We start from the raw sequence: 53,276 nt of genomic DNA, 5'->3' as shown, positions 1-53,276 counted from the left end.
GCGGGCAGCACCGGGGCGCGGACCGCCTCGGGCGGGGCGTCGAGCAGCGCCGCCTGGGCGGCGACGGTCGGGTGGTCGAACAGGCGCAGCATCGGCAGGCGTACGCCGAACCGCTCGGCGAGGCGCTGCTGCACCTGGCCCAGCAGCAGCGACTGCCCGCCGACGTCGAAGAAGCTGGCGGTGCGGGCGACCGCGTCGCGGCCCAGGACCGCGCACCAGATGTCGTGCACGGCGCGTTCGGTGTCGGTGGCCGGAGCCTCCTCGGCGGGCACGTAGGTGACCGGGTCGGGCAGCGCCCGCTCGTCGATCTTGCCAGTGACGGTGAGCGGGAACTCGTCGACCACGACCACCGCGCGGGGCACGGCGTAGTCGGGCAGCGCTGCGGTCAGGGCCGCGCGCAGCGCCGCCGGGTCCGGGCGGGTTCCGGCGGGCCGGGCGTACGCGATCAGCTCGCCGTCGCGGACGACGGCGCGCACGCCCGCGACGCCGGGCTGGGCGGACAGCACGGCCTCGATCTCGGTCAGCTCGACCCGGTGTCCGCGTACCTTGACCTGCCGGTCGAGCCGGCCGAGACAGACCAGTTCCCCGCCGGGCAGCAGCCGGCCCAGGTCACCGGTGCGGTACGACCGCAGCCCGTCGGCGTCGACGCCGAAGCGGTCGCTGTCCTGGTTGAGGTAGCCGGGGGCGAGGTGCGGACTGTGGACCACGATCTCGCCGGTGTCCGGGGCGAGGTCCAGGCGGTAGCCGGGGAACGCGGTGCCGACCGGCAGCGGCCCGCGGACGTCCGGGTCCACCTCGGACAGCGGCTGGACGTGCCGGGCGGCGAACGTCATCTCGGTGGCACCGTAGCCGTTCACCAGTACGCAGCCGGGGGCGAACCGGTCCCGGCCGCGGGCCGCGTCGGTCCAGGTGGCCTGCTCGCCGCCGAGCAGCACCGCCCGCACCGTGGGCAGCCGGCGCGCGCCGAGCGTGTCGAGCAGGAAGCGGTAGACGGTGGGCGTGCAGTGCAGCACGGTGGCCCGGTGCCGGTCGAGCTGGTCGACGGCGTGCGCCAGCCCGTGGCGGCGCAGGTCGACCGGGACGACGGCGGCGCCGGTGAGCAGCGCCGGGTAGAGGTCGGGGATGGCGGCGTCGAAGCTGAACGACGCGAGCAGGCTGAGCCGGTCGTCCGGGCCGACGCCGAGCGCGGCGATCTGGTTGCCGACGACGTGGGCCAGGTTGCGGTGGGTCTGTCCGACGGCCTTGGGCAGCCCGGTGGAGCCGGAGGTGAACAGCACGTACGCGAGCGCGTCCGGGTCGGCCGCGACCGGGCGCAGCGGGGCCGGCGGCACCTCGTCCAGCGCGACGACCGGGCGGCCGCCGGCCAGGGTGGACGCCAGGTCCCGGTGTTCGGCGGCGCAGGCCACGGCGGTCACCCCGGCGGCGTCGACCATGTGGCGCAGCCGGGCGACCGGGAAGCCGGGGTCCAGCGGCACGTACGCGCATCCGGCGGCGAGGGCGCCGAGCAGCGCCGCCACGGTCGGTGCACCGTGTGCGGTGAGCAGCGCGATCCGGTCTCCGGCGCGCAGGCCCGCGGCGGTGAACACGGCAGCGTGCCCGCCGGCCGCCCCGGCCAGCTCGGTGTAGGTGACCTCGTGGGTCTCACCGAGCAGCGCCGGACGTCCGCCGTGTACCGCCGTGATCGCGCCGAAACGATTGATGATCATCGTCTCTGCCATGTCAGGAAGCGGGTGGCGCTCCACAGAGGACAGGCACGCAGCGATCGACGAATGTGATCATTGATCCCCCCCAGGACTTCACATTGGAAGCAGAATATGGCTCGATCCGTGCGCCGGAAGAGCGGCGATGAGGCTTGAGCCGAAGAGGGGACGACACCGTGGAACCTCGGACGGAGGAATTCGTCCGATCATCCCTCTAGCGCGTAGACGTTTTTCAGCGTACGCGACCGTCGACAAGTTATTTTACGGTGAAAATACTTTCGGGCCGTGGAATCTTTCGCCGCGACGGCCTCGGTGCCGCAGCTCAACCCGGTTCGCGGGGAGCCTGCTCAGACATCGTACGGCGGGCGCGGAATGGGGTCCACCATGGCGTCGAAACCCTTCGGGAGCTGCGCGACGAGATCGTGGAACTCCCCCACCGTCACCGTGTCGCGCAGCGTGGCGAGCACCGCGACCGCCCCCACCTCGGCGACCGCCGGGTCCACCGCCGCGCGTTCGGCCACCCGGTACAGGAAGTCCACAGCGCCACCGGTGGTGGCGGTGCCGCCGGGCTCCAGATAGCCGCCCACGTCGTCCGGCAACTGCGCGGCCAGGTCTGTCGCCTCGTCCGCGGTGATCCGGTCGGCGAGGGTCTGCAACACCGCACGGGAGACGGTCGCGGCCTCGTCGGCAGGCAACTCGGCCCGCCGCGCCACCGCCTCGACGAACAGGGGGAACCGCATCCCACCCCTCCCCTCGCCGCCGGCGGGCACCACGCCACCCGGTCGGCCCCGGCGGGTACCCGCTCCCGCCCCGGCCAAACACCCCCGGCCACGACGAGCGGCGGCCACACCGTGAACCGGGGGTAACATCCGCGCCATGGCACCCGTCACCCACCCCGGCGCCTGCCCGCTGGACTGCCCGGACACCTGCGTCTGGCAGCTGACAGTCGACGACGGCCGGGCGGTCGCGTTGCGCGGCGACCGCGACCACCCGTTCACCAGGGGCGCGCTCTGCGGCAAGGTGAACCGCTACCTGGACGCGGTGAACGGGCCGGACCGGCTCACCACGCCGTGGGTCCGCACCGGCCCGAAGGGCGCCGGCCGGGTCGCGTACCGGCCCGCGAGCTGGGACGAGGCCCTGGAGCGGGTGGCCGCCGGGCTGCGCGCGAGCATCGAACGCGACGGCCCGGAGTCGGTGCTGCCCTACTACTTCGCCGGCACCATGGGCCTGGTCCAGGGCTGGACCATGGGCCCCCGGCTCTTCGCCCACCTGGGCGCGTCCCGGCTGGACACCACCATCTGCACGGCGGCGGCGCGGGCGGCGCTGCGCTCGCTCTACGGCGCCTCGGTCGGCTTCGAGCCGGAGTCGATCGTCGAGGCGGGCCTGATCGTGCTCTGGGGCGCCAACCCGCTCGTCACCAACCTGCACCTGTGGCCGTTCGTGCAGCGGGCCCGCGAACGCGGCGCGTACGTGGTGACGATCGACCCGATGCGCACCGACACGGCGACCCGCAGCGACGAGCACGTCGCGCCGCTACCCGGCACCGACGCGGCGCTCGCGCTCGGGCTGATGCGGCACGTCCGCGACGCCGGGGCGGCCGACGAGGCGTGGCTGGCCGCGCACACCACCGGCTGGCCGGAGTTGGCCGCCCGGCTCGACGACTGGCCGGTGGAGCGGGCCGCCGCCGAGTGCGGCCTGCCGGTCGAGACCGTACGCCGCCTCGGCGACCGGATCGCCACCACCCGGCCCACGGCGGTACGGGTCGGGCTGGGCCTGCAACGGCACCACGGCGCCGGGCAGGCGATCCGGGCCATCTGCGCGCTGCCGCTGGTCACCGGCGACTTCCGGTACCCCGGCGGCGGCGCGCTGGTGACCACCAGCGGCCACCACCCGGTCGACAACGGCCCGGTGGTCCGGCCGCCCGGCATGCCCGCCCCGCCGGCCCGCTCGCTGAACATGAGCCGGCTGGCCGCCGTGCTCACCGGGGAGGCGGACCCGCCTGTCACCTCGCTCGTGGTGTTCGACGCCAACCCGGCGGCGACCGCCCCGGACCAGGCCCGCCTGCTGACCGGGCTGCGCCGCGCCGACCTGTTCACGGTCGTGCTGGAGCAGCGCTGGACCGACACCTGCGACTACGCCGACGTGGTGCTCCCGGCGACCATGCAACCCGAGCACCTGGACCTCCAGACGTCCTACGGGCACCACTACACGACGCTGAACCTGCCGGTGACCCGCGCGCCGGGCGAGGCGCTGCCGAACACCGAGATCTTCCGGCGGATCGCCGCCGCGCTCGGCGTGGACCACCCCGCGTTCTCCGACAGCGACGAGGACCTGGCCCGGCAGTTGCTGGCCGGTGCCCCGATCACGTACGAGGAGCTGCGCGAGCGCACGTACGCCCGGCTCACCGGCGTGCCGGTGGGTTCCGCGCCGTACGCCGACGGTGGTTTCCCGACAGCGGACGGGCGGGCCCGGCTGCACGACCCGGCGCTGGCCGCGCTCGGCGTGGACCCGCTGCCCGGGTACACACCACCGGCCGAGGCGGCCGACCCGGAGCTGGCCCGCCGGTATCCGCTGACGCTGCTCACCCCGGCCAACCGCTACCTGATGAACTCCACGTTCGCCTCGCTGCCGTGGCACACCCGCCGCGCCGGCCCGCCCCGGGTGCACCTGCACCCGGCCGACGCGGCGGCGCGGGGGCTCGCCGACGGCGACGCGGTACGCGTGCACAACGACAGGGGCGCGTTCCTCGCCGCGGTCGCCGTCGACGAGGCGGCCCGGCCGGGCCTGGCGTTCACCTACAAGGCGTACTGGGCGCGGCGCAGCCCCGGCCGGTCCACTGTCAACGCGGTCACCGGCGTCCGCGACACCGACCTGGGCGAGGCGCCGACGTTCCACGACTGCCGGGTGGAGGTCGAGCCGGTGCCGGCCGCGCTGCTGACCGCCGAGCCGCCCGCCGACGAGGTCGCCGAACCCGTCGCGGCCGGGTGATTCGGGACCTCCGGCCCTCGGACCTGGTCTTGCGACCCTGCTCCGGCCCGTCGCCGCCACCTAGCGTCGGAGGCGGACAACAGGGAGGTTCGCCATGCGTACGTGGCAGGTGCAGGACGTGATGACCAGGGACGTGGCGGCGGTACGGGAGGGCACGGCGTACCGGGAGATCGTCGACGTGCTGACCGAGCGGCACGTCACGGCGGCGCCGGTGGTGGACGAGACCCGCCGGGTGCTCGGCGTGGTCTCCGAGGCGGACCTGATGTACAAGGTGGAGTTCCTGGGTCAGCCCCGGGAGCGGCGGATCCTGCCGGACCGGCACCGCCGCGAGGCGCGGGCGAAGGCCGGCGCCACGCTCGCCGCCGACCTGATGACCGCTCCCCCGGTCACCGTCGCGCCGGACGCGACGATCGTGGAGGCGGCCCGGCTGATGGACGCGCGCGGCGTGAAGCGGCTGCCGGTGGTGAACGACCTCGGCCGGCTGGTCGGCATCGTCACCCGCGGCGACCTGCTGAAGGTGCACCTGCGCCCGGACGCCGGCATCCGGCGCGACGTGGTCGAGGAGGTGCTGTGGCGCAGCCTCGGCGTCCCCGGCGGGGTGGTGGACGTGACTGTGGACCGGGGCGTCGTGACGCTCACCGGCCAGGTGGAGCGCCGGTCCACCGCGCAGCTCGCGGTGCGCCTGACCCGGCAGGTCAGCGGCGTGGTGGAGGTGGTCGACGCGCTCGGCTACGCGATCGACGACGCGCCGATGGCGGCGTTGCGCGTGGGCGGCACCCCGGCCGGCATCGCCTGAGCCCGGAGGAGACCCGGTGGGCGCCGGTCCACCCGGCGCCCACCGGTGTCACTCCTGGGCGAGCGCGTCCAGCATCAGCGCGGCGGTCCAGCTGAATGCCGGTGAGCCGAGACCGGCGCCGGTGTCCGGGTGGAAGTACTCGTGGCAGCCGGCCCGGTCGACCAGGTCGAGCAGCGACTCGCGCAGCCCGGCGGCCAGGTCGGCCCGGCGGTGGGTACGCAGGCCCTGCCAGAGCAGCCAGCCGGTGTTGATCCAGCTCGGGCCGCGCCAGTAGCGCAGCGGCTCGAAGTCCGGCGCGGTGCGGTCGTACGTGGGCAGCGGCCGGTCCATCCGGGCGGCCAGCCCGAAGCGCGGCGAGCACGCCTCGGCCAGCAACGCGGACACCTGCGCCGCGGGCAGCTCGGGCAGCGCCAGCGGCATCAGCCCCAGCACGGTCCGGGCCGGCACCAGCCGGTCGGCGCGCACGTCGCGGGGGCGGAACGTGCCGGTGACCGGATCCCAGAGGCGGGTGACGAGCGCCTCCGTGATCCGGGCGCCCCGGTCGCGGTGCGGCCCCGGATCGGCGCCGATGACAGTGGCGATGCGCGCGAGGGCGTACTCGGAGACGCCGAGGGCGGCGTTCACCAGTGGGCACTCCACCAGGAACGGGTGCCGCCCGAGCAGTCCCTCGTCCCGGTAGCGGCCGGCCCGGTAGCTCTCCACCAGCGCGACGTAGCGCGCGTAGTCCAGGTCGGTGGGGCGCTGCGCCGCGTCGGCGTGCGCGGTGTCGTGCCGCCGGTACGCCCGCATCACCGCCTCGTCGGCGGGGACCGCTGCGAGTGGCGCGTCCCAGGCGGGGCTGTTGTCCAGCCCGGACTCCCACGGGTGCACGATCGACGCCAGCCCGCCGCCGCCGGTGTCGCGCCGACCGGTCAGGTAGCGCTGCTGCGCGACGAGCCGCGGGTAGAGCCGCCGCAGCGCGGCCACCGACGCCTCGCCGGGAGCGCGGCGGTGCACCAGCCAGGCGGCGGGGGCGTGCACCGGCGGCTGGACGATCCCGGAGGTGGCCCGGGCCGGTGCGCCCTCGGCCCGCGCCGAGTCCCAGAACTGCGGCCCGGGGAAGTACCGCCCGGCGCGCGAGGCCGGGTTGAACACGATGTGCGGCACCCGCCCGTCGACCCACTGCGCGGCGAACAGCGTGCGCAGCTCCCGCCAGGCCCGGTCGGGACGGACGTGGGCCAGGCCGATCGCGATGAACGCCGAGTCCCAGCTCCACTGGTGCGGGTAGAGCGTGCGCGAGGGGACCGTGTGGTCGTGTTCCCAGTTGGCGTCCAGGGTGGCCAGCGCCAGGCGGCGCAGCCGGGCGTGGCGGTCGGCTCCGGCGCGTACCCCGGTGGTCAGCGTCATGCGGCGGCCCGCCGGGGACGGGCCTGGGCCAGCGCGGTGGCGGCCTGGCGCAGCGCGGCGACGGGCTCGCCGCGCAGCCGGCACTCCAGCGCCAGCCAGCCGGTGTAGCCGATCGCGTCGAGCGTGGCCAGCAGCGCCCCCCAGTCCAGGTGCCCGGCGCCGGGCTGGTGCCGGTTGGAGTCGCTCACCTGCACGTGCCCGAGGTACGGCGCGGCGGCGCGCAGCGCGGCGTGCGGGTCGTCCTCCTCGATGTTCATGTGGTACGTGTCGGCGGCCACCCGCAGCGCCGGTGACCCGACCGCGCGGCACAGCTCGACCGCCTGGTCGAGCCGGTTGACCATGTGGTCCTCGTACCGGTTGAGCGGCTCCAGGAACACGGTGACCCCCTCGGCGCGGGCGTGCCCGGCCAGCTCGCCCAGGGCGTCGACGAGCACCCGCAGGTCACCCTCGGCCGAGCGGGGTGGTTCGAACGGGGGCAGCCGGCGGGAGAACATGCCCCACGCGGCCGGGGTCATCGCGCCGACGCCGCCGAGTTCGGCGATCACCGACAGCTGGGAGCGCAGGTTGCGCACCGCGTCACGGGAGCGGTCCGGGTCGAAGTCGCCGATGAAGTGGTCCATCTCGACGCAGACGGTCGGCATGACCACACCGGCGGCGCGGGCGCGGCGCAGTTCAGGCAGCCGCCGGGCCAGGTCGAGGTCGCCCCGCCCGCGCAGCTCGATGCCCTGGTAGCCGAGGGAGACGGCGAGGGCGTACTTCCGGGTCAGGTCGGTGCCGGGAAGCAGTTGTTCCTGGCAGGCAAGCGGAATGTCCATCAGAACCTCAGCACCACTTGGAGGACGTCACCGTCACCGCGGTCGAGCAACGCCAGGGCGTCGGCCACCGCGCCCGCGTCGACGACGTGGCTCACCAGCGGCAGCGGGTCGACGCTGCCCTCGGCCACCAGGTCCATGAAGGTGTGTGCGATCCGCGTCCCGGACCACCGGCCGGCCGTGCCGGGTGCCGGATCGGGCCCGGAGACCTGGGCGGCCACGAGCTGGATCCGGTTGTGGTGGAACTCCTCGCCGAGTTCCAGCCCGTGGGCGTACCCCTGGTAGAAACCGGCCGCCACAACGCGGCCGGCGTGGGCGGTGGCGCGGATCGCCTCGTGCAGCGCCGGGTACGACCCGGACAGCTCCAGGCAGACGTCGGCGCCCCGGCCGTCGGTGGCGGCCCGCAGCGCGGCGGCGGGCGACTCGGCGCCGGCGTCGACCACCCGGCGGGCGCCGAGCCGCACGGCGTGCGCGAGCCGGCCGGGCATCCGGTCGACGGCGACCACGCGGGCGCCGGAGAGCGCGGCCAGGCGCGTGCCGAGCAGCCCGATCACGCCCTGCCCGAAGACGCCCACCCAGTCGCCCAGGTGCAGGTCACCGGCGAGCACGGCGGTCAGCGCGATGGCACCGGGCCGGGCGAACACGGCGGCGAGCGGGTCGAGGCCCGGCGGCAGCGGATGCGCCGCCGCCGCGGGGAGCACCGCCTCGGCGCGGTGCCCCCAGATGCCCCAGACGAGCTGGCCGGGTCGCCGCCCGGCCACGTCGGGGGCGACCTCGACGATCTCGCCGACCTCCTCGTATCCGAAACCCACCACCGGGTACGCGGGCGTGGCCTGGCGGGGCACGAACATGCGGCTGCCGGCGTCCCAGTCCTTGCGCAGGCGCGGATTGCTGCCCCGGTAGAGCGTCAGTTCGGTGCCGGCGGAGATGCCCGAGTAGCGGGTGCGGACGCGGATCTGGCCCGGACCGAGCCGGTCGGTGGGGCAGGGCTCCAGGCGTATGTGCCGGGGCCCGGCCAGAGAGACAACCCAGTTGCTCATGGCGTCGCTCCGAGGGAAGTGCCGACCCCGATTCTAACCCAAAAAATGGGCATATGTGATTAGATCGATGAATCGATGGGTATTAGCGGCAGGCCGTGCTCTTTCGAGAGGAGTGCCACCGATGTCATCACCCTCAACGCGGCGGTTCGCACTAAGCCTGATCCTGGCACTGGCCGGGACCGGCGTGGCCGCATGCAGCGACGACGGGCAGAAATCCGACAGTTCGCGGATCACCGTCTGGAGCCTGGAAGACGTGGCGGACCGCGTCGCCGCCACCAAGGCGATCATCGCCGACTACACCGCCAAGACCGGCGTCCAGGTCAACCTGGTCACCGTCAACGAGGACCAGTTCCCGTCCCTGATCGCCTCCAGCGCCGCCGCCGGCGACCTGCCCGACGTGGTCGGCTCGGTCTCCCTGGCCGGGGTGCGCACGCTGTCCGCCAACGAGCTGGTCGACGCCGACGCCAACGGCGCGGTCGTCGACCGGCTCGGCCGGGACACGTTCACGCCCCGCGCGCTGGAACTCACCAGCGACGGCGGCAAGCAGCTCGCCGTACCGAGCGACGGGTGGGGCCAGCTGCTGGTCTACCGCAAGGACCTGTTCGCCGCCGCGGGCCTGGAGGCGCCCGACACGTACGAGAAGATCGCCGCCGCGGCGGCGAAGCTGAACACCGGCGGCGTCGCCGGCATCACCGCGGCCACCTCCCCCGGCGACGTGTTCACCCAGCAGACGTTCGAGCACCTGGCGCTGGCGAACAACTGCCGGCTCACCGACGACTCCGGCACTGTCACACTCGACTCCCCCGAGTGCGTCGAGGCGTTCCGCTTCTACGGCGACCTGATGCGGAACAACTCGGTCAAGGGCGCCCAGGACGTCGACACCACCCGGGCCACCTACTTCGCCGGCAAGGCGGCCATGCTGATCTGGTCGCCGTTCATCCTCGACGAGCTGGCCGGGCTGCGCGCCGACGCCCGGCCGACCTGCCCGCAGTGCCAGTCCGACCCGGCCTGGCTCGCGAAGAACAGCGGGTTCGTCACCGCGATCAAGGGTCCGAACGGCACCGAACCGGCCCAGTACGGCGAGGTCAGCTCCTGGGCCGTGCTCGACGGCGCGGCCGACCCGGCGAAGTCGTTCGTGGAGTACATGCTCTCCGACGGCTACCCGCGCTGGTTCGGCATGTCGCCCGAGGGGCGCTTCCCGGTGCGTACCGGCACGCCGGAGGACAAGCAGAAGTTCCGGACCGCCTGGAACACCAGCCCGGCCGGCGTGGACACCAAGAAGCCGCTGTCCGAGGTCTACGGCGAGGACGTGCTCGCCACCCTGCGGAAGAGTCCGGACACGTTCCAGCGGTGGGGCCTGACCGAGAACCAGGGCAAGCTCGTCGGTGCCATCCTCGGTGAGCTGCCCGTACCCAAGGCGCTCGCCGACGTCGTCGGCGGCAGGTCCGACGCCCGCGCCGCCGCCGAACGCGCCCGCAAGGACGTCGAGGCGATAGCCAAGGGCGTCAATTGACCACCACCGCGCCGGAGGCCGGCCGCTCCCCCGCGCCGGAGCGACCCCGCCGACCCGGCCGACGCCCGCTGACGCTGCGCCGCCGCGAGTCCCGTGCCGGGCTCGCGCTGGTCACCCCGACCCTGCTCGTCGTGCTCGCGGTGATCGGCATACCCATCGTCTGGACGGTCGTGCTGGCCTTCCAGCGGGTACGCCTGGCGACACTGCGCAAGACCGGCCTGTTCGGCGAGCTGACCCTGGACAACATCGACCGGGTGCTGCACACGCCCGGGTTCGCCGACACGCTCTGGACCACTGTGCTCTACAGCGTCGGCGGCACCGCGGGCTCGATAGTGGTGGGCCTGGTGGCGGCGCTCGCCGTACGCGGGCCGTTCCGGGGCCGCACGCTGGTACGCGCGTCGATGCTGCTGCCGTACGTGGCGCCGGTGGTCGCCATGACGTTCGTCTGGCAGGTGATGCTCGACCCGCAGCTCGGCATCGTCAACGACTGGGGGCGGCGCTTCCTCGGCTGGGACTCCCCGGTGCCGTTCCTGTCCCAGGAGTCCACCGCGCTGTGGACGGTGATCGCGTTCGAGGCGTGGCGCTACTTCCCGTTCGCGTTCCTGTTCCTGCTGGCCCGGCTCCAGGCGGTGCCCGGCGAGCTGGAGGAGGCCGCCCGGGTCGACGGGGCGACACCCACCCAGCGGTTCCGGCACATCCTGCTGCCACAGCTCATGCCGGTGATCGCGCTGATCGGCGTGCTGCGGTTCATCATGACGTTCAACAAGTTCGACGACGTCTACCTGCTCACCGGCGGCGCGGCCGGCACCGAGGTGGTGAGCGTCCGGGTCTACCAGTTCCTCACCGCCCGCACCGACATCGGCGCCGCAGCCGCCCAGGCGGTCGTGCTGGCCGTGGTGCTGCTCGTGTTCGTGGCGATCTACCTGCGCTTCTTCGGCGCGCGACGGGAGGCGTGATGGACCGGGACCGGATCGAGACGGTCAGCCTGCGCTGGCTGCGCCGGCTGGTGATCGCCGGGTTCCTGGTGGTCACGCTGCTGCCGTTCTGGTACATGCTGGTGCTGTCGGTACGCCCGATCGAACGCCTGCTGCTGGAACCCGGCTCCCTCTGGGTGCCGTTCGGCGAGCTGACCGTCGCCACGTACGCGGAGGTGCTGAAGTCCGTCTCCGACGGCGGCCAGGGCTTCCTCACGTTCATCCGCAACAGCGGCCTGGTGGCGCTGGCCGCCACCGCGCTCACCCTGGTGGTCGCCATTCCCGGCGCGTACGCGGTGTCCCGACTGCGGTTCTTCGGCCGCCGGCAGGTCAGCGCGCTGTTCCTGGCGGTCTACCTGTTCCCGTCGATAGTCATCGCGATCCCGCTGTTCGTGGTCTTCACCCGGGCCGGGCTGCGCGGGTCGCTGACCGGCCTGGTGCTCGTCTACATCTCGCAGACGCTGCCGGTGTCGGTCTACATGCTGAAGAACTACTTCGAGACCATCCCGATCAGTCTGGAGGAGTCGGCGGCGATCGACGGCGCCGGCCGTCTCGGCATCATCCGCCGGGTCAGCCTGCCGCTCGCGGCGCCGTCGGTGATGGCTGTCGCGCTGTACGACTTCATGATCGCCTGGAACGAGTACCTGTTCGCGCTGCTGTTCCTGGTCGACCGACCGGACCGGTGGACCGTTTCGCTGGGACTGTCGCTGCTGGCCGACGGCGTCGAGGTGCCCAAGACCGTGCTGATGGCCGGCTCGGTCATCCTCACGCTGCCGATCGTGGTGCTGTTCTTCGCCGGGGAACGCCTGCTCACCGAGGGACTCACCAGCGGAGCCGAGAAGGGGTGAGCGTCCGTGCCAGGATGATCGGGTGCGAGCATCACTGGAGGACCGGGCCGGTGCGCGGGCGGCCCGGCTGCTCACCGAGGCGCTCGCCCCGACCGTCCTGGTCACGGCGCTGCCGTTGATCGCCGCCGCCCGGGTCAGCCGCTCGGCGGGCCAGTTCCTGCTCTGGGGCGGCATCGCGCTGACGTTCTGCGCCGTCATCCCGATCGGCGTGCTCGTGCACGGCGTCCGCCGGGGGCGCCTCACCGACCGGCACGTCGGTGACCGCACCCAGCGGGCCCGGCCGCTGTCGATCGGGCTGGCCTCGGTGGCGGCCGGGTTGCTGCTGCTGGCGGCGGTGCGCGCACCCGCCGAACTGTTCGCCGTGATCGTCGTGGTCTTCGTGGTCGGCGCGGCCTGCGCGCTGGTGAACCACTGGTGGAAGCTGAGCATCCACGCGGCGGTCGCCGCCGCGACCGTCGCCGTGCTGGTGCCGCTGGCCGGCCCGGCCGCGAACCTCGGCTGGGCGCTCGTCGCGGCCGTCGGCTGGTCCCGGGTGCGGCTCGGCGACCACACCTGGCCGCAGGTGCTGGCCGGCATCGCGCTCGGCGGGCCGCTCGCCGCCGGCACGTTCCTGGCGCTCGCCTGACCCGCTCGCACAAGATCAGCTACGGTGGCCTCATGGGCAAGCCGACCCGCTGGGTGACCGACACGAAACCCGGCCACTCGCAGTGGTACGTGGACCGCTTCCGCCAGCTCGCCGCCGAGGGCGCCGACCTGGCCGGTGAGGCGCGGCTGCTCGACGCGCTCGTACCGCCCGGCGCCCGCGTCCTGGACGCCGGCTGCGGCACCGGTCGGGTCGCCGCCGCGCTCGCCGCACGCGGCCACGACGTGGTGGGCGTCGACGCCGACCCGGCGCTGGTCGAGGCGGCCCGCGCCGATTACCCCGGCCCCCGCTTCCTGGTCGCCGACCTTTCCGAGCTGGACCTGGCCGCCCAGGGCGAGGCCGAGCCGTTCGACGCCGCGGTGCTCGCCGGCAACGTGATGGTCTTCGTCGCCCCGGGCACCGAACGCGACGTGCTGGCCCGCGTCGCCGCGCACGTACGCCCGGACGGCCTGGTGGTGGTCGGCTTCGCCACCGACCGCGGCTATCCGGTGGCCGACCTGGACGCCGACGCGGTGGCCGCCGGGCTGCGCCCCGAGCACCGCTTCGCCACCTGGGACCTGCGGCCGTGGCGCGACGACGCCGACTTCGCGGTGAGCGTGCTGCGCCGCCCCGCCGGCTGACCCGCTGCGCTGTTCCCGGCCCGGCTCGGCTCCGGCCCGGCTCGGCTCCGGCCCGGCTCGGCTCCGGCCCGCGCCTGTGCGTCCGGGCCGGACGCCCGGCGCTCAGGCGGGGACGGCGACCGTGCGGGCGGCCTCCGGGTCGAGCGGGCTGCCGGCCGGCAGCAGGTCCACCAGGCCCGCCGGAAGCCGCGCCGGGCGGACGCCCGCGTACCCGAGCATGCCCGGCACGTCGGCGCCGGTCAGTGCGTACCGCCGGCCCAGGTCCGTGATCACGCAGATCGCGCCGCCGGTCGCGCCCGGCGCGGGCACCGCCTCCACCAGCGCGCCGCGTCCCGGCTCGACCACGACCTCGTCGGCGAGCCCGGTCCGGCCGCCCGGCGTGCGCGCGGCGGCGGCCGGGTCCGGCGCGGTGACGCCGAGGCGGAGCTCGCGTACGCCGGTGTCGTCGCCGGCCCGCGCGCAGAGCGCACCCTCGGCGGCGGCCAGCCGGGGCGGTACGGCGGGCGGCGCGGTCGGCCCGCCGGGCACCAGGCCGGGCAGCTTCGGCAGCGCGGCGAACCGGCCGAGCGTGATCGGTTCCGGGTCCCGCTGGCCGGTGCGGGCCAGCAGCAACGCGGCCTGCAACTCGGTGATCGCCGCCAGCCCGCCCCGCTGGGCCACCGCGTACTGCCGTCCGCCACCGGAGTTGCGCACCAGGTAGACGTCGCCCACGCTCGCGCCGGTGACCCGCTCGGACGGCTCGCCGAGGTCGTCCACCGGCGGCGGCGCCAGGTCGGCGCCGGCCGGGAGCGTGTTCAGCAGCGCCGCCGCCACCGGCACCGCCCGTTCCCGGGTGGCGGCGAGCGCGGCGAGCACCCGGTCGGTGTCGCGCAGCAGATAGCGCCGGTCGTGCCAGAGCAGGTGCAGGCCACCGTCCGGGTGCCGGGCGAGCAGGCCCTGGTCGCCGAGCGCCCGGCCGCCGGTGGCCTCCCGCCCGATCAGCAGCACCGAGCGGGCCTCGCCGCGCCCCGCCGCCGGGCGTCCGGTCTCCGCGCGCCCGGCCTCGTCGCCCGCGACCGAGCAGAGCGTCCAGGCGTCGCGGACGAGCCGGTTCGACGCGGGCAGCGAGTCGGGCGCGTCGGCGATGCCGAGCGGCAGGCCGCGCGGCACCCCGTCGATGGCGCGGCGGCTGACCAGCACCGTCTTCGGCCGCTCCGCCCCGATGATCAGCAGCGCGGAGGCGTAGTTGAGCACCGGGTGCAGCCGGTCGTCCCGGTAGACGAACCGCGCCCCCGACTCCTTCTCCACGATCACCGCGCCGGTCTCCCGCCACGAGTCGCCGCCGCCGGTGAACAGGCCGTAGAGCGCGACGCCGCCGAGCGCGATCGCCGCGACCAGGACGCTCGCCAGGCCCGCCCCGGCCAGCCGGCGGAACGGCGACTGCGGCGGGTCCGTCTCCCGCATGACGAGCGCGGCGACCGCCCGCTGGACGGTGAACTGGTACGAGTGGAGCTGGTCCTGCCGCGACGCCATTCGTGTCCCTTCCGCCGGGATTCGCCGGCGCACAGGATAGACGCTCCGTCACTCCCCCGAAGACCCTCCGTGTCCCCTCCCCCGGCTCCCACCCCGTTGATCTTGCACTTTCCGCCCCGGCAAAAGGGGCTCAACGGGCAGAACGCGGGCCGCAAGTGCAAGATCGGCGAGGCGAGGGCGAAGCGAGGCGGGGGTGAGGCGAGGCGGGGATGGTGGCGGGCTGGGTACCCCCTGGGGTATGTTTGGCGGCAGGAGGTGCGACGTGAAGCTTCGACCTGAGATGACCGGCGACGCGCTGACCCGACTCAAGCGGGCCCGCGGGCAACTCAACGCCGTCATCGAGATGATGGAGAACGGCGAGGACTGCCGCGCCGCGCTGACCCAGCTCGCCGCGGTCTCCAAGGCCATCGACCGGGCCGGGTTCAAGATCATCGCCTCCGGCATGCGCTACTGCGACGCCGCCCGGCAGGCGGGCGAGGAGCCGGAGATGACCGAGGAGGAGCTGGAGAAGCTCTTCCTGTCGCTGGCCTGACGGCGCCCGCCTGACCGGCTGAATTCCACCCGGGTCGCGTGACCGCGACGCGGGTGGGTAACACCTGCCTGGAGACCCCAGGCCGTAGACTGTCCCGCATATACCCCCCGGGGTATATAGGCAATGAGAGGAAACGGCATGACCCTCGACGTGTCCGTCATCGCGACCTCCTCGCTCGGCGACCGCAGCTACCTCGCCTCCGACGGCCGGGTGGCGATCGTGGTCGACCCGCAGCGTGACATCGACCGCATCCTCTACCGGGCCGGCGCCGAGGGCGTACGGATCACCCACGTGGTCGAGACGCACATCCACAACGACTACGTCTCCGGCGGCCTGGAACTGGCCCGGATCACCGGCGCGCGGTACCTGGTGGCCGCCGCCGACACCGTCGACTTCGACCGGACCCCGGTGTCCGACGGCGACACCGTGCCGGTGTCGGACACCATGCGGCTGCGGGTGATCGGCACCCCCGGCCACACGTTCCACCACCTGTCGTACGCGATCGACGAAGCCACCGACGGCGGCTGGACGCCGGCCGGCGTGTTCACCGGCGGCTCGCTGCTGTTCGGCACCACCGGCCGTACCGACCTGCTCGGCGAGCAGTACGCCCACGATCTGGCACACCACCAGCACGCCTCGGCGCGCAAGCTGGCCGACCTGCTGCCCGACGGCGCGCAGGTGTGGCCCACGCACGGCTTCGGCAGCTTCTGCTCGGCCAGCCAGGCCGACGCGCCCGAGTCGACCATCGGCCGGGAGAAGGAGGTCAACCCGGTGCTGCGGCTGGCTGCCGACCAGTTCGTCACCGAGACGCTGGCCGGGCTGGACGCCTACCCCGCGTACTACGCCCACATGGGCGTCGCCAACGCCGCCGGTCCCGCCCCGGTCGACCTCACGCCCGTCGCCCGCGCCGACGCCGACGAGCTGCGCCGTCGCATCGCCGCCGGCGAGTGGGTGGTCGACCTGCGCCACCGCAAGGCGTACGCGGCCTCGCACCTCGCCGGCACCGTCAGCCTCGGGCTGGACGGGCCGATGTCGACGTGGCTCGGCTGGCTGATCGACTGGGGCGTGCCGATCACGTTCCTGGCGCAGACCCCGGAGCAGGTCGCCGACGCCCAGCGGGAACTGGTCCGCATCGGCATCGACCGCCCGGCCGCCCAGGCCACCGGCGAGCCCGAGCAGTGGACCGCCGACCCGTCGCAGCTGCGTGAGCTGCCGGTGGCCGACTTCGGCGCGCTCGCCGCCGCGCAGGCCGGGAACACCCCGGCCGGGCTGCCCGAGCCGCAGGTCGTGCTCGACGTGCGGTTGACAAACGAGTGGAGGGCCGGGCACATCGACGGTGCGGTGCACGTGCCGCTGCCGGACGTGCCGAAGCGGCTCGCCGACATCCCCGCCGGGACGATCTGGGTGCACTGCGGCTCCGGCTACCGGGCCACCGCCGCCGCGTCCCTGCTCGCCAACGCCGGCCGTGACGTGGTGCTGATCGACGACTCGTACGGCCGGGCCGAGGCGGCCGGCGTACGCATGGCGCCCACCGCCTGACCTCTCCCCGAGCGCCCGGCCGGCGTGCCCGCACGCCGGCCGGCGCCGGACCCTGCCCGGAAACAGTCAAGGAGTACAAGAGCATGACCACGACCACCCCCACCACCATCGACGCGGCGACGCTGCGCGAGCTGATCGCCGCCGGGCGTACGCCCCGGATGCTGGACGTGCGCACGCCCGGTGAGTTCCAGGCGGCGCACATCCCCGGGGCGTACAACGTGCCGCTGGACCTGCTCCGGGAGCACCGCGCCGAGCTGCGCGGCCACCTGGACGAGGACGTGGTGCTGATCTGCCGCTCCGGCGCCCGGGCGAGCCAGGCCGGTCAGGCGCTCGGCGCGGTCGGCCTGCCCGACGTCAAGGTGCTCGACGGCGGCATGCTGGCCTGGCAGGCCACCGGCGCGCAGGTCAACCAGGGCCGGGCCCGCTGGGACCTGGAGCGCCAGGTACGCCTCGTCGCCGGCTCGATCGTGCTCGCCGCCGTACTCGGATCGGTGTTCGTGCCGGGCCTGAAGTGGGTCGCCGCGTTCATCGGCGCGGGCCTCACGTTCGCCGCGCTCACCGGCACCTGCGCGATGGGCATGCTGCTGAGCAAGCTGCCGTACAACCGCGGCGCGAGCTGCGACCTGGACACCATCGTGGGGCAGTTGCGCGACGGGGACCGCAGGTGACCACCCTCGCCCTGACGCTGGCCGGCGCGGTGCTGATCGGCGTGACGCTGGGCCTGCTCGGCGGCGGCGGGTCGATCCTCGCCGTGCCGCTGCTGGTCTACGTCGCCGACCTGCCCGCGAAGGAGGCCATCGCCACCTCGCTGCTCGTCGTCGGCGTGACCAGCGCCGTCGGCGTGCTGCCGCACGCCCGCGCGAACCGGGTCCGCTGGCGCACCGGGCTCGTCTTCGGCATGGCCGGCATGACCGGCGCGTACGCGGGCGGCCGGCTGGCCGAGTTCGTCCCGGCCGGCGTCCTGCTCGCCGGGTTCGCCCTGATGATGCTCGCCACCGCCGTCGCGATGCTCCGCGGCCGCCGGTCCGCCGAGGGCCGCGCGGCACCGTGCGAGCGGCCGGCGTTGCGGGTGATCGTCGACGGTGTGGCGGTCGGCCTGGTCACCGGTCTGGTCGGCGCGGGCGGCGGCTTCCTGGTCGTACCGGCCCTGGCCCTGCTGGGCGGGTTGCCGATGCCGGTCGCGGTCGGCACCTCGCTGGTGGTCATCGCGATGAAGTCGTTCGCCGGTCTGGCCGGCTACCTGTCCAGTGTGCAGATCCACTGGGGGCTGGCCGCCGGGGTCACCGCCGCCGCCGTCGTCGGCAGCCTGCTCGGTGGCCGGCTCGCCGGGCGGATCCCGGCCGACCTGCTGCGCCGGGGGTTCGGCTGGTTCGTCGTCGTGATGGGCGTGTTCGTGCTCGCGCAGCAGGTGCCGCCGGTATGGGGACTCGCCGTGGGAGCGCTCGCCGTGGCCGGTACGGTCACCTTGGCGGTGTGGGGCCGCCGAAGGAGGGAACACAGTGGACAGCAGCGCCTGGGACAGCCGGTACGCCGACACGCCCGGACTGGTGTGGAGCGCTGAGCCCAACCGTTTCGTGGTCGAGTCGGTCGCGGGACTGACTCCCGGGTCAGCGCTTGACATCGCCGCCGGCGAGGGCCGCAACGCGGTCTGGCTGGCCGGTCAGGGCTGGCGGGTGAACGCGGTGGACTTCTCCGCGGTGGCGGTGGACCGGGGGCGGGAGCTGGCCGCCGCGCGGGGCGTCACAGTCGACTGGCGGGTGGCGGACGTGACCGCGTACCGGCCGGTGCCGAACAGCTACGACCTGGTGCTGATCAGCTACCTGCACCTGCCCGCGCCCGAGTTCGCCGGGGTGCTCGCCGCAGCGAAGTCGGCACTGCGCCCCGGCGGCACGCTCGTGGTGGTCGGCCACGACCTGGCCAACCTCTCCGGCGGCATCGGCGGCCCGCAGGACCCGGCCGTGCTGCTCACGCCGGAGTCGGTGGTCGACGGGCTGGCCGGGCTGCGCGTGCAGCGGGCCGAGACGACCCGCCGGCCGGTAGCATCCGGGACGGATCGGCGGAGAGGACATCGGGTGGGCGCGCGTTTCGAGGAACTGGCTTGGCGGGAGACGCCGATCGGCGAGATCAGCCTGCGGCGGCGCCGTGACCCGGCACTGGACTCCGAGGTGTACGAGGTGAAGCTCGACGACGAGTACCTCATGTCCAGCGCCTTCCCGGTCGCGGAGATCGAACTGGCCCGGCTCGGGCTGGCTCCGCTGACCGGGGACGCGCTGGACGTGGTGGTCGGCGGGCTCGGTCTCGGCTACACCGCGCGTACCGCGCTGGAGGATCCCCGGGTGCGGTCGCTGGTGGTGGTCGAGGCGATCGAGGACGTGATCGACTGGCACCGGCGGGATCTGCTGCCGTTCGCCGCCGGTCTGGCCACGGATCCGCGTACCCGGTTCGTCCGGGCGGACTTCTTCGCCGCGGTCGCCGGCGGCGGTCTCGACCCCGACGAGCCCGGGCGCCGCTTCCACGCGGTGCTGCTCGACGTGGACCACTCCCCCCGCCAGGTGCTGCACCCCAGCCACGCCGCGTTCTACACGGTCGACGGGCTGCGCCGGCTGGCCGCGCTGCTGCACCCGGAGGGCGTCTTCGCGCTGTGGTCGAACGACCCACCCGACACGGCGTTCCAGCGCACGCTGACCGAGGTGTTCCCGACCTCGGTGGCGCACGTCGTCCGGTTCCCGAACCCGTTGCAGGGCCGGGAGGCGGCGAACACCGTGTACGTGGCCCGGCACTGATCCATCCGGCGGCGCATGGCCGCACGAGCAGCGGGAAAGCGCACGGCCCACCGTACGACGGGAGGCTGGGACATGCGCGCGTTGCTCTGGGTGGTCGGCGTGGTCGCCGGTGTGCTCATCCTGCTCGGGCTGCTGCTGGAGGCGGTCCGCTGGCTCGTCATCATCGGCGTGATCGCGCTCGCCGCGGTGATCGTCTTCGCGATCGTGAAGGGCCGGCAGGTGGTGCACCAGCATTCGACCCGCCGACGCTGACCTGCGGAGAGTGTGACCCACCCGGCAACCTACGTGAGCGTAGGTTACCGGGCGGTTAAGTTAGGCTGGTGGCGTCATCCGCGCGACGAGGAGTAACGGCGATGGACGCGACCGCCCAGCGACCCTGGACCCGCAGCTACGCACCCGGGGTGCCGGCCGACATCGCCGAGCCGGACGGCTCACTCGTGGACCTGCTCACCGAGGCGGCCGGGCGGTTCGGCCCCCGGGTCGCGCTCGACTTCTACGGCGCCACCACCACCTTCACCGAGCTGGCCGACCAGGTGGCCCGCGCCGCCGAGGCGCTGCGCCGGCTCGGCGTCGGCCCGGGCGACCGGGTGGCGCTGGTGCTGCCGAACTGCCCGCAGCACGTGGTCGCGTTCTACGCCGTGCTGCGCCTCGGCGCGGTGGTCGTCGAGCACAACCCGCTCTACACCGCCGACGAGCTGGACCGGCAGCTCACCGACCACGGTGCGACAGTCGCGATCGCGTGGGACAAGATCGCGCCGCTGGTGGCGGGACGCGGCGCCGTGCGTACCGTGGTGGCGGTCGACCTGACCGCGGCGCTGCCGCGGCTCAAGCGGTGGGCGCTGCGGGTGCCGCTGCCGAAGGTCCGCGCCGCCCGGGCCGCGATGACCGCCCCCGCGCCCGGTGCCCTGGCCTGGTCGGACCTGGTCGCCGCCGCCGGGCCGCTGCCCGCCGGTCATCCCGCGCCGGAGGCCGGTGACGTGGCGCTGCTCCAGTACACCGGCGGGACCACCGGCGAGCCCAAGGGCGCGGTGCTGACCCACCGCAACCTGCGGGCCAACGCCGCGCAGGGCCGGGCCTGGGTGCCGGGCCTGCGCGACGGCGCGGAGACGGTGTACGCCGTGCTGCCGCTGTTCCACGCCTACGGGCTGACGCTCTGCCTCACCTTCGCCGTGAGCATCGGGGCGACGCTGGTGCTGTTCCCCCGCTTCGACGCCGACCAGGTGCTCGACGCGGTCCGCCGCCGCCCGCCGACGTTTCTGCCGGCGGTGCCGCCGGTCTACGCGAAGCTGGCCACCGTCGCGCGCGAGCGCGGCGTCGACCTCACCTCCATCCGGTACGCGCTGTCCGGCGCGATGTCGCTGCCACCGGCCACAGTGGAGCTGTGGGAACAGGTGACCGGCGGCCTGCTGGTCGAGGGCTACGGGATGACCGAGACGTCCCCCATCACAGTCGGCAACCCGGTCGCGCCCAGCCGGCGCCCCGGCACCGTGGGCGTGCCGTTCCCCTCCACCGACGTGCGCATCGTCGACCCGGAGGACCCGAGCCGCGACCGCGCGCCCGGCGAGGCCGGTGAGCTGCTGGTCCGCGGCCCGCAGGTGTTCTCCGGCTACTGGCACCGGCCGGAGGAGACCGCCAAGGTGCTGCTGCCGGGCGGCTGGATGCGCACCGGCGACATCGTCACCATGGACGCCGACGGCTTCGTGACGGTGGTCGACCGGATCAAGGAACTGATCATCACCGGCGGCTTCAACGTCTACCCGTCCGAGGTGGAGGAGGCGCTGCGCCGCGTCCCCGGCGTACGCGAGGCCGCCGCCGTGGGGATGCCCACGGACGACGGCGAGGAGGTCGTCGCCGCGGTGGTGGTCGACCCGGCCGTGGCCGCCAGCCCGGAGTCGATCCGGACCTCGTGCCGCACCCACCTGGCCGGCTACAAGGTGCCCCGCCGGGTTGTGATCGTCGACGAGCTGCCCTACTCCCAGATCGGCAAGATCCTGCGCCGCGAGGTCCGCGAACGGCTGCTCGCCGCCCGCTGACCCGCGCAGTTCTCCCGCCGGCGGGCGGCGAGTGGAACGCCATGGGTGCCAAACGAGGCCGGAGACACCCGCAGCGTTCCACCGACGGCTGGTCCCACCGCGGCGAACGGGCCGCTGCGCCGGACGTGTCGGTGCCGGCGCCTACGCTGTGGCGATGGTCGACAGACGTCAGGTGATGGCCTTCCGCGTCCGCGCCCAGCAGCTCGACCGGGCGCAGGGCTCGCTCGCCGACACCGCGGTGCTCGACATCGGCGTGCAGGACACCGGCCCCGACGGCGGCCGGTGGGCGCTCGCCGCGCGCGGTGTCGACGTGACCCCGCTGACCGGCGACGACCTGGTCATGCTCTGGACCGTACGCGGCGCCCCGCACCTCTACCGCCGCCCCGACGTGGGGGCGGTGGCCGCCGCGGTCGAGCCGTTCTCCGACGCCGACGCGGGCAAGCGCATCTACGACGCGGCGAAGCCGTTGAAGGCGGCGGGCATCGGCGTCCTCGACGCGCTCGACGAGGTGGCCGCGCGGATGCGGGAGATCGTCCGCAAGCCGACGGTCAAGGGCGAGGTCTCCGGTCGTCTGGCCGAGGTCATGCCGGAGCCCTACCTGCGGTTCTGCCGGCCGTGCGACGCGACCCACCTCTACGAGATGCCGTTCCGGCTGGCCGCCGTGCGCGCCGGCCTGGAGCTGCGGCTCGACACGTCACCGCCGATCCTGGAACGCATCCCCGGATTCCGTCCGGCCGACGCCCCCGGCGACCGGTTCGACCTCGTCCGCGCCTACCTGCGGCTGCTCGGCCCGGCCACCCCGAAGCACGTGGCCGGCTACCTCGACGCCCCGGTCAAGGAGGTCAAGGACCGCTGGCCGCACGACGCGGTCGAGGTGAACGTCGACGGCGAGACGCGCTGGCTGCTCGCTGCCGACGAGGCCGCGCTGGCGTCCGCCGAGACGACCACGACACGCCTGCTCGGCCCGTTCGACCTCTTCCTCCAGGCAAAGGACCGGGCGACGCTGGTGCCGGACGCGGCCCGCGTCAAGGAGCTGTGGCCGGTGCTGGGCCGCCCCGGCGCGGTGCTGGCCGACGGTGAGCTGGCCGGCACCTGGCGGCCCCGCAAGTCGGGCCGGTCGTTCACCGTCGCGGTCCAGCCGTGGCGCACGCTCACCGGCAGCACCCGCGAGGCGGTGGTGGCGGAGGCCGAGCGCCTCGCCGCGTACCGGGGTGTGCCGCTCGCAGGTGTCGACTTCGCCGACTGACCGCCTACCGCGTCCGTCCGACCGCCGTCCACGCCGAGCCGCTGACCTCCACCGGCCACACCTCGCCGAGCAGCGACGCGCACCTGTCGCGCAACGCCGGTCGCCCCGCCGGGTCGAGCCGCTGGACGTGGTCCCCGGCCGGGCCCACCCCGAGCGTGTACGGCTCCCACCACTGGTCGAAGCTCGCGAAGCTCACCTCGACGGTGAGCATGGACGACCGCACGTCCCGCAGGCCGGCGGCGGCGAACAGGTCGGCGAGGTCGCCCTCCCGCGCCCCGGCGAGCCCCGACTCGTCGTGCGCGTCCGGGTCGAGCGACCGGACCGCCTGCCAGAACACGGTCAGCGGCCCACGCCGACCGGCGTGGTCCCACACACAGGCCGCCACCACGCCGCCGGGACGGGTCACGCGGGCCATCTCCCGCAGGCCGGCGACCGGGTCCGTCATGAAGTGCACGACGAGCTGGGCGAGGGTGACGTCGAAGCCGCCGTCGGGGAACGGCAGCAGCTCCGCCGACGCCCGCCGGATGTCGACCTGGGGCAGCCGTTCCCGGGCCGCCGCGACGAACGGCGCCGACGGGTCCACAGCCGACACCGCGGCGGGTCCCAGCCGGGCGGCCAGCTCCGCCGTCAGTGCTCCGGTGCCGCAGCCGACATCGAGCGCCCGCAGACCCGGCACGACGCCCGCCGCGTCGGCGAGGCGCACCGCCAGCGCCTCGGCGTAGCGGCCCATGAAACGGCCGTACGCGTCCGCGCCGACGTCGAATCCCACCGCGCCAGGCTAGCCGCCCACTGGCACGATCACCGTCATGATTGTCTGGATCAACGGTGCGTTCGGTGTCGGCAAGACGACCACCGCGCGGCTGCTCACGAGCGCTCTGCCGGACGCGCGGCTGTTCGACCCGGAGTTCCTCGGCTCGATGCTCACCGCGTTCGTCACCTCCCCCACCGGGGACTTCCAGGACCTGCCACTGTGGCGCCATCTCGTCGTGCAGACGGTCACCGGGCTGGACCGGCACCACCCGGGCGTCTGGATCGTGCCGATGAGCCTGCTCGACCCGGCGTACCGCGCGGAGATCCTCGGCGGCATCCGCGCCGCGGGCGCCGACGTCCGCGAGGTGGTGCTCACGCTCCCCGAGGACCGGTTGCGGGCCCGGATCGACGCCGACCAGGTCGAGGCCTGCGCACGCGGCTGGCGGCACGACCACGTTGACCGGGCACTGGCCACGTTCGCGTCGGTGACCGACGCCCGTCTGATCGACGCCTCCGCCCCGCCCGAGCAGGTGGCCGACGCCGTGCGCGCCGAAGTCTGCTCTCGGGCTTCCGGGCACGGGGATGGACAGCCGGAGTGACCGAGCCCTGACGTTCACCGATCGGCTGATCGACGACCGATCGGCCGCGTTCCGGGACGCGCCCCGGGAACGGACGGCGCGTACTCGACCGGCTCGCGGCGTCGGACCGGACGCCTCGCCCGCTGACGTCACCGGTGAGCGAAGACGAACCCGCCCTCGACGTCCGGCGCGGGGTGATGCGTCATCTCGGCCTCGACGGTGAAACCGACGTCGGTCAGCCAGGCCGCTACCCGCCCCGGTGGACGGCGGTGCACGTGGACACGCATCGGGTGCCCGCCGTACCCCTGTGTCTTGAGCCGGCTGCCGTCACCGGCGTGGAACCCGAGCAGCACGACGCCGCCGGGCCGCAGCACACGGTGGAATCCGGCGAGGACGGCGGGCACCTCGTCGTCCGGTACGTGGATCAGGGAGAACCAGGCGAGCAACCCGGTCAGGCACTCGTCGGTGAGGTCGAGACGGGTCATCGAGCCCACCTCGAAACGGAGGCCAGGGTGGTCGCGCCGCGCCACGTCGATCATCGCCGGTGACAGGTCGATGCCGAACGCGTTCAAGCCCAGATCGTGGAGATGCCGGGTGATCCGGCCCGGTCCGCAGCCGACGTCCGCCACCGGCCCGCTCTCTCGCGCCCGGATCAGCTCGGCGAAGAGCGCGAGGATCCCGCGCTGGAACGGCTCGTTCGCCAGGGCGTCGCGCAGCAGGTCGGCGTAACTGGACGCCACTGTGTCATAGGAGGTGCGGGTGTCGTCCAGCCAGCCGGTTTCGCTCACGCCGCGCACGATAGCCGCGAACGAGTGACCGATCGTGGGAGGATGCTCGGCATGCCGGGTCGTGCGTTGAGCTTCGGAGCTGCCGCGCAGGCGTACGAGCGGTTCCGGCCCGGTTATCCCGAGGAACTGGCCGACCTGGTGCTGGCGTACGCGGGCAGGCCGGTCCGGACCGCCCTGGAGATCGGCGCCGGAACCGGCAAGGCGACCCGGCTGTTCGCCCGGCGCGGCATCGCGGTCACCGCCACCGACCCGGACGCCGCGATGCTCGCCGAGCTGCGCCGGCACGTGCCCGCGGACGTCCGGGTCCGGCAGGCCGCGTTCGAGCAGTTGCGCGCCGACGAGCGCCACGACCTGGTGTACGCCGCGGCGGCGCTGCACTGGACCGACCCGGACCGCCGGTGGGAGCGAATCGCCGGGCTGCTCACGCCCGGTGGCGTGTTCGCCTCGTTCGGCGGCCCGCTGCGGCTGGCCGACCCGGCGCTGCGCGACGCGGCTGCCACGGCCCGCGCCGAGTTCCTGGCCGACGACGAGATCCCGTCGCCGGACGGCACGTCGCCGGCGGCCGGAATGCAGTGGCCCGGCACCGAGCTTCGCACGTCCGAATGGTTCGCCGACGTGCGCCAGTCGGATATCGAGCGCCGGATCACGATGAGCGCCGACGACTACGTCGGTCTGCTGTCGACCGTCTCGGCCTATCTCGAACTGCCGCCGCGCGTACGCGAGCAGGTGTTCCACCGCATCCGGGACGTCCTGCCCGGCACGGTCGAGGTCACCGCCGACGTCACGGTCCACCTGGCGCGGCGGACGTCACAGCCCTGATCACGCGGCCCACGAGGGTCGCCAGACCGGCCCGGTCAGCGCGGGCAGGCCCGCGAAGTGGCGGATCACCGGCCGAAGCCCCGGGTGCGGGCCGGTCCGGGGCAGCATGAGGTTGATCGGGTACGCGAGCACCGGACCCGCGATCGGGATGCGGCGCAGATCGTGGCCGGCGGGCCAGAGGTAGCGGTCCCGGGCGCCGACGAGCGTCGCCACGTCCGCCGAGTCCGCGAGCGTGTCCAGGAGCACCTCGGTGCCGAAGTTCGGCCCGGTCGCGTCCACCCACAGGTCGAAGGCGTCGGCGAGCTGCTCGTAGAACTCGCCCCACTCGCTGCCCCGCACGATGCCCGGCACCCGGAGCCGGTGTCCGCGCAGCTGCGACGGCGTGAGCGTGTGCGCGGACGCGAGCGGATGTCGGGGCCCGGCGAGCAGTTGCAGCGGCGAGTCGAAGGCGCGGACCATCCGTACCTCGGGCGGCAGCGCGGCCGGGTGGGTGACGGTGCGGAACGCGGCGTCCACGTCGCCGGCCCGGACCGCGGTGGCGACCTGCCGGGGGTCGTCGACCCGCAGCGTCACCACGTCCAGGTCGACGCCCGGGTGCGAGCGCCAGTAGTCGTGCAGCAGGACGGCCTGCGCGCTGCGCAGGCCGAGCACGTCGATGCGCGGCGCCCGCGCGCCGGGCCGGACCGCGGCGACCGCGCGGTCCGCGCCCGCGACGACGCCCCGGGCGTGCGGGAGGAACGCCCGGCCGTCGCCCGTCAGCTCGACCCCCCGGGGTGTACGGGTGAACAGGCGCACTCCCAGCTCCCGCTCCAGCGCGGCGATCCGCTTCGACACGGCCTGCTGGGTGACGCCCAGCTCGTCGGCGGCGTGCCGGAACTGCCCGAGTTCGGCCGCCCGCACGAACGACCGCACCGCCTCGCTGTCCACCTGCCCACAGTAGGCGGGCCCACCCGATGGTTGTGGCGCGCCGGGCGGCGGTTGTTTGCTGAGGCACCCGCGTGGCCGGTCTGATGCGCGGGGCATCGGTGACGGGGGCGGGGCGTGCGGAGACGGGGATCGGATTTCGAGTGGCTGTGGTCGGCCTACGCGGTGAGCACGTACGGCACCTGGCTGGCGTTCGGCGCGTTTCCGCTGATCGCGGTGCGGGTGCTGGATTCGTCGGCGTTCGCGGTGTCGCTCCTGGAGGCGGCCGGGCTCGCTGTGGCGGCGGTGCTGGCGGTCCCGCTGGGCCCGTGGGTGGCGTACCGGCCCAAGCTGCCGGTGATGGTCGCGACGGATCTGGTCCGGTTCGCGGCGCTGGTGAGCGTGCCGGCCGCGTACGCGCTCGGGGTGTTGTCCTACGGCCAGTTGCTCGTCGTCGCGGTGGTCTGCGGGACGGCCGGCATCACGTTCACCGCCGCGTCCGGGGCGTACCTGAAGAGCCTGGTCCGCGATGACGGGCTGCTGGCGGCGAACGGGCGGTTCGAGGCGACGAGCTGGGCCGCGACGGCGGCCGGGCCGCCGCTCGGGGGCGCGCTCGTCGGGCTGCTCGGCCCGGTCGTCACCATCACCGCCGACGCCGTGAGCCACCTGCTGTCGGCGCTCGCGGTACGGCGGATCCGGGCCGGCGACACGGCGGCGCCCCGCGTCCCGGCGGGCGGCTCGTGGGCCGCCGGCCTGGGCGCGGGCTGGCGGTTCGTGCGCCGCGACCCGGTGCTGTGGCGGCTGTTCCTCAACTCGGTGCTGGTCGGCGGCCTGATCATGGCGACCGCGCCGTTGCTGGCGGTGCTCCTGCTGGGTGAGTACCGGGTGGCCGCCTGGCAGTACGGGCTGGTCTTCGGCGTCTCCGCGCTCGGCGGCGTGCTCGGCGCACGCCTGAGCCCGCGCCTCGTGCGGCGGTACGGGCGGCAGCGGGTGATGACGGTGTCCGGCTGGCTGCGGTCGATCGTTCCGCTCGGTCTCGCGTTCACCCACCCGGGGACCACCGGCCTGCTGACAGTGATCGCCGTCGAGTCGGTGCTCATCACGTGCATGGGCGTGTTCAACCCGATCTACGCGACCGAGCGCCTGCGCCGGACCCCGCAGGGGCACACCGCGCCGGTCCTGACCGCGTGGAGCGTCACCGGCCGGCTCACCCAGGCCGCGTTGATGACCGTGTGGGGCGTCCTCGCCACCGTCGTCGGCCCGCTCGCCGCGATCACCGTGTCCGGGGTGCTGCTGCTCGCCACGCCGCTGCTACTGCCGACGCGCCGGCACACACGCGACCCGGAGCCCGCACGCCCGGCCGCTGCGGTCTCCTGAACCCGGCGGCCGGACGGTCAGGCCGACAGGTAGGCGGTCAGCCGGTCGGCGAGCGGGCCGGGACGACTGAGCGCCACCGCGTGGCCGCCGTCGATCACGTCCGGAACCACGCCGAGCCGGTCGGCGGCCACCCGGCGTTGGAAGTCGGCGGGGAAGAACCGGTCGTCGCGGCCGATGAGCACCCTCGTCGGCACGGCCGGCCAGGTGGCCAGCGGCCACGGCTCGTCCCACTCCGCGCTGACCTGCTGCCGGCCGTGCGCCGGCGCCTCGGCGACGATCTCGGCCGGCACGCCGTTGTAGAACTGCTGCTCCTGGCTGAGCCCTTCCGGCTCGCGGTGACCGGTGTTGCCCCACCAGTCCCCCGGCCTCTCACCGGGCCGCGGGATCATCGGGGTGAGCAGGACCAGCAGCCGCACCGGCAGCCGGTCGGCGACCAGCGGTGCGGTGAACGCGCCGTACGAGTGCCCGACCACCACGAGGTCGTCGCGGCCGCCGACGGCGTCGACCACCGCCTGGCGGAACTCGGCGAACCCTGCCGAACGGTCCCCGATCGGCAGCTCCGGGACCACCGCGTCGTGGCCCCGGGCGGCCAGCTCGGGAACCAGCAGATGCCAGTCCCACGCGCCGCCCCCGCCGCCGTGGATGAGCACGAACGTCGTCATGCCCGGACCCTGCCACACCGGTACGACATGCCGTGGCGGTCAGTGCGGATACGCCCGCGGGACCCGGGTGGCCCGCAGCTCGTCGCGGAACGCCTCGATGCGGGTGATGACCTGACGCCGCCCGATCGTGTTCTCGATCCGGTCGAGGTAGAGGCAGCGGGCGGCGAGCCGGGGCAGGTCGACGGAGAAGTAGATCGCCATGAGGGGGTTGACGAACAGGTCGCCGTGGCCGGTGCGCCGGCTGAACCGTACGTCTCCGCACGCGCCGCCGGTGGCGGCGGCGATCTGCCCCTGGACGATGCTCGGCCGGTGCGGCATGGCGGCCTGGGCCTGCGCGACCGCCTCGCGGTAGAGCACCGCCTCGCGGCTGGAGCCGGGAATGGACAGCGCGCCGAGGTAGCCGCCCTCCCGGTCGAGCGCGGCAAGGTTCTCCAGCACCTCGACGTGGTTGACGCCGTCGTGCGCGTCGATGCCGAAGCCGAGGCTGCTCACCAACCGGACCGGCACGTCCAGCCCGGCCACGGCGGCCAGGCTGGTGCTGTCCTCCACCGGGGCGCCCAGGCCGCTCTCGTCGCCGCGCAACAGGATGTCGGTGCCGCCGTCGACGAGCACGATCGCGTCGAGGTCGAGCCGGTCGACCAGGTGCCGGTACGCCTCGCGCAGCGGCTGCACGCCCAGCGGCGGGAAGGCGTACACGGTCGACGGCAGGTCGCGGCCCGCCAGCCAGCGGGCCAGGTGCGCCTCCGGGAAGTACCAGTCCGGGCTGAGGGTGTCCGGCCGGATCGCCGCGACGTGCTCGTCCACCCACACCTGCCGGTCGAGCAGTTCCAGCTCCGAGAAGGAGAGGCTGGCCAGGTGCACCCGCTTGCCGGCCTGCCACAGCGCCAGCGCCAGCGGCAGACCGGCGTAGACGTCGAAGCCGCCACCGGCGCCGGCGATCAGGACGTCGCGTGCCGGGGCCAGGGCGGCGAACAACGGCGGAACGGCCAACGAGTACGCGGCGGTGTCTGTCACCGGATGATGATCTCCGCTCGCGTGGCGGGCCGCTGCCCCCCGCCGAGACGCCCCGGTCGAGGCGCGGCCGGGGGCCGGGGTCCGCTCACTCAGACCGGACGGCCGAACGTGACCGCCTCCCGGACGAGCCGCGGTGCCTTCTCCGCCAGTTGGGCGTCCGGTCGCGCGCCGAGCGCGTCGTTCACGGTGGAGAAGGCCAGCCGGAACGCGATCAGCGCGGTCGCCTCGAAGATCTCCCGGTCGCTCAGGCCGGCGTGGCGCAGGCGTTGCGTGTCGGCCTCGATGGTGGCGTTCGGGTCCGTCACGACCCGGCGGGACCAGTCCGCGAGCACCGTCTCCCGCTCCGACAGGTCCGCCTCGGCGCCGTGCAGCACCCCGGCCGCGGTCGCCTCGTCGCTCATCCCGGCCAGCCGCGCGCCCCAGGCCAGCGAGCAGTACGAGTCGCCCCGGGCGGCGGCTGTCGCGGCGACCAGCACCGCCACCTCCCGTGCGGACAGCGTGGACTCGGACAACAGCTCGGTGCGGGTGTTCTGGAACGACATGAGCACGTCGGGTCGCCAGCACCAGACGCGGGTGAGGTTGTTGACGTAGCCGTCGGAGGCGAGGTCGTCGTCGTAGGCGGCTTTCGCCGCCGGACTCTGCGGCGGTTCGGGAAGGAAGGCGGCGTTCATGCGGGCAGTCTGCGCCACCCGGGCGGCCCCCACTGGCTGATGGACGACAGTACGATCCGCTGATGATCCGGGCGGTTTTCTTCGACGTGGGCGGGACGATCCTCGACGAGACCCGCGAGTTCGCGACCTGGGCGGACTGGCTGGGCGTACCCCGGCACACGTTCTCCGCGGTCTTCGGCGCGGTGATCGCCCGGGGTCTGGACTACCAGGAGGTGTTCCGGGCCTTCCGGCCCGACTTCGACCTCACCGCCGAACTCGCGCGCCGTGTCGCGGCCGGTGACCCGGAGTCGTTCGGCGAGGAGGATCTCTACCCGGACGCGCGAGCCTGCCTGGCCGCCCTGCGGGTGCAGGGACTGCGCGTCGGGCTGGCCGGCAACCAGCCGGAACACGCCGAGGCGACGTTGCGGACGCTGGACCTGCCGGTGGACGTGATCGGCACGTCGGCGGCGTGGGGCGTGGCGAAACCGGCGCCGGAGTTCTTCACTCGGGTCGTCCGCGAAGGCGGCGGCGACGCGTCGGCGATCCTGTACGTCGGTGACCGGCCGGACAACGACGCCGCACCGGCGATGGCCGCCGGCATGGCCGCGTGCCTGATCCGGCGTGGCCCGTGGGGCCACATCCTCGACATGCCGGCCGTGGCCGACCGGTGCCTGTTCCGCATCGACTCGCTGGACGAGCTGCCGGACCTGGTCGCGCGGCACAACGCGGCGGGCGGCTAGTCGAACACGGACAGCCGGGTGCGGTGGTGGCGCGGCGACTCGATCTCGTCGACCACCGCGACCGCCAGATCGGCGTACGACAGGTGCGCCGACTGCGCGGCGTGCTCGCCGCCGAGGCGGTACCGGCCGGTGCGAACGGCGTGAACATCGAGCGCGGCGGGCGGGGTGAGCACGAGCCAGTCGACCGCGGTGTCCGCCGACCGGAGCCGGTCCAGGCCGGCGGCGTGGCTGAGCGCGAACGGCCGCAGCTCGGCGGGCAGGGCGGCCGGGTCGTCGTAGAGGGGCCGCCCGTTCGCGTCGGTGAGCGTGGCGAACAGCCCGATCGCCACGAGCCGGGGCACACCCGAGCGGGCCAGTCCGTGCAGCAGCGCGTCGGCCGCCCGGACGAAGAACTCCGGATCGAGGCCGGCGGCGGCGAGCGCCTCCGGCCCGGAGGCCGGGCTGACCGCGTGGACGGCGGCGTCGTGCCCGTACGCGATCGAGGCGACAGCCTCCGGGTCGGTGACGTCGCCGCGTACCGCCGCGGTGAGGTCGGGATGGCGGGCGGGGTCGCGGACGACGGCTGTGACGCGGTGGCCACGGCGGTGGGCCTCGGCGGTGACGGCGCGGCCGGCCCGGCCGCCCGCGCCGAAGACGGCGATGCTGGTCATGGCGCGACGCTAGAGCGCCGGGTGCCGGTTACCGCAACGGTACCGGCGTTACGCTCGGGCGGTGACGCCGCTCGATCCGGACATGTTCCACCCCGCCTGTCCGTCGCGGATGATGCCGTTGCAGATCGGCGACAAGTGGACCGCGATGGTGGTGCTGTGCCTGGAGCACGGGCCGCGCCGGTTCACCGAGCTGCGGGTGCCGCTGCGCACGATCACGCCGAAGGTGCTGGCCGAGACGTTGCGGGCGATGCAACGCGACGGGCTGGTCACACGCACGGCCTACGACGAGAACCCGCCGCGCGTGGAGTACGAGCTGACGCCGCTGGGCCGCAGCCTGCTGACGCTCGTCGCGGCCGCCCGCGCGTGGAGCGAGCAGCACCTGGGCGAGTTGCTGGCGGCCCGCCAGTCGCACGAGCGGCACGCCGATGTCGTACCCCCGGAATAGCCTTCCGCCCATGGCGAGCGAGGAGCTGGACGAGCTGATCGTGCCCGACGCGGACGCGCTGCGCGCGTGGCTGTCCGCCAACCACGACACGTCGCCCGGTGTCTGGCTCGCGCTGGGCCGCAAGGGCGGCACGCTCACCACGCTGACCTGGCAGCAGGCCGTCGACGAGGCGCTCTGCTTCGGCTGGATCGACGGGCAGGCCCGCAAGCGCGACCACGAGAGCTCCTGGATCCGCTACACCCCGCGCCGGGCACGCAGCTCCTGGTCGCAGCGCAACGTCGCGCACGTGGCCCGGCTGGAGGCGGAGGGGCGGATGACGCCCGCGGGGCGGGCCGCGGTGGAGGCGGCGAAGGCGGACGGCCGGTGGGCGGCGGCCTACGCGCCGCCGTCGGAGGCCGAGGTGCCCGCCGACCTGCTCGCCGCCATCGCTGCCGAACCCGCCGCCCAGGCCATGTTCGACGTCCTCACCAGCGCCAACAGGTTCTCGCTCATCCACCGGCTCAACGCGGTCAAGCGCGCGGAGACCCGGCAGCGCAAGATCGGCGAGTTCGTCGCCATGCTGGCCCGCCACGAGACGATCCACCCGCAGAAGGCGAAGCCGCCGATCGCTCCGTGACGTCAGGTCGTACAGCAGCTCCAGGTCGGCGGGCTTCCCGGCTCACGAGTTGTCCCGGACGAACGCGCGCATGAGCGCGGCGCACTCGGCCGCGTGCGTCTCCAGCAGCAGGTGTCCGCCGTCGTAGATGTGCGCGTCCATCCGGTCGAGCACCCGGTGGTACGCGAGCACCTCGGCCACGTCGAAGTACGCGTCGTGCCGGCCCCACAGCACGAGCGCCGGTGGCTGGTGGGCGCTGTGGTACGCGGCGATCTCGCCGAACCGGGCGACATGGTGCGCGTAGTCGGTGAACAGCGCGAACTGTGCCTCGACGTTGCCGGGCCGGGTCATCCGCGCCCAGTCCAGGTGCCACGCCTCGGGCGCCTGCAACCGGCGTACGTGCCCGGGCAGCCCGGCGAGGTACTGGTCCCGGGTGCCGGTGAAGGTCAGCCAGTCGGGCAGCGCGGCGCGGGTGTCGTCGCCCGGGTCGGCCCAGTACGCCCGCGCGGTGTCCCACTGCGCGCCGAGCCCGTCGGCGTGCGCGTTGCCGCTCTGCACGACGAGGCCGCGGATCCGTTCCGGGGCGCGGGTGGCCAGGTGGTATCCGACGGGCGCGCCGAAGTCGTGCAGGTAGAGAAAGAAGCGGTCCACGTCGAGCCGGCCGAGGAGGCGCTCGACCGTCCACGACAGGTTCTCGAACGTGTAGTCGTACTCGGCGACTGTGGGCGACGAGGACATGCCGAAGCCGGGCAGGTCGGGGGCGAGCACGTACGCGACCTCGGCGAGCGCGGGCATGACCTCGCGGAACGTGTGCGACGAGCTGGGGAAGCCGTGCAGCAGCAGCACCGCCGGGTCGCCGGGGCGTCCGGCCTCGCGGAGGAACACCTCCAGGCCGTCGACGTCGGCGTGCCGGTGGCGGATCTTCTGACTGGCGCGCATCACCTCATCCTGGCGGCCAGGGATCGCCGGTACGGCCGATTCCGGCAGCCGGACCGGTGCCGGTGCGCTAGACGGCACCGCCGGTGTTGCGGATCATCTGCCGGAGCACCTTGAGCGTGGTGACGTAGTCCGCGTCGTCGACGCCCTCGTGGATCCGGCCCCGGATCGCCGGCGCGTGCTGCTTGAGGCGGACCCGGGCGGCCTCCCCCGCCTCGGTGATCCGCAGCCGGCCGTCCGCGTCACGGCTGAGCCAGCCGCGTCCCAGCAGCACCTCCGCCTCGGCGTCCAGGTCGTCCTCGGCCCGCAGGTACGAGGCCATCGCCTGGCGCAGCTCGGTGACGGTCAGCCCGCCGCCGCCGGGCAGGAGGTCATTCGGGGACAGGTTGCGCAGGAGCCAGAACTGGGGCTGGGTGAAGCCGTGCACGGCCTGCTGGGCTCGGGTGAAGGCGATCAGCGACTCGTACGCGACGCCCGTCCAGTAGGCGGCCGGCTGGCTCGCGAGTTCGGCGTCGGACAGGTGCGGCGTCGTCATGGTGGTCTACCTCCGGCAGTGGTCGGGTGAGCACGACGCTAGGACCTCAACCGCGCTTGAGATCAAGCCTCGCGGGGCACCGCATGGCCGCCGACGGGGGCATGATGGGGCGCATGCGGGTAGCGATGGCGACCGACGCGGGGCATCCCGGCCGTACCAATGAGGATTTCGCCGGCGCCGTCCCCTGCGGCATGGTCCTGGTCGACGGCGCCGGTGGCATCGCCGGCGCGGGCGAGGTCTGCCACCACGGCATCGCCTGGTACGCGACCCGGCTCGGCGGCGCGCTGCTCGGCGCGCTGTCCGAGGATCGCAGCCTGCGCGACGTGCTGGCCGAGGGCATCGTGCGGGTCACCGACGCGCACCGCGACACCTGCGACGTCACCCACCCGATCAGCCCGTTCGCGGCCGTGGCGATGCTCCGGTTCTCCGGCGGGGCCGTCGAGCACCTGGTCCTCGGCGACGCGGTCGCGGTCGTCGGCCGCGCGGCGGGTGAGCCCGTCGTCGCCCACGATCCGCGTGAGGTGGTGATCGCCCGGTCCTTCGAGGAGCGGCTGAAGCACGTGCCCGAGGGCGGCGACGAGTACCGGCGGCTGCTGATGGAGCTGCGTGGCCACCGGAACAGCCCTGGTGGGTTCTGGGTCGCCAAGGACGACCCCCGGGTGGTGGACGAGGCCGTCACCGGCGAGTGCCCGGCCGACGACGTGCGCACGGCCGCGCTGCTCAGCAACGGTGCGAGCCGTCTCGTCGACACGTTCGGCCTGACCGGCTGGCCCGGGCTGCTGCGTCTGCTGGAGACCGACGGTCCCGCCGAGGTCGTCCGCCGGGTGCGCGAGGCCGAGGCACGCGACGGCGTCGCCACCGACGACGCGACGATCGTCTGCCGGTTCTGACCGTCGTGGCAACCGGGGTGCGCGGGCCGGGCGTCCTCGTGTTGACTGCGGCGATGGACCGTCAACGGCTCAGCAGCATCGCGCACTCGCACCACCCGATCGCGGCCCCGCTCTCCGGCGTCAACGTCAACCGGCTGCTGCGCCGGGCCGGCCGCCGTCCGGCCGCCCGGATTCTCGACCTGGGCTGCGGTGAGGCGGCGTGGGCGTTGCAGGCCCTCGCGCATGACCCGGACGGACACGCCGACGGCGTGGACCTCAACCCGCACGCGCTCGAACGCGCCACCGAGGCCGCCGCCGTGCGCGGCCTCGCCGACCGGCTCACGCTGCACGAGCGCGACGCCCGGTCGTACGTGCCGGACGGCGACTACGACCTGGTGCTCTGCGTCGGGTCGACGCACGCGTTCGGCGGGTTCGACGGCACGCTGGAACTGGCCGGCCGGCACGTGAACGCCGACGGCATCCTGATGGTGGGCGACGGCTTCTGGCAGGTGCCGCCGACGCCGGAGGCGCTGGCCGCGCTGGGCGCGAAGCCCGACGACCACACCGACCTCGCCGGCCTGGTCGCGGCCGCCGAGCAGGCCGGCTGGACCCCGGTGTACGCGCACGTCAGCGACGCCGCCGAGTGGGACGACTACGAGTGGTCGTGGACCGGTTCGCTGACCGAGTGGGCGCTGGACAACCCGGGTCACCCGGATGCCGCCGGCGCGCTGGCCGCCGCCCGTGAGCACCGCGACCAGTGGCTGCGGGGATACCGCGGCGTGCTGGGGTTCGTGACGCTGGTGCTGCGCCGGGTCTGACCGGTGCGCCACGCGGGTCAAGTCCGGGACAGGCGGGCGGGGCACTATCGTTCGGGCGTGCAGATCCGTTTCGCCGTACCGGCCGACCCTGCCTATCCGGCCCGCGTGGCCGCCGCGCTCGCCGCCGCCCGGCTGCGCCGGTTCGGCTACATCGGCGCGGCCCTCGCCGCGATCGGCGTGATCGGGTGGGTCGCCTCGCAGGCGTCGGAGCGGGGTGACCGCTTCGCGTCGCTGTGGAGCGCGTTCATCGTGGCCGGCGTGCTGTCGATGCTGTACGCGCCGTGGGTGCGGTGGCGGGCCCGGCGCCGCTCCGGCGGCTACGCGGTCGAGGGCGGCTACGACATCGACGACCGCAACATCATGATGCGCAGCGGCTCGGAGTCCGGCGGCATCGCCTGGGACGGCGTCACGCGGGTCACCGAGACCCCTGATTTCTGGATCGTGTACGTCGGACGGATGCCGGCCACCGTGATCCCCCGCTGGCTGATGTCCGCCGAGGACGCCGCGACGCTGCGCGCCTTCATGGCCGGACGACAGCTGCTCGGCGACCGTTGACCACGTATTGATTGACTGTATATGTTGCCTCGGTGAGTGAGATGCGCGAGGCGACCTTCCTGATCCTGACCGCGCTGGCCGACGAGCCGCGCCACGGCTACGGGATCATCCAGGAGGTCGCCGGCCTGTCCGGCGGTCGCGTCAACCTGCTGCCGGGCACCCTCTACGCCGCCCTGGACCGGCTGGTCGCGCAGGGCCTCGTCGAACTCAGCCACGAAGAGGTGGTGGACGGCAGGCTGCGCCGCTACTACCGGCTGCGCGCCGACGGCCAGGCCGAGCTGGCACGCCAGACCGAACGGCTGCGGCAGCTCGCGTCCGCCGCCGAGACCCGGCTGCGCGCCCTGAAGCCCCGCACCGCCTGACCCCGACCGTCGCGGCCCGTAGGGAGAAACGCATGCACCGCTGGCTGCTGCTGGCCTACCCCCGTGACTACCGCCGGGCGCGCGGGGCCGAGATCCTGGAGACGGTACGGGACGTCGGCCCGGCCCACCGGCGTACCCGGGTGGCGGCGAATCTCGTACGCCATGGTCTGCGGGCCCGGCTGGGACGGCCGGCCAGCCGTACCGTGGTGGCCTGGGCGTCGGTCTTCGCGGTGGTCTGCGGTCTGTTCGCCGCGTCGTTCGGCACCTGGCTCGCCTGGCTCGGCTCCCGCCCGCTCGACCACCGTGACCTCGCCGCCGTGGTCGGCCAGCTCTACCCGGACCGGCAGGTCGACCACATCGACCAGGACGACCCGCCCGCCGTGTTCCTCATCTACGGCCACCCGCTCGGCGAGGATCTCCTGTCCGAGCTGCTGCTCGGCGACGGCGGCGAGTACGCGCTGGCCGAGCTGACCGCGTCGTTCGACCAGACGCCGGCCGCCGGCCTCACCGATCTGCGGCAACGCCTGGACGCCGCCGGGTGGAAGCGCCACGAGCCCTTCTACGCCAACGCCTACGACTGCGTGCCCGACACCCCGCAATGCGACCCGGCGTCCATCCCCTCCGACATCACGGTGTACGCCGAACGCGGCGACCACATCCTCGCCGTGGAACTCACCGCCGACGGCTCGACGAACGTCACCCTCAGTCGCGCCACCCCCGGCACCGCCTACCCCGCCGGGCTGCTCGGCTTCGTGCTGGGCCTTGCCGGCGGCTGGGTGCTGTTCGGCTGGGCCAGCCGGCGCACCGAGGGACGGCGCCCGCTGATGCAGGGGCCCGCGAAGATCCTGTACGGCGTCGCGATGGTGTTCTGGGCCGCGCCGATCCTGCTCGGCGCGCCGCTGATGCTGACGCACCACCTGGACGAGCCGCACCCGCGCTGGCACGTGCCGTGGGAGTGGCTCGGCCAGCCCGCCCTGTCACTGCCGTTCCTGCTCGGCACAGTCCTGCTGCTGCTCGTGCTGGGCCTGGCGGCGCTGCCGCACCGGCGCCCGGCGGCCCGTACGCTCGCCGGCGCGTCGGACCCGGGACCGGCGCTCTAGCGGCGCGCCGGGTCAGCTCGCCGGGCATCGCGTGCCGGGGGCGGGCACCGTCAGGTCGACGAGGTACCTGTCCACCACCGCCTCCGTGCAGGCGGTGCGCTGGTAGGTGCCGTGGCCCCAGCCCTCGTAGGTGACCAGACGTCCGTGCCGGCCCAACTGCCGGGCGACGTTCTCCGCCCAGGCGTAGCCGGTGCGCGGATCGTGCCGCGCGTTGAGCAGCAGCAGCGGCATGCGGGTGTGCACGTTCAGCGCGCGCGGCGGGTTGCGGACCGGGGACGGCCAGCCCAGGCAGGTCTGCACGGCCAGCAGACCGGCGCCGTACCGGACGTCCGGGGCGACGGCCACGGCGTCCCGGACCAGGCCGGCGTAGTCGGTGTAGTCGCGCACCCGCGCCGGCCAGTCCGCGCAGAACGCCGCGACCGAGAGCGGGAGGTTCACCTCCGGTGGCGGCGTGCCGGCGTCCATGTCCCGCACGGTCGCGGCCAGTTGCGGCCAGCGCGGGCCGGCGAGCAGGCCGAGTGCCACGGCGGTGACGTCGAAGGCGGTACGGGGCGCGTACCCGCCACGGTCCGCGCGGGCCAGCACCCGCGCCCACACCGACCGCACGTCCCGTTCGTGGAGCACACAGTCCGCCGACCTGTCGCACCAGGACACGAACTCGTCGAACGAGTCCTGCAACGCGGCGGCCTGTGTCCGCACGAAGGACCGCACGTCGAGACTGTGGTCGAACACGCCTTCCAGCACGACGGCCCGCACGTGGCCGGGATACCGCTCGGCGTACTGCTGGCCCAGCAGTGTGCCGTACGAGCTGCCGTGGAAGGACAGCCGCCGCTCCCCCAGCGCCCGCCGCAACCCGTCGAGGTCACGGACGGTGCTGAGCGTGTCGGCGTGGTCGAACACCGGGCTGGTCGGGCGGCACCTGCTCCACAGGGCCCTGTTGTAGGCCACCGCGGCGTCGAAGTCGGCCTGACCGGTCAGCGGGACGGGCGGCTTGCGCAGCGCCGGATCCGGCGTGCAGACGGACGCGGCGGTGCGGGCCACGGCGCGCGGGTCGAAGCTGACCAGGTCGAACCGGTCCAGCAACTCGCCGCTGAACCGATCGCCCTTGCGGATGCGCTCCACCCCCGAGTCGCCGGGGCCGCCCGGCCCGAAGACCAGCGTGCCCACCCGCCGCTCGGCGCTCGCGCGAGCCGACGTGCCACGGCGAGTTCGAACGTCGGGCCGTTCGGCCGGGCCCAGTCCACCGGCACGCGGAGCCGGGCGCATCGCACGCGCTCGTCCGGCGGGACGTTCGGCAGGTCGTCGGCGCACTCGCCCCAGATGAGCCGCTGCGGCGGACCATCGGCGCGCGCCGCGCCGGGCAGTCCCGCCAGGACGGTGAGCGCGGCCAGAGCGACGGCCACGGTACGTCGGAACACGGTACCTCCCGGTGTGTGGATACTCGTCGATTCTTCAGCGGCGTCCCACCCGAGTCCTATACGGAAACGCCCCGATATGCCCATCGGGCCTTCTCCCCGAGTCCGCCCTGAGGGCCACATGAAGGCGACGATTTCGCGTCCGGGGCGGCCGGGCGCTCGGAGGGACATCGGGTCTGGTCCTAGCGGTCTAGCATCGGGCGATGACGTCGTCCCTGGACCGCCTGCCGAAGGTCGGCGCACCGGCCACGAGAGCGCTGACCGCCGCCGGCTACACCACGCTGCGCCGGCTCGCCGGGGTGCCGCGCGCGGAGCTCGCACGGCTGCACGGCATGGGGCCGAAGGCGCTGGGCGTCATCGAGGCCGCGCTCGACGAGCACGACCTGCGGCTGAGCTGACGAGGTGATCGCGATGCCGCTCGGGCGGCTCCACCACCTGATCGTCGACTGCCCGGATCCGATGTCCGAGGCGCGGTTCTGGAGCGAGGTCCTCGGCGACCCGATCACGTAGGCGGACGACGACTTCGCCGTCGTGTCGGCGAGTACGGCGGCGTCCGGACTGGCGTTCCAGCGCGCCCCCGGGCTGACGCCGTCGACGTGGCCGGATCCGGCGGTGCCGCAGCAGATGCACCTGGACGTGATGGTCGACGACCAGGACGCGGCGGGTGCGGCGGTACTCGCGCTGGGCGCGCGGCGGTTGCCGGGCGACCACGTGTACGCCGACCCCGCGGGCCACCCGTTCTGCCTGATCCGCCGCCCCACCTGGGCGTCGCCGGTGGGCGGGTCCTCGTGACGCACCAAAGCCGCACGGACCGGGTGGTCACCGGCGAGGGCCCGCGGGCCGACCGCTGGACGGTGAACGCGTGGCGGGTTCTGCACATCGGGGTGGCGATCACCGCGGTCTGTCTGCTCTGGGCGGTCAGCGTCCCCGGCTTCGTCTTCCTCCTGATGCTCGGCGTGGTCTTCCTGCTCGCCGTGGCCGGTCTGGGCTGGGTCGTCCTGGTGGGCTTCTTCGTGGCGGAGCGCCGCCGCTGGTCCTGGCGGTTCCTGACCGCCCCGGTGATCGTCGTGCTCACGGCGGCGCTGCTCGTCGCCGGAGCGCCGTTCCAGGCCCGTTGGGCGATGAGCCGTGGCGCGTTCGACCGGGTGATCGCCGCCCTGCCCGCGGCAGGGCCGGAGGACGCCGAGTGGTCACCCGTGCCGGTGCCGCACCGCATCGGCGCCTACTTCATCACCTCGGCCTACGCCGTCCCCGGCGGAGTGGTGCTGTACGAGACCAACGGATCCATGCTGGACGACGCCGGATTCGCCTACCTGCCCCAGGGCCCCACCGCGGACCTGGCGACCGAGGAGTTCGAGGCTCCGCGCTTCAAGCATCTCGGCGGCCCCTGGTACAGCTGGACCGCGAGCTGGTAGGACCACCTACGGCTGCCGCGAGGACTCCTGGTAGGAGATGAACTCCAGCAGGCTTCCGTCCGGGTCGCGGAAGTAGACGCTGGTCCCGGCGCCGCCGGCGCCGACCCGCCGCACCGGTCCCGTCTCCACGTCGACGCCGTGCCGCCGCAGGTGCGCCACCGCCTCCTCGATCGGCCCCGCCCAGACGAAGCAGACGTCGCTGTTGCCCGGGAGGACCGGGACGCGGGCCACGTTGCCGCCGAGGTCTAGACCCGGCCCGTGCACGCTCAACTGCTGGGGGCCGATCCGGAACGCGACGCGGGCGCCGCCGACGCCGATCACCTCGGCGCCGACGACGTCGCGATAGAAGTCGGTGGCGGCCCGCCAGTCGGACACGGCGATGACGACGTGGTCCAGTCCGGTCACGGGCGCCATGTGTCCACCCTATGAGTTCGGCGGCGTCCGCATGTGGCGGGCGAAGAACCGGTTCGCCGGCTCCCCCTCGAAATGCGGTACGCCCGTGTGCCCGCCCATGTTGGCGTGCAGCGTCTTCTCCGCCGAGCCGAAGGCGTCGAACAGGTCCAGCGCCATCTGCCGGTCGTTGCCCTCGTCGTCCCACTGCAGCAGGACGTGCAGCGGGATGGTGACCCGCCGGGCCTCCTCGACGATGGCGCGCGGCACGAAGCTCCCGGCGAACAGGAGCGCGGCCACGATGCGGGGTTCGACCACCGCCAGCCGTACGCCGATCGAGATCACCCCGCCGGCGTACCCGACCGGCCCTCCGACCTCGGGCAGCGCGAGCAGGGCGTCGAGGGTGGCCCGCCACTCCGGGACCGCCTTCTCGACGAGCGGCAGGACGAGTCGGTCGACGACCTCGTCGGCGACCGGCTCACCGGCCGCCAGGGCTCGGCGCAGGTCGGCGCGGGCCTGCTCGGCGGCGGCGGACGCGGGGCGGTCGCCGCTACCGGGAAGCTCGATGGTGGCCGCGGCGAAGCCCTGCGCGACGCAGCCCTCCGCCCGGGCCACCAGGCGGGGATACATCCGGCGCAGGCCGCCGGGGTGACCGAGCAGGATCAGCGGGGCCGGCTCGGACGTGGATGCGGGCGTCCACAGGAGGCCGGGGATCCCGCCGAGGGTGAACGTACGCTCGCGGACGCCGTCGGCGAGGTGCTGTTCGGAGGTGAAGCGCATGGTCGTGCCTTTCGGGAGTGCGACGGCGCTCCCGGACGACCTATCGCCCGGCCGTGACCCCCGAGGGGAGCACCCATGTCGTTACTGCGGTCACGGGTACCACCTCCCTCGTCCTCCGGCACGGCCACCGGAAAGCTAACAGCGCTCGCCGGGAACGCCAACCGGTTTTCGTAGCCGCGCTCGGCCCGTCATCCCGGTCTGCCCGCGACCTGATCGACCGCCGCGCACCACCCGGCTCAGCTGGTCGTCGCCGGCGACGGGGCGAACGGCCACGGCTGCGGGCCGAACAGCGCCGTGCACGCGGTGAGGAGCCCGCGCTGCGCCTCGGCCATGTGCGCGTCGACCGGGGCGGTGTCCGCGTTCGGGTCGTTGCGGATGAACATGTCCCCGGACTCCTTCGCCGCCACCGCCAGTCGCTCACCGGCGTCCCGGACGCCCGGGTCGGCCGCCTTGCGGGCGCGCATGGCGATCGGCGAGTTCGAGGTGAACTTGACGTCCTGCTGCTCGACCACCCGGGCCGCCATGTTGCACGCGCCGGCCGCGACCTTGTCCGCGGGCGCGGTCGAGCCGGCCTGCGGAGCGGCCGAGGACGCCGCGGCGGACGACGACGGCGCTGGTTCCGCTGGTGCACAGGCGGAGATGACGAACAGCAGGGACAGTGCGGCGAGTTCACGTTTCACCGCACGAGGCTAGCGATCATGGTGGGCGTGGCCGCCGTCCGGGTGCCACGCCCATCCGTCACCGCGTCGACATCGGACCCGTCAGCGGCCCGCCGCGCGGAGCATCGCCTCCGTCTCGGGGTCGGGCATGATCTCCCGGACCTCCTGCGCGCAGCGGCAGGAGACGGCGATCTTGGCGGCCCACCTCAGCGCCTCGTCGCGTGAGGCCACGTCGAGGACCACGAACCCGCCGATGACCTCCTTGGTCTCCGGGAACGGCCCGTCGGTGACCACCCCGTCCGTGCCCACGATGCTCGCCTGCTGGCGTTCGAGCCCGGTGCCGTACACGAACACGCCCGCGTTCACGGCCTCCTGGATGACCGCGTGCGCGTCCTTGCCCACCTGGGGGATCTCCTCGGCGGGGATGTGGTCCATCGCGCCGTCGTTGAACGAGATCAGGTACCGCGGCATGCCATGACTCCCTTGTCCGGGCGGCCCGGTCCGGCCGCCTCTCACCCGTACTACGAACGAGCCGCCCCGGATCCGACGTCGTGCGCCCTGCGTTTCAGTGCGGAAGCGGACTCGGCGGATCGGCGTCCTCCAGGATGGGCACGGCGGTGCCGGTCACCGCGATCCCGGCGCCCGGCCCGGCGGGGATGCCGACGGTGAGCAGGCTCGGACGGCCCATGTCCTCGCCCTGCCGCACGGTGACCGTCGCGGGCGGGTGCACCAGGCCCAGCTCGCGCAGGTAACCGCCGAACGCGGCGGCCGCCGCGCCGGTCGCGGCGTCCTCGACCACGCCGCCGGGCGGGAACGGGTTGCGGGCGTGGAACACCAGCGGGGACTCCCGGTGCACCAGGTCGATCGTCGTCCAGTCCCGCTCGGCCATCAGCGCGCTCAGCGCCGCCATGTCGTAGTCCAGGTCCGCCAGGCGCTGCCGGGTCGCGGCGGCCACGATCGGATGCCAGGCCCCGGCGTACGCGACACGCGGCGGCAGCGTCGCGTCGAGATCGTCCGCCGACCAGCGCAGTGCGGCGAGCAGCGCCGCCAGGTCGCCGGCACTCAGGGGTACGGTGCGCGGCGCGACGCTGGTCAGCGTAGCGGTCGTGGTGCCGTCGGCCTGCACGCTCGTCGCGACCTCGACCAGCCCGGCGCGGGTGTCCAGGTGCAGCACGCCGGGGCCGTGCCGCTGCGCGTAGGCGACCGCCGACGCGATCGTCGCGTGGCCGCAGAACGGCACCTCCGCCTTCGGGCTGAAGTAGCGCACCGTGAACCGCCCGTCCCCGCCCGCGGACACGAGGAACGCCGTCTCGGAATAGCCGACCTCGGCCGCCACCTGCTGCATCTCCGCGTCGCCCGCGCCGGTGGCGTCCAGGACGACACCGGCCGGGTTGCCGCCGGCGGGGTCGGCGGTGAACGCCGCGTATCGGAGAACGTCCATGATCACGATCCTAGGCCAGCGGCCCCGTCCTCGGCTGTCCCGAACCGGGCGACGAGGAAGTCGAGTCGCTCCTCCTGCCCACCCGCCGGGACACGGCCGCTGCGGGACAGCACCGTGATGCCGTGCAGCGCGCTCCAGAGGACCTCCGCAGACAGCTCCCGCCGCTCGTCTCCGGGGCCGAAGCAGCTGACGAACTCGTCGAAGCAGGCTCGCAGCGGCGGCGGGGTCTCGGCGCTGGCGAACCGCAGTTCGGTGGGCAGGACGAACATGGCGTCGTACAGGGCCGGCCGCTCGGTCGCGAAGTCCAGGTAGGCGTGGCAGACGGCGCGCAGCGACTGCCCGGGATCGGGCGCGGCCTGCCGCGCCCGGCTCAGGTGGGTGGCGAGTTCGGTGAACCCGTCCAGGGCGACGGCGGCGACGATGGCGTCCTTGCCGTTGAAGTGGCTGTAGAGCACGGGCTGGCTGTACTCGACCCGGTCCGCCAGCCGCCTGGTGGTGACCGCCTCCCAGCCTTCGGTCTCGGCCAGCTCGCGCGCGGTGGCGACGATCAATCGATGACGCTGCGCCCGTTCACGTTCGCGGCGCTCGCTGATGGCGGACATGACCGGATCCTAGCAGCGCTAGACATCCTGTCTACGGCAACCTATCGTCGCTCTCACCGCTAGCGTCGCTAGCCACCATCCGCCCGCCGTCACCGATGGGACACCATCCATGCTCACCACAGTCGCCACAGTGCTCGCCGGGCTGATCGGCGCGGGCTGCGTCCTCATGGGAGTGCTCGCCTTCCGGGCACCGCAGGGCGCCACCGGCTTCGGCATCCCCGACACGCCGACCGAGGACCCGACCTTCCGGGCCTGGCTGACCGTCAAGGCCGTACGCGACATCGCCTCGGGCGTCTTCATCCTCATCCTGGTAGCCGGCGCGACACCCCATCTGCTGGGCTGGTTCATGCTCGCCGCCACCGGCATACCAGTCGGAGACGCGCTGATCGTGCGCCGCAGCAACGGCCCCGCGACCGCCGTCTACGGCGTTCACGGCGCCACCGCCCTGGTGATGCTGGTGATCAGCGCCCTGCTGCTCGCCGCCTGACCGGCCACCACGGAACGGAGAATCCGATCATGCGCAACTTCGAGATCACTTCCATCGGTACGGTCCGCAACGACCGGACGGACATCCAGCACAGCGACAACTGGGGTGCCGTCCGCAGCACGATCGTCGTCGACGAGCGCTTCGGCGAGGCGTGCCTCCAGGGCCTGGAGAAGTTCTCCCACGTGGAGGTCTTCTTCGTCTTCGACCGGTTCCCGGACGGCGGCGACTTCCGGGAGCCCCGCCCCTACCGGGGCCGAACCGACCTGCCGCCGATGGGCGTGTTCGCCGGTCGCGGCCCCCGCCGGCCGAACCGCATCGGCGTGACCTGCTGCCGGATCGAGTCCGTCGAAGGCCGCGAGCTGACGGTGGTGGGCCTCGACGCGGTGTCCGGCACGCCCGTCATCGACCTGAAGCCGGTGCTGAAGGAATTCGTCCCCGCCGACGTCCGGCAGCCGGAGTGGGTCGGCGACATGATGTCCGAGTACTTCCAGCCGTAGCGTCGGCGCGACGCGCATGCACCGCTCACCGCAGGAGCCTCTCTGTGAGGTCCATCAACCGCTCGGCGTCATGGGGGTCGAGGGTCGGGAAATCGGGCGGAAGTGGCTTACCCCGGTCGACGGCGGTCATCGGCGCGGTCGGCGGCACGTCCAGGAACCGGTGAATCGGCGCCACCGCGTCCGCGACGGACCGGGCGGCGACCGCCGCCGCCACCGCCAGCAGCCCCCGGACCACGATCGGAAGCGCGCTACGGTCACCGCTCCTGGTGAACCCGGGGTGGTAGAGCACGTATCGGGCGCGGCTACCGGACCGCTGGGCGAAGCCAACGCCGAGCAGGTCGTTGGCCCTACCGGCCTGCAACTGCGCGGCGACGGCCGACCAGCCCGCCGTCATCTGCGGATCGGCCCATCTCACCCCGCCCTTCGTGACGCCGACTCCGGCGACGTTCACGATCACCGGCGCGGTCGCCCGGTCCAGGGCCGGACGCAGACCGAAACTGAGCAGATAGCGACTGACGTAGTAGAGCGCGAACGTACGCTCCAGGCCCTCCACGGTCACGACGCGACGCGGTGCCACCGCATTGGCGAACAGCGCCAACGCGTCCACGACCTGGTGCTCGCCGAGGATGTGCTCGACGGCCTGCCGCGTCTCGGCCATGCTGGACAGATCGACGGGAAGGAAGGCGATCAGGCCGCCGGCAATCGTCTCGCCACGTTCACGGTTGCGGCCGAGCACCAGGACGCGGTCGCCACGTTCGGCCCGCCCCAGGGCGAACGCACGTCCCATGCCGTTCGTGCCGCCACTGACCACCACGACGCCCACGTCGCCCCCTTGTCGTCCTGCTCATCGGCCTGCCTCATCCTGGGCAGCAGGTCGGCGGAGGCGGAAGAAGGCACTTTCATGTCCACTGATAACACCGATGTGAGTGCCTCGCTGCACGATCATCGGCTGCCCACGCCGGTTCCGGTCGGCGAGTACGATCGCTGTCCGGTCACCGACCTGCTGCGGCGGATGAGCGACAAGTGGGCGCTGCTGCTGATCACCCTGCTCGGCCGGCATCCGTACCGGTTCAACGAGTTGCACCGGGCCGTCGAGGGCATCAGCCCGCGCATGCTCACCCGGACACTGCGCGCGCTGGAAAGCGACGGCCTGGTCGAACGTGAGGTGTTTCCGACGGTGCCGCCGAGCGTCGAGTACCGGCTGACGCCACTCGGTGTCAGCCTTCTGGAGCCGCTCTCCGCGCTGGCCGACTGGGCGGTCGCCCACCATGCCGAGATCGTCGCGGCACGTCAGCGACCCGCCTGAGACGCCCTGCGCTCCTCCGGCCGCACGAGGGCACCGGCGACACCGGTCCGGCGTTCGTCCGCCGGCGGCGGGCGTCGATCTGGAATGCTCCGTCCATGCCGTCCTTCCCGCCCACCTTTTCCGCCGAGGTCGTCGCGCAGCCGGCGCAGGCCCAGTTCGAGGCGTTTCTCGACGAGCACCGCGACGCGCTCGACCGCTGCCTGGACGGGCTGACCGAGGAGCAGGCACGCCGATCGTTGGTGGCGTCCCGGACCACGCTGCTGGGTCTGGTGAAGCACGCGACCTTCGTCGAGAAGGTCTGGTTCGACGAGGCCGTCACGGGCCGGTCGCGCACCGAGATCGGCATCCCCGAGCGGTCGGAGGACTCGTTCCTCCTCGACGACGGCGACACGATCGCAGGCGTCCGGCGGGCATACCGCGACGCCCGCGACGCGTCACGCCGGGCGACCTCCACACTGGGTCTGGACGACATCCTCACCGGCCACCGGCGGGGCCCGCTTCCGCTGCGCTGGGTGTATCTCCACGTCCTGCGCGAACTCGCCCAGCACTGCGGGCACGCGGACATCCTCCGGGAGCAGCTCCTCGACGGATAGCGGGCGGCCGGCGGCGGCTCGTCGTCGACACGGCCGGCGTCACGCGCCGGCGCCCTCGTCCGGGTCACCGGTCAACGAGTCGGGGGCACGCATCCGCCACGCGTCGGTGACCAGTTCCGTCAGCCGCTCGACGCCGACGTGCGCCAGCCGCAGCATGACCAGGGGTGACCCGTCGTACGCGGGCGTGGTGAAGAACAGGTCGGGCTCGCCGAGGAGCAACGCCTGCTTCTCCGCCTCGTCGCCCACGTACAGCACGGCGACGTCGGTGCGGATACGTCGCGGCCTACCGGGCGTGCGCTCGGGATACGACCAGACGAACCCCTTGCCGGAGACCCGGAAGTCGAAGCCGTCGCTGTCGATCTCGACCACGTGCGGCAGCGACAGCGCCACCCGGCGGACGTCGTCCGCGTCAGCCACGACGGTCACCCCGGTACGCCGCCCTCCGCACCGGAACAGCCTAGCTACCGCCTCCGACAGGTGCGGCCCGTCCCCAGTGAGGCGAGCGGGGACGGGCCGCGGCCGTGTGCCGGGAAGGGAGCCGCTCAGATGGTGAATCCGCCGTCGACGTTCACCGTCGCGCCCGTGACGTAACGCCCGTCCGGGCCGGCCAGGAACGCCACCGCGGCGGCCACGTCGGCCGGCTGCGCGTAGTGGCCGAGGGCCGTGAACCCGTTGATTGTGTCCGCGTTCGGCCCGTCGGCCGGGTTCAGCTCGGTGTCCGTGGCACCGGGGTTCACCAGGTTCACGGTGATCGCTCGACCGCCGAGCTCGCGCCCGAGCGCCTTGGTCAGCCCGATCAGGGCGGTCTTGCTCATCGCGTACAGCGAGAAGCCCGGGAAGACCGCTCGCTCGGCCACGTTGCTGCCGATGTTGACGATCCGTCCGCCCGCCGACATGTGGCGCACCGCGGCCTGCGAGGCGACGAACGGCGCCCGGACGTTCACCGCCACCGTCTGCTCGAACTCGTCGAGACTCAACTGCTCCAGCGGCCCGAGCAGGAACGCGCCGGCGTTGTTGACCAGGACGTCCAACCGGCCCAGCTCACCGGCCGCCCGGTCCACCGCCGCGGTCACCGCTGCCGGATCGGCGCTGTCGGCCCGCACGGCGATCGCCCGCCGTCCCACGGCCTTGATCTGCTCCACCACGTCGTCGGCGCGCCGCTGATTCTGCTGGAACGTCAGCGCCACGTCGGCGCCGTCCTCGGCCAGGCGCAGAGCCACCGCCGCGCCGATGCCACGGCCACCACCGGTGACCAGAGCTACCTTGCCGTCAAGTGCGTTGTTCATGGTGGAAAGCCTGGTCGACAACGGGCCGACTGTCCGGCGGGGATCGGACGCCGCGTTCGTGACACCGCGCGGACGTCGCAAGCGGCCGGGTGACCGCCTGCGGCGGCTCAGTCCGCCCGGTCCAGCGTGACGGCGCTGCGCGCGGGAGTACTCGACCACAGTGCCCGCAGTGTCGGGTAGTGCCGCAGCTCCCATTCGGCTTCGCCGATCGCGCGGTCCCGTTCGGGGCCGGGCCGGCTGAAATCGAAGCCGGTGTCCTGCACGTTGAGCCGGTCGAGGTCGGCGAGTGCGGGCGCGTCCGGGAACACCAGGTCCAGACTCACCTGCCAGTACTCCGGCTGGTACCAGTCCGTCTCGCTCCAGTGCTCGCGCACGTCGACGGCGAACTGCCGGGTGAAGCTCAGGCTCGGGAGCCGGTCGTGCCAGCTGTATCGCCCCCACTGGACGACGAAGCCGTCGGCGTCGCTGTCCGGCCCTGGTTCCAGTCCGTCGACCGGCTGGTTCAGGAACTCGCAGAACGCCGTCCACGACGCGCCGACGTCGTCCACCCGCTCCGGATCCTGGCCGTGCCGGCGTAGCAGCGCGATCAGCCTTTCCGGGGAGTGCCGCCACGCGATGCCCACGACTCCACCTTCTCTCTCGGGACGACTACGTCTCCCGCTGCTTCCCGACCGGGCGGGGACGGCAAGCTGCCATGGTGCCTGCAGAGCCGAGCGGTGGCTACTCCTGGCTTTTCGACCTGGCAGCGGCCGACCCGGGCGCGCGCCACGAGGCGCTACCGGTCGAGCTCCAGTCAGGCTCGGTCTCGCAGCCGCGCGACCGCACCGCCGTACAACCGGACACGGTGGTCGGCGTCGCGGTCCGGCTCGCCGTACCCGAATGGTGCCGCCGTGCCGTGACCGACGTGCACCAGCCATTCCTCGTAGTACCAGCTCGGGTTGCACGCGCACCCGGTGAACCGGAAGTTGGCCCGGTAGCGGCCGACCTGCCCGGGCGCGAGCGTGAACAACCGCGCCGACGCCGGCGCACGCGGGAACGCCGCCGACCCGGGCAGCCGGTCCACGACGACCGACGCCCGATCGTGCCCGAGCCACAGTCCGACCTCGCGGGCCAACGCGACGCCTCCGGCGCGTACCCCTTCCCGGTGTTGGTAGCCGACCGCCTGGTCGGCGAGCACGTCGTGGACGACCACCTCGGCGTCCGGTAGCGGCCGGGGCGGCGGCACCGCCCGGACGAGGCCGCGGCGGGCGTTCGCCGCGGGCGCGTCGCGGGCGTCGGCGGTCCACCGGACGCGGACCCGCTGAATGAGGATCACCGCCCAGGTGTACCCGGAACGTCCGCGACAAGCACGGCGTTGACGGTCCCCGATCGGCCTCGAAGGCCTCGGCGGCGGGATGCGGTGTCGCAGCAGCACACGGCCGGCGTGACCTCGTGCCTCCCGCAGAGGTGGCCCGGGTCCGGCTCGCCGGAACCGACCCGGGCTCCTCCGTCCTCAGTCCATCGCGATGTAGAGCCGTTGACCGGCGGGCCGGTAGCCGACGCGCTCGTAGACCCGCCACGAGTCCTCGCCGCCGGCCTCCAGCCAGGCGACCTCCGCGCCGGCGTCGAACAGCCGCCGGGTGACGTCGGCAAACTGTCGGTGCCGGCCGCTAGCCTGCGGGCGTGATGAAGCTCGACATGGAGAAGGCCGCGCTGTGTGAGTTCCTGGAATATCAGCGTGTCAGCATCCGGGCCATCCTGGCGGACCTGGACCTGGCCTCGCTGCGAATGCCTGTCCTGCCCTCCGGATGGTCGCCGCTCGGGCTGGTGGAGCACCTCGGGCATGCGGAGCGCCACTGGTTCCAGGAGGTCTTCCGTGGTTCCGTAGAGCCGTTGCCCTGGCCGGACGAGAACACGCCACTGCGCACGACCCGATCGCCGTCTCAGGTCTTCGGCTTCTATCGCGACCAGTGCGACATCTCCGACGCGATCATCGCCGCGTCCCCATTGTCGGCGGCACCCGTCAGCCGGCATCCGGACGAGACGCTGGCGTCGCAGACCACCGACCTGCGACGGATCATTCTGCACGTCATCGAGGAGACCGCCCGGCATGCCGGGCACCTGGACGCCGCGCGCGAGCTGATCGACGGGCGCACCGGGCTGGGACCCCGCTGAACCGAGTCCGACGGGCGCGGTATGCCGTGCGGGCGGCCCCGACGGGCTCGCCGAAGTGGCTCTATGCTGCCGCGATGCGACCCCGCTTGATCAGCCAGGTGCGGCTTCCCGGCATTCGGCATGTCACGCAGGCAACAGACCTCGGCTGGGTGGGCACGGAGCGTGACAGTACGGCGGTGAACCTGTTCGACCACGAACTGCGTCACGTGGCGCGACTTGCGGTGCCTCTCGACGACCCGCGGATGAAGGTCAGTGCCACCCGCCGACTCGTCGCGGCGGGCGACAAGCAACAGATCGTCGTGCTCGACCACCACGGCGTGGTTCGGTGGCGCAGCAGCTGGGATCGGTTCGGCAGCAGCGCCGGCGCCGACTTCCACCTCGACGGTGACCACGTCCTCTGGGTCCGCCTGGCCGGCACCGGGGAACTCGTCGCCGTCAACGGTGTGAGCGGCGCGGAGTTCCATCGCATGCCGCTCCCAGGTCCCGAGGCCGCCTGGTTCCTGCACGCACCCGATGGCGTCTGGACCGGCTTGACGCTGCTCGACCCTTACCGGTCACGCGCCATGCTGATCAGGCTGGACGGCGAGCGCATCGTGTCACGGCCGCTGGCCGGTGGCGATCTCGCCGGTTTCAGCCCGGCCGGCAGCCGCTATCTGACCCTGACACCCGACGGCTACCTGTCCGTCCGCGACGTCGCCTCCGACGCCGTGATCACAGCACGGCACCTGGAGGATCTGCCGGGCGCGCCACCGGGCCTCGCGGGCTGCCGACACGTGGACCGTGCGGTGTTCCTGAGCGAGGACCTGATCCTCGCCACTGTGAACACCGAAGACCTGCCGAACGACGCCGAGGGTCACCTGATGCTGTCGGCGCTCAGCCTCCGTTGCCGCTCCCAGGTGCGCTACCCGCACCACCACGGATCCGCAGCCGTCCACCCCTCACACCAGCCAGGCCGATGGCTCACCCGCCATCATGAGGACGATCAGCTCCGGCTGTGGCAGCTCGGTGCTCGCCTCGACGACGAGCCGATCCCCGGTCAACTCGCACTGCTCTGACCGCGTTCCGATCTTGGATCACCGATCGCAGTGGACCGGAAGGGCAGCCCACGGGTCGGTCATCGGCGCACCCGGTAGCGCAGGTGAAGCACCCGATCGCCCTGGATCACCACGTCCGGATCCTCCAGCAGGTGCTGCGCGTCGACCGGCCCGAAGTAGCGTTTGCCGGACCCGAACACCACAGGTACGACGTCCATGCGTACCTCGTCGACCAGGCCCGCGGCGAGCACCTGGCCTCCGACGTCGCCGGCGGCGACCTCGACGACGCGCTCACCGGCGAGTTCCTGCGCCTTGGCCACGGCCGCCTCGACGCCGTCCACGAAGTGGAACGGCGCCTCGGCGTCCCAACCCTCGGGCGCCGGCCGGTGCGTCACGACGACCACGTGGTCGATCCCACTCGGCGGCGTCCCGTTCCAGCCGTCCGTCAGGTCGAAGACGTGCCGGCCGACGACTGTCACAGCGATCCGGTCCCAGTACGGCCGGATGTAGTCGTAGGACGTCTGCGACACCTTCAACGCGCCGCTGTCGTCCAACGGGACGTCACCGCTCGTCAACCAGTCGAACAGCGGTCCCGGCTGGTCGTTCTCGTCTGCGACGAAGCCGTCCACCGACACCGAGCTGTACAGGACCACAGTGCCCACGCCGGCTCTCCTCTTCCTTGGGTGTCCCCAAGTTAGCGTCTCGTGAGCTGCCGTTCTTGTACGAAATCAATCGGTCGGCAGCGGCCAGCCGTCCATCGCGTGGCCGGGGTGTTCGCGCAGGAACCGCCGCCGGACCTCGATGTACCGGGTCGGTGTGAGCCCGGTGAACGCCCGGAACTCGTGACCGAAGTGGGCCTGGTCGAAGTAGCCCGCCCCATTGGCGAGCTCGCCCCAGTCGACAGGTTCGGCGGGGTCGATCGCGAACACGGTGGCCGCGAAGCGGTACGTGCGGGCGAGCCGCTTCGGCGTGACGCCGACGAGTGCCTTGAACCGCTGCGCCAGATGGGTGCTGCTGACCCCGGCCGCCGTTCTCAGGTCGCCGATCGGCACCGCACCGCTGGTCGCCGCGATGACGCCGCTCGTATGGCGGACCAGCCCCAGCCC

The 53,276-nt window shown here is 73.5% G+C and carries 63 protein-coding genes and 1 pseudogene (2 of these 64 cut by a window edge); 35 read left to right on the top strand and 29 right to left on the bottom strand.

The genetic code is table 11. The annotated features are described in order from the left end of the window. Together Q3W68_RS20470 and Q3W68_RS20465 are read right to left on the bottom strand one after the other, a co-directional pair. Window positions 1-1,706, bottom strand: partial view of an AMP-binding protein gene (locus Q3W68_RS20470; RefSeq protein ID WP_302906978.1) — the 5' portion only. Its footprint begins 1,744 nt before the window's first position; only the first 1,706 of its 3,450 coding nucleotides appear in the window; its start codon is at window positions 1,704-1,706; its stop codon lies beyond the left edge, outside the window. A 341-nt stretch (window positions 1,707-2,047) separates the two neighbouring features. Then, a complete protein-coding gene (locus Q3W68_RS20465; protein ID WP_135239820.1) occupies window positions 2,048-2,440 on the bottom strand; it encodes a DUF2267 domain-containing protein in 393 nt (130 codons plus the stop codon). A gap of 136 nt (window positions 2,441-2,576) precedes the next feature. Here Q3W68_RS20465 and Q3W68_RS20460 point away from each other — a divergent pair, with 136 nt between their 5' ends. Continuing rightward, entirely contained in the window at window positions 2,577-4,688 is a 2,112-nt protein-coding gene (locus Q3W68_RS20460) for a molybdopterin-dependent oxidoreductase (RefSeq protein WP_302906977.1), read from the top strand. Window positions 4,689-4,782: 94 nt separating this feature from the next. Beyond that, the gene (locus Q3W68_RS20455) at window positions 4,783-5,484 is read left to right on the top strand and encodes a CBS domain-containing protein (protein ID WP_302906976.1); all 702 of its coding nucleotides are present in this window, start codon (window positions 4,783-4,785) and stop codon (window positions 5,482-5,484) included. Between the two features lie 48 nt (window positions 5,485-5,532). Here the strand turns inward: Q3W68_RS20455 and Q3W68_RS20450 are convergent, their stop codons facing one another. Genes Q3W68_RS20450 through Q3W68_RS20440 form a run of 3 tightly spaced genes read right to left on the bottom strand, consistent with a single transcriptional unit; the run spans window position 5,533 to window position 8,722 of the window. Next, complete coding sequence (locus Q3W68_RS20450; RefSeq protein ID WP_302906975.1) at window positions 5,533-6,870, bottom strand: hypothetical protein; 1,338 nt, start codon at window positions 6,868-6,870, stop codon at window positions 5,533-5,535. Next, the gene (locus Q3W68_RS20445; RefSeq protein WP_302906974.1) at window positions 6,867-7,685 is read right to left on the bottom strand and encodes a sugar phosphate isomerase/epimerase family protein; all 819 of its coding nucleotides are present in this window, start codon (window positions 7,683-7,685) and stop codon (window positions 6,867-6,869) included. Before Q3W68_RS20445 ends, Q3W68_RS20450 begins: the two co-directional genes overlap by 4 nt. Next, on the bottom strand, window positions 7,685-8,722 hold the full coding sequence (locus Q3W68_RS20440) for a zinc-binding dehydrogenase (RefSeq protein ID WP_302906973.1): 1,038 nt from the start codon (window positions 8,720-8,722) through the stop codon (window positions 7,685-7,687). The genes Q3W68_RS20445 and Q3W68_RS20440 overlap by 1 nt, the downstream gene beginning before the upstream one ends. A 121-nt stretch (window positions 8,723-8,843) precedes the next feature. Here Q3W68_RS20440 and Q3W68_RS20435 point away from each other — a divergent pair, with 121 nt between their 5' ends. The 5 genes from Q3W68_RS20435 to Q3W68_RS20415 are packed head-to-tail and all read left to right on the top strand — an operon-like array spanning window position 8,844 to window position 13,320. Beyond that, window positions 8,844-10,235 carry an ABC transporter substrate-binding protein gene (locus tag Q3W68_RS20435; protein ID WP_302906972.1) on the top strand — a complete coding sequence of 464 codons (1,392 nt, stop codon included), beginning with the start codon at window positions 8,844-8,846 and terminating at the stop codon, window positions 10,233-10,235. Beyond that, window positions 10,232-11,191 carry a carbohydrate ABC transporter permease gene (locus Q3W68_RS20430; RefSeq protein ID WP_302906971.1) on the top strand — a complete coding sequence of 320 codons (960 nt, stop codon included), beginning with the start codon at window positions 10,232-10,234 and terminating at the stop codon, window positions 11,189-11,191. The genes Q3W68_RS20435 and Q3W68_RS20430 overlap by 4 nt, the downstream gene beginning before the upstream one ends. After that, window positions 11,191-12,057, top strand: coding sequence for a carbohydrate ABC transporter permease (locus Q3W68_RS20425; RefSeq protein ID WP_302906970.1), 867 nt, complete (start codon window positions 11,191-11,193; stop codon window positions 12,055-12,057). The genes Q3W68_RS20430 and Q3W68_RS20425 overlap by 1 nt, the downstream gene beginning before the upstream one ends. 22 nt (window positions 12,058-12,079) lie before the next feature. Next, complete coding sequence (locus tag Q3W68_RS20420) at window positions 12,080-12,682, top strand: phosphatase PAP2 family protein (protein WP_302906969.1); 603 nt, start codon at window positions 12,080-12,082, stop codon at window positions 12,680-12,682. 32 nt (window positions 12,683-12,714) lie between these two features. Then, on the top strand, window positions 12,715-13,320 hold the full coding sequence (locus Q3W68_RS20415; RefSeq protein ID WP_302906968.1) for a bifunctional 2-polyprenyl-6-hydroxyphenol methylase/3-demethylubiquinol 3-O-methyltransferase UbiG: 606 nt from the start codon (window positions 12,715-12,717) through the stop codon (window positions 13,318-13,320). A gap of 102 nt (window positions 13,321-13,422) precedes the next feature. On the opposite strand, the gene eccB is transcribed toward Q3W68_RS20415, so the two are convergent. After that, complete coding sequence (gene eccB / locus Q3W68_RS20410; protein ID WP_302906967.1) at window positions 13,423-14,832, bottom strand: type VII secretion protein EccB; 1,410 nt, start codon at window positions 14,830-14,832, stop codon at window positions 13,423-13,425. 262 nt (window positions 14,833-15,094) lie between these two features. On the opposite strand from eccB, the gene Q3W68_RS20405 reads away from it, so the two are divergent. From Q3W68_RS20405 to Q3W68_RS20370, 8 genes are all read left to right on the top strand, one after another. Continuing rightward, the gene (locus Q3W68_RS20405) at window positions 15,095-15,364 is read left to right on the top strand and encodes a metal-sensitive transcriptional regulator (protein ID WP_120570221.1); all 270 of its coding nucleotides are present in this window, start codon (window positions 15,095-15,097) and stop codon (window positions 15,362-15,364) included. A gap of 138 nt (window positions 15,365-15,502) precedes the next feature. Beyond that, a complete protein-coding gene (locus Q3W68_RS20400) occupies window positions 15,503-16,903 on the top strand; it encodes an MBL fold metallo-hydrolase (RefSeq protein ID WP_302906966.1) in 1,401 nt (466 codons plus the stop codon). 83 nt (window positions 16,904-16,986) lie between these two features. After that, window positions 16,987-17,571 (top strand): rhodanese-like domain-containing protein, encoded by a 585-nt coding sequence (locus Q3W68_RS20395; RefSeq protein WP_302906965.1) that lies wholly within the window; start codon window positions 16,987-16,989, stop codon window positions 17,569-17,571. Further along, on the top strand, window positions 17,568-18,464 hold the full coding sequence (locus Q3W68_RS20390; RefSeq protein ID WP_302906964.1) for a sulfite exporter TauE/SafE family protein: 897 nt from the start codon (window positions 17,568-17,570) through the stop codon (window positions 18,462-18,464). Before Q3W68_RS20395 ends, Q3W68_RS20390 begins: the two co-directional genes overlap by 4 nt. After that, the gene (locus tag Q3W68_RS20385) at window positions 18,403-19,686 is read left to right on the top strand and encodes a class I SAM-dependent methyltransferase (protein WP_302906963.1); all 1,284 of its coding nucleotides are present in this window, start codon (window positions 18,403-18,405) and stop codon (window positions 19,684-19,686) included. The genes Q3W68_RS20390 and Q3W68_RS20385 overlap by 62 nt, the downstream gene beginning before the upstream one ends. A 72-nt stretch (window positions 19,687-19,758) precedes the next feature. Further along, complete coding sequence (locus Q3W68_RS20380; RefSeq protein ID WP_302906962.1) at window positions 19,759-19,938, top strand: hypothetical protein; 180 nt, start codon at window positions 19,759-19,761, stop codon at window positions 19,936-19,938. 101 nt (window positions 19,939-20,039) lie between these two features. Beyond that, complete coding sequence (locus Q3W68_RS20375; RefSeq protein ID WP_302906961.1) at window positions 20,040-21,719, top strand: long-chain-fatty-acid--CoA ligase; 1,680 nt, start codon at window positions 20,040-20,042, stop codon at window positions 21,717-21,719. A 154-nt stretch (window positions 21,720-21,873) separates the two neighbouring features. Further along, window positions 21,874-22,965, top strand: a complete 1,092-nt coding sequence (locus tag Q3W68_RS20370) for a winged helix DNA-binding domain-containing protein (protein WP_302906960.1) — start codon at window positions 21,874-21,876, stop codon at window positions 22,963-22,965. Between the two features lie 4 nt (window positions 22,966-22,969). On the opposite strand, the gene Q3W68_RS20365 is transcribed toward Q3W68_RS20370, so the two are convergent. Then, on the bottom strand, window positions 22,970-23,734 hold the full coding sequence (locus Q3W68_RS20365; protein WP_302906959.1) for a class I SAM-dependent methyltransferase: 765 nt from the start codon (window positions 23,732-23,734) through the stop codon (window positions 22,970-22,972). A gap of 37 nt (window positions 23,735-23,771) precedes the next feature. On the opposite strand from Q3W68_RS20365, the gene Q3W68_RS20360 reads away from it, so the two are divergent. After that, entirely contained in the window at window positions 23,772-24,314 is a 543-nt protein-coding gene (locus Q3W68_RS20360; protein WP_302906958.1) for an AAA family ATPase, read from the top strand. A gap of 128 nt (window positions 24,315-24,442) precedes the next feature. Here the strand turns inward: Q3W68_RS20360 and Q3W68_RS20355 are convergent, their stop codons facing one another. Next, window positions 24,443-25,090 carry a class I SAM-dependent methyltransferase gene (locus tag Q3W68_RS20355; RefSeq protein ID WP_302906957.1) on the bottom strand — a complete coding sequence of 216 codons (648 nt, stop codon included), beginning with the start codon at window positions 25,088-25,090 and terminating at the stop codon, window positions 24,443-24,445. Window positions 25,091-25,132: 42 nt separating this feature from the next. On the opposite strand from Q3W68_RS20355, the gene Q3W68_RS20350 reads away from it, so the two are divergent. After that, a complete protein-coding gene (locus tag Q3W68_RS20350; protein WP_302906956.1) occupies window positions 25,133-25,900 on the top strand; it encodes a trans-aconitate 2-methyltransferase in 768 nt (255 codons plus the stop codon). Here the strand turns inward: Q3W68_RS20350 and Q3W68_RS20345 are convergent, their stop codons facing one another. Further along, entirely contained in the window at window positions 25,901-26,827 is a 927-nt protein-coding gene (locus Q3W68_RS20345) for a LysR family transcriptional regulator (RefSeq protein WP_302906955.1), read from the bottom strand. It lies immediately after the preceding gene. 114 nt (window positions 26,828-26,941) lie between these two features. Here Q3W68_RS20345 and Q3W68_RS20340 point away from each other — a divergent pair, with 114 nt between their 5' ends. Beyond that, window positions 26,942-28,180: an MFS transporter gene (locus tag Q3W68_RS20340; protein WP_302906954.1), complete on the top strand. Its 1,239-nt coding sequence runs from the start codon at window positions 26,942-26,944 to the stop codon at window positions 28,178-28,180. Window positions 28,181-28,197: 17 nt separating this feature from the next. On the opposite strand, the gene Q3W68_RS20335 is transcribed toward Q3W68_RS20340, so the two are convergent. The 3 genes from Q3W68_RS20335 to Q3W68_RS20325 all read right to left on the bottom strand — a co-directional run bounded on the left by Q3W68_RS20335 (window position 28,198) and on the right by Q3W68_RS20325 (window position 30,527). Beyond that, window positions 28,198-28,842: an alpha/beta fold hydrolase gene (locus Q3W68_RS20335; protein WP_302906953.1), complete on the bottom strand. Its 645-nt coding sequence runs from the start codon at window positions 28,840-28,842 to the stop codon at window positions 28,198-28,200. Between the two features lie 39 nt (window positions 28,843-28,881). Next, window positions 28,882-29,856, bottom strand: a complete 975-nt coding sequence (locus Q3W68_RS20330) for a DUF1152 domain-containing protein (protein ID WP_302906952.1) — start codon at window positions 29,854-29,856, stop codon at window positions 28,882-28,884. An 89-nt stretch (window positions 29,857-29,945) separates the two neighbouring features. Further along, window positions 29,946-30,527: a carboxymuconolactone decarboxylase family protein gene (locus Q3W68_RS20325; RefSeq protein WP_302906951.1), complete on the bottom strand. Its 582-nt coding sequence runs from the start codon at window positions 30,525-30,527 to the stop codon at window positions 29,946-29,948. A 62-nt stretch (window positions 30,528-30,589) separates the two neighbouring features. On the opposite strand from Q3W68_RS20325, the gene Q3W68_RS20320 reads away from it, so the two are divergent. Beyond that, window positions 30,590-31,246: an HAD family hydrolase gene (locus Q3W68_RS20320; RefSeq protein WP_302906950.1), complete on the top strand. Its 657-nt coding sequence runs from the start codon at window positions 30,590-30,592 to the stop codon at window positions 31,244-31,246. Here Q3W68_RS20320 and Q3W68_RS20315 read toward each other — a convergent pair. Continuing rightward, on the bottom strand, window positions 31,243-31,896 hold the full coding sequence (locus tag Q3W68_RS20315) for an NAD(P)-dependent oxidoreductase (protein WP_302906949.1): 654 nt from the start codon (window positions 31,894-31,896) through the stop codon (window positions 31,243-31,245). The two genes, Q3W68_RS20320 and Q3W68_RS20315, sit on opposite strands and share 4 nt — an antisense overlap. Before the next feature lie 61 nt (window positions 31,897-31,957). Here Q3W68_RS20315 and Q3W68_RS20310 point away from each other — a divergent pair, with 61 nt between their 5' ends. Both Q3W68_RS20310 and Q3W68_RS20305 read left to right on the top strand, forming a co-directional pair. Beyond that, the gene (locus Q3W68_RS20310; RefSeq protein WP_302906948.1) at window positions 31,958-32,341 is read left to right on the top strand and encodes a helix-turn-helix domain-containing protein; all 384 of its coding nucleotides are present in this window, start codon (window positions 31,958-31,960) and stop codon (window positions 32,339-32,341) included. Window positions 32,342-32,351: 10 nt separating this feature from the next. After that, window positions 32,352-32,957: a YdeI family protein gene (locus tag Q3W68_RS20305; RefSeq protein ID WP_302906947.1), complete on the top strand. Its 606-nt coding sequence runs from the start codon at window positions 32,352-32,354 to the stop codon at window positions 32,955-32,957. Between the two features lie 42 nt (window positions 32,958-32,999). Here Q3W68_RS20305 and Q3W68_RS20300 read toward each other — a convergent pair whose 3' ends face one another. Then, window positions 33,000-33,875, bottom strand: a complete 876-nt coding sequence (locus Q3W68_RS20300) for an alpha/beta fold hydrolase (protein ID WP_302906946.1) — start codon at window positions 33,873-33,875, stop codon at window positions 33,000-33,002. A gap of 67 nt (window positions 33,876-33,942) precedes the next feature. Next, window positions 33,943-34,407, bottom strand: coding sequence for a MarR family winged helix-turn-helix transcriptional regulator (locus tag Q3W68_RS20295; RefSeq protein ID WP_302906945.1), 465 nt, complete (start codon window positions 34,405-34,407; stop codon window positions 33,943-33,945). Between the two features lie 113 nt (window positions 34,408-34,520). Here Q3W68_RS20295 and Q3W68_RS20290 point away from each other — a divergent pair, with 113 nt between their 5' ends. Genes Q3W68_RS20290 through Q3W68_RS20270 form a run of 5 tightly spaced genes read left to right on the top strand, consistent with a single transcriptional unit; the run spans window position 34,521 to window position 38,111 of the window. Next, on the top strand, window positions 34,521-35,297 hold the full coding sequence (locus Q3W68_RS20290) for a hypothetical protein (protein WP_302906944.1): 777 nt from the start codon (window positions 34,521-34,523) through the stop codon (window positions 35,295-35,297). 53 nt (window positions 35,298-35,350) lie between these two features. Continuing rightward, window positions 35,351-36,094 (top strand): cyclopropane-fatty-acyl-phospholipid synthase family protein, encoded by a 744-nt coding sequence (locus Q3W68_RS20285; RefSeq protein WP_302906943.1) that lies wholly within the window; start codon window positions 35,351-35,353, stop codon window positions 36,092-36,094. A 57-nt stretch (window positions 36,095-36,151) separates the two neighbouring features. Next, window positions 36,152-36,649, top strand: a complete 498-nt coding sequence (locus Q3W68_RS20280; protein ID WP_302906942.1) for a YcxB family protein — start codon at window positions 36,152-36,154, stop codon at window positions 36,647-36,649. Between the two features lie 41 nt (window positions 36,650-36,690). Further along, on the top strand, window positions 36,691-37,011 hold the full coding sequence (locus Q3W68_RS20275; RefSeq protein WP_302907154.1) for a PadR family transcriptional regulator: 321 nt from the start codon (window positions 36,691-36,693) through the stop codon (window positions 37,009-37,011). Window positions 37,012-37,043: 32 nt separating this feature from the next. After that, entirely contained in the window at window positions 37,044-38,111 is a 1,068-nt protein-coding gene (locus tag Q3W68_RS20270; protein WP_302906941.1) for a hypothetical protein, read from the top strand. A gap of 12 nt (window positions 38,112-38,123) precedes the next feature. Here the strand turns inward: Q3W68_RS20270 and Q3W68_RS20265 are convergent. After that, window positions 38,124-39,529: pseudogene (locus tag Q3W68_RS20265) on the bottom strand (alpha/beta hydrolase). Between the two features lie 200 nt (window positions 39,530-39,729). Here Q3W68_RS20265 and Q3W68_RS20260 point away from each other — a divergent pair. The 3 genes from Q3W68_RS20260 to Q3W68_RS20250 all read left to right on the top strand — a co-directional run bounded on the left by Q3W68_RS20260 (window position 39,730) and on the right by Q3W68_RS20250 (window position 40,941). Further along, entirely contained in the window at window positions 39,730-39,924 is a 195-nt protein-coding gene (locus tag Q3W68_RS20260) for a helix-hairpin-helix domain-containing protein (protein ID WP_302906939.1), read from the top strand. Between the two features lie 133 nt (window positions 39,925-40,057). Then, on the top strand, window positions 40,058-40,318 hold the full coding sequence (locus tag Q3W68_RS20255) for a VOC family protein (RefSeq protein WP_368045753.1): 261 nt from the start codon (window positions 40,058-40,060) through the stop codon (window positions 40,316-40,318). After that, window positions 40,315-40,941 (top strand): hypothetical protein, encoded by a 627-nt coding sequence (locus tag Q3W68_RS20250; RefSeq protein WP_302906938.1) that lies wholly within the window; start codon window positions 40,315-40,317, stop codon window positions 40,939-40,941. The genes Q3W68_RS20255 and Q3W68_RS20250 overlap by 4 nt, the downstream gene beginning before the upstream one ends. Window positions 40,942-40,947: 6 nt before the next feature. Here Q3W68_RS20250 and Q3W68_RS20245 read toward each other — a convergent pair whose 3' ends face one another. From Q3W68_RS20245 to Q3W68_RS20220, 6 genes are all read right to left on the bottom strand, one after another. Further along, on the bottom strand, window positions 40,948-41,355 hold the full coding sequence (locus tag Q3W68_RS20245; RefSeq protein WP_302906937.1) for a VOC family protein: 408 nt from the start codon (window positions 41,353-41,355) through the stop codon (window positions 40,948-40,950). Window positions 41,356-41,364: 9 nt separating this feature from the next. After that, window positions 41,365-42,111 carry an alpha/beta hydrolase gene (locus Q3W68_RS20240; RefSeq protein WP_302906936.1) on the bottom strand — a complete coding sequence of 249 codons (747 nt, stop codon included), beginning with the start codon at window positions 42,109-42,111 and terminating at the stop codon, window positions 41,365-41,367. A 236-nt stretch (window positions 42,112-42,347) separates the two neighbouring features. Beyond that, window positions 42,348-42,791: a hypothetical protein gene (locus Q3W68_RS20235; RefSeq protein ID WP_302906935.1), complete on the bottom strand. Its 444-nt coding sequence runs from the start codon at window positions 42,789-42,791 to the stop codon at window positions 42,348-42,350. Window positions 42,792-42,872: 81 nt separating this feature from the next. Further along, complete coding sequence (locus Q3W68_RS20230) at window positions 42,873-43,241, bottom strand: YciI family protein (RefSeq protein WP_302906934.1); 369 nt, start codon at window positions 43,239-43,241, stop codon at window positions 42,873-42,875. Window positions 43,242-43,335: 94 nt separating this feature from the next. After that, the gene (locus Q3W68_RS20225) at window positions 43,336-44,211 is read right to left on the bottom strand and encodes a PhzF family phenazine biosynthesis protein (RefSeq protein WP_302906933.1); all 876 of its coding nucleotides are present in this window, start codon (window positions 44,209-44,211) and stop codon (window positions 43,336-43,338) included. Window positions 44,212-44,213: 2 nt separating this feature from the next. After that, on the bottom strand, window positions 44,214-44,813 hold the full coding sequence (locus Q3W68_RS20220) for a TetR/AcrR family transcriptional regulator (protein ID WP_302906932.1): 600 nt from the start codon (window positions 44,811-44,813) through the stop codon (window positions 44,214-44,216). Window positions 44,814-44,922: 109 nt separating this feature from the next. Here Q3W68_RS20220 and Q3W68_RS20215 point away from each other — a divergent pair, with 109 nt between their 5' ends. Together Q3W68_RS20215 and Q3W68_RS20210 are read left to right on the top strand one after the other, a co-directional pair. After that, window positions 44,923-45,300 (top strand): DUF4267 domain-containing protein, encoded by a 378-nt coding sequence (locus Q3W68_RS20215; RefSeq protein WP_302906931.1) that lies wholly within the window; start codon window positions 44,923-44,925, stop codon window positions 45,298-45,300. A 29-nt stretch (window positions 45,301-45,329) separates the two neighbouring features. Continuing rightward, complete coding sequence (locus Q3W68_RS20210) at window positions 45,330-45,797, top strand: SAM-dependent methyltransferase (RefSeq protein WP_302906930.1); 468 nt, start codon at window positions 45,330-45,332, stop codon at window positions 45,795-45,797. Window positions 45,798-45,822: 25 nt separating this feature from the next. Here Q3W68_RS20210 and Q3W68_RS20205 read toward each other — a convergent pair whose 3' ends face one another. Further along, window positions 45,823-46,620 carry an SDR family NAD(P)-dependent oxidoreductase gene (locus tag Q3W68_RS20205; RefSeq protein ID WP_302906929.1) on the bottom strand — a complete coding sequence of 266 codons (798 nt, stop codon included), beginning with the start codon at window positions 46,618-46,620 and terminating at the stop codon, window positions 45,823-45,825. A 78-nt stretch (window positions 46,621-46,698) separates the two neighbouring features. Here Q3W68_RS20205 and Q3W68_RS20200 point away from each other — a divergent pair, with 78 nt between their 5' ends. Together Q3W68_RS20200 and Q3W68_RS20195 are read left to right on the top strand one after the other, a co-directional pair. After that, window positions 46,699-47,103: a helix-turn-helix domain-containing protein gene (locus Q3W68_RS20200; RefSeq protein ID WP_302906928.1), complete on the top strand. Its 405-nt coding sequence runs from the start codon at window positions 46,699-46,701 to the stop codon at window positions 47,101-47,103. Between the two features lie 95 nt (window positions 47,104-47,198). Then, window positions 47,199-47,696, top strand: a complete 498-nt coding sequence (locus Q3W68_RS20195; RefSeq protein WP_302906927.1) for a DinB family protein — start codon at window positions 47,199-47,201, stop codon at window positions 47,694-47,696. Between the two features lie 39 nt (window positions 47,697-47,735). On the opposite strand, the gene Q3W68_RS20190 is transcribed toward Q3W68_RS20195, so the two are convergent. From Q3W68_RS20190 to Q3W68_RS20175, 4 genes are all read right to left on the bottom strand, one after another. Then, complete coding sequence (locus Q3W68_RS20190) at window positions 47,736-48,113, bottom strand: MmcQ/YjbR family DNA-binding protein (protein WP_302906926.1); 378 nt, start codon at window positions 48,111-48,113, stop codon at window positions 47,736-47,738. 125 nt (window positions 48,114-48,238) lie between these two features. Then, window positions 48,239-48,982, bottom strand: coding sequence for an SDR family NAD(P)-dependent oxidoreductase (locus Q3W68_RS20185; protein ID WP_302906925.1), 744 nt, complete (start codon window positions 48,980-48,982; stop codon window positions 48,239-48,241). A gap of 107 nt (window positions 48,983-49,089) precedes the next feature. Then, window positions 49,090-49,605, bottom strand: a complete 516-nt coding sequence (locus tag Q3W68_RS20180) for a hypothetical protein (protein ID WP_302906924.1) — start codon at window positions 49,603-49,605, stop codon at window positions 49,090-49,092. Between the two features lie 170 nt (window positions 49,606-49,775). After that, the gene (locus Q3W68_RS20175) at window positions 49,776-50,297 is read right to left on the bottom strand and encodes a hypothetical protein (protein ID WP_302906923.1); all 522 of its coding nucleotides are present in this window, start codon (window positions 50,295-50,297) and stop codon (window positions 49,776-49,778) included. A gap of 350 nt (window positions 50,298-50,647) precedes the next feature. Here Q3W68_RS20175 and Q3W68_RS20170 point away from each other — a divergent pair, with 350 nt between their 5' ends. After that, window positions 50,648-51,136 (top strand): DinB family protein, encoded by a 489-nt coding sequence (locus Q3W68_RS20170; RefSeq protein WP_302907153.1) that lies wholly within the window; start codon window positions 50,648-50,650, stop codon window positions 51,134-51,136. Window positions 51,137-51,210: 74 nt separating this feature from the next. Beyond that, window positions 51,211-52,191 carry a hypothetical protein gene (locus Q3W68_RS20165; protein WP_302906922.1) on the top strand — a complete coding sequence of 327 codons (981 nt, stop codon included), beginning with the start codon at window positions 51,211-51,213 and terminating at the stop codon, window positions 52,189-52,191. A 59-nt stretch (window positions 52,192-52,250) separates the two neighbouring features. Here the strand turns inward: Q3W68_RS20165 and Q3W68_RS20160 are convergent, their stop codons facing one another. After that, window positions 52,251-52,832 carry a dihydrofolate reductase family protein gene (locus Q3W68_RS20160; RefSeq protein WP_302906921.1) on the bottom strand — a complete coding sequence of 194 codons (582 nt, stop codon included), beginning with the start codon at window positions 52,830-52,832 and terminating at the stop codon, window positions 52,251-52,253. Between the two features lie 66 nt (window positions 52,833-52,898). Next, window positions 52,899-53,276 carry the end of a helix-turn-helix domain-containing protein gene (locus Q3W68_RS20155; protein WP_302906920.1) on the bottom strand. Its footprint extends 453 nt past the window's final position, so the window shows 378 of its 831 coding nt (coding positions 454-831); its start codon lies beyond the right edge, outside the window; it ends in the stop codon at window positions 52,899-52,901.

Origin of the sequence: Micromonospora sp. C28ISP2-4 (assembly GCF_030519385.1) — a bacterium.
Classification (GTDB): domain Bacteria; phylum Actinomycetota; class Actinomycetes; order Mycobacteriales; family Micromonosporaceae; genus Micromonospora; species Micromonospora tulbaghiae.
Note: the sequence above shows the minus strand (reverse complement) of the source record. Positions and strands in the feature narration are given on the sequence as shown.

Excerpts from the sequence above, each read along its gene's own strand:
- Q3W68_RS20200 (WP_302906928.1), top strand. The coding sequence starts at position 46,699 with ATGTCCACTGATAACACCGATGTGAGTGCCTCGCTGCACGATCATCGG.
- Q3W68_RS20460 (WP_302906977.1), top strand. The coding sequence starts at position 2,577 with ATGGCACCCGTCACCCACCCCGGCGCCTGCCCGCTGGACTGCCCGGAC.
- Q3W68_RS20375 (WP_302906961.1), top strand. The coding sequence starts at position 20,040 with ATGGACGCGACCGCCCAGCGACCCTGGACCCGCAGCTACGCACCCGGG.
- eccB (WP_302906967.1), bottom strand. The coding sequence starts at position 14,832 with ATGGCGTCGCGGCAGGACCAGCTCCACTCGTACCAGTTCACCGTCCAG.
- Q3W68_RS20320 (WP_302906950.1), top strand. The coding sequence starts at position 30,590 with ATGATCCGGGCGGTTTTCTTCGACGTGGGCGGGACGATCCTCGACGAG.
- Q3W68_RS20185 (WP_302906925.1), bottom strand. The coding sequence starts at position 48,982 with ATGAACAACGCACTTGACGGCAAGGTAGCTCTGGTCACCGGTGGTGGC.
- Q3W68_RS20170 (WP_302907153.1), top strand. The coding sequence starts at position 50,648 with ATGAAGCTCGACATGGAGAAGGCCGCGCTGTGTGAGTTCCTGGAATAT.
- Q3W68_RS20400 (WP_302906966.1), top strand. The coding sequence starts at position 15,503 with ATGACCCTCGACGTGTCCGTCATCGCGACCTCCTCGCTCGGCGACCGC.
- Q3W68_RS20450 (WP_302906975.1), bottom strand. The coding sequence starts at position 6,870 with ATGACGCTGACCACCGGGGTACGCGCCGGAGCCGACCGCCACGCCCGG.
- Q3W68_RS20455 (WP_302906976.1), top strand. The coding sequence starts at position 4,783 with ATGCGTACGTGGCAGGTGCAGGACGTGATGACCAGGGACGTGGCGGCG.
- Q3W68_RS20435 (WP_302906972.1), top strand. The coding sequence starts at position 8,844 with ATGTCATCACCCTCAACGCGGCGGTTCGCACTAAGCCTGATCCTGGCA.
- Q3W68_RS20325 (WP_302906951.1), bottom strand. The coding sequence starts at position 30,527 with ATGAACGCCGCCTTCCTTCCCGAACCGCCGCAGAGTCCGGCGGCGAAA.
- Q3W68_RS20225 (WP_302906933.1), bottom strand. The coding sequence starts at position 44,211 with ATGGACGTTCTCCGATACGCGGCGTTCACCGCCGACCCCGCCGGCGGC.
- Q3W68_RS20195 (WP_302906927.1), top strand. The coding sequence starts at position 47,199 with ATGCCGTCCTTCCCGCCCACCTTTTCCGCCGAGGTCGTCGCGCAGCCG.
- Q3W68_RS20285 (WP_302906943.1), top strand. The coding sequence starts at position 35,351 with ATGGACCGTCAACGGCTCAGCAGCATCGCGCACTCGCACCACCCGATC.
- Q3W68_RS20220 (WP_302906932.1), bottom strand. The coding sequence starts at position 44,813 with ATGTCCGCCATCAGCGAGCGCCGCGAACGTGAACGGGCGCAGCGTCAT.
- Q3W68_RS20260 (WP_302906939.1), top strand. The coding sequence starts at position 39,730 with ATGACGTCGTCCCTGGACCGCCTGCCGAAGGTCGGCGCACCGGCCACG.
- Q3W68_RS20300 (WP_302906946.1), bottom strand. The coding sequence starts at position 33,875 with ATGCGCGCCAGTCAGAAGATCCGCCACCGGCACGCCGACGTCGACGGC.
- Q3W68_RS20240 (WP_302906936.1), bottom strand. The coding sequence starts at position 42,111 with ATGCGCTTCACCTCCGAACAGCACCTCGCCGACGGCGTCCGCGAGCGT.
- Q3W68_RS20165 (WP_302906922.1), top strand. The coding sequence starts at position 51,211 with ATGCGACCCCGCTTGATCAGCCAGGTGCGGCTTCCCGGCATTCGGCAT.
- Q3W68_RS20335 (WP_302906953.1), bottom strand. The coding sequence starts at position 28,842 with ATGACGACGTTCGTGCTCATCCACGGCGGCGGGGGCGGCGCGTGGGAC.
- Q3W68_RS20270 (WP_302906941.1), top strand. The coding sequence starts at position 37,044 with ATGCACCGCTGGCTGCTGCTGGCCTACCCCCGTGACTACCGCCGGGCG.
- Q3W68_RS20440 (WP_302906973.1), bottom strand. The coding sequence starts at position 8,722 with ATGAGCAACTGGGTTGTCTCTCTGGCCGGGCCCCGGCACATACGCCTG.
- Q3W68_RS20465 (WP_135239820.1), bottom strand. The coding sequence starts at position 2,440 with ATGCGGTTCCCCCTGTTCGTCGAGGCGGTGGCGCGGCGGGCCGAGTTG.
- Q3W68_RS20395 (WP_302906965.1), top strand. The coding sequence starts at position 16,987 with ATGACCACGACCACCCCCACCACCATCGACGCGGCGACGCTGCGCGAG.
- Q3W68_RS20370 (WP_302906960.1), top strand. The coding sequence starts at position 21,874 with ATGGTCGACAGACGTCAGGTGATGGCCTTCCGCGTCCGCGCCCAGCAG.
- Q3W68_RS20295 (WP_302906945.1), bottom strand. The coding sequence starts at position 34,407 with ATGACGACGCCGCACCTGTCCGACGCCGAACTCGCGAGCCAGCCGGCC.
- Q3W68_RS20245 (WP_302906937.1), bottom strand. The coding sequence starts at position 41,355 with ATGGCGCCCGTGACCGGACTGGACCACGTCGTCATCGCCGTGTCCGAC.
- Q3W68_RS20380 (WP_302906962.1), top strand. The coding sequence starts at position 19,759 with ATGCGCGCGTTGCTCTGGGTGGTCGGCGTGGTCGCCGGTGTGCTCATC.
- Q3W68_RS20275 (WP_302907154.1), top strand. The coding sequence starts at position 36,691 with ATGCGCGAGGCGACCTTCCTGATCCTGACCGCGCTGGCCGACGAGCCG.
- Q3W68_RS20290 (WP_302906944.1), top strand. The coding sequence starts at position 34,521 with ATGCGGGTAGCGATGGCGACCGACGCGGGGCATCCCGGCCGTACCAAT.
- Q3W68_RS20350 (WP_302906956.1), top strand. The coding sequence starts at position 25,133 with ATGCCGGGTCGTGCGTTGAGCTTCGGAGCTGCCGCGCAGGCGTACGAG.
- Q3W68_RS20210 (WP_302906930.1), top strand. The coding sequence starts at position 45,330 with ATGCGCAACTTCGAGATCACTTCCATCGGTACGGTCCGCAACGACCGG.
- Q3W68_RS20315 (WP_302906949.1), bottom strand. The coding sequence starts at position 31,896 with ATGACCAGCATCGCCGTCTTCGGCGCGGGCGGCCGGGCCGGCCGCGCC.
- Q3W68_RS20415 (WP_302906968.1), top strand. The coding sequence starts at position 12,715 with ATGGGCAAGCCGACCCGCTGGGTGACCGACACGAAACCCGGCCACTCG.
- Q3W68_RS20230 (WP_302906934.1), bottom strand. The coding sequence starts at position 43,241 with ATGCCGCGGTACCTGATCTCGTTCAACGACGGCGCGATGGACCACATC.
- Q3W68_RS20215 (WP_302906931.1), top strand. The coding sequence starts at position 44,923 with ATGCTCACCACAGTCGCCACAGTGCTCGCCGGGCTGATCGGCGCGGGC.
- Q3W68_RS20425 (WP_302906970.1), top strand. The coding sequence starts at position 11,191 with ATGGACCGGGACCGGATCGAGACGGTCAGCCTGCGCTGGCTGCGCCGG.
- Q3W68_RS20305 (WP_302906947.1), top strand. The coding sequence starts at position 32,352 with ATGGCGAGCGAGGAGCTGGACGAGCTGATCGTGCCCGACGCGGACGCG.
- Q3W68_RS20360 (WP_302906958.1), top strand. The coding sequence starts at position 23,772 with ATGATTGTCTGGATCAACGGTGCGTTCGGTGTCGGCAAGACGACCACC.
- Q3W68_RS20445 (WP_302906974.1), bottom strand. The coding sequence starts at position 7,685 with ATGGACATTCCGCTTGCCTGCCAGGAACAACTGCTTCCCGGCACCGAC.